The 55,479-nt window shown below is 70.1% G+C and carries 56 protein-coding genes, 5 tRNA genes, 1 other RNA gene and 1 pseudogene (1 of these 63 only partly in view); 25 read left to right on the forward strand and 38 right to left on the reverse strand.

The genetic code is table 11. The features are described 5' to 3' along the window. Positions 1 to 162: pseudogene (locus CXQ97_RS20195) on the forward strand (glyceraldehyde-3-phosphate dehydrogenase); the annotation flags it as partial. Positions 163 to 224: 62 nt separating this feature from the next. Here CXQ97_RS20195 and clpX read toward each other — a convergent pair. From clpX to CXQ97_RS00030, 5 genes are all read right to left on the reverse strand, one after another. Beyond that, entirely contained in the window at positions 225 to 1,517 is a 1,293-nt protein-coding gene (gene clpX, locus CXQ97_RS00010; RefSeq protein ID WP_104178827.1) for an ATP-dependent Clp protease ATP-binding subunit ClpX, read from the reverse strand. Between the two features lie 166 nt (positions 1,518 to 1,683). Beyond that, on the reverse strand, positions 1,684 to 2,358 hold the full coding sequence (locus CXQ97_RS00015) for an ATP-dependent Clp protease proteolytic subunit (protein WP_104178828.1): 675 nt from the start codon (positions 2,356 to 2,358) through the stop codon (positions 1,684 to 1,686). A 46-nt stretch (positions 2,359 to 2,404) separates the two neighbouring features. After that, positions 2,405 to 3,004 carry an ATP-dependent Clp protease proteolytic subunit gene (locus tag CXQ97_RS00020; protein ID WP_104178829.1) on the reverse strand — a complete coding sequence of 200 codons (600 nt, stop codon included), beginning with the start codon at positions 3,002 to 3,004 and terminating at the stop codon, positions 2,405 to 2,407. Between the two features lie 276 nt (positions 3,005 to 3,280). Beyond that, positions 3,281 to 4,822 carry a trigger factor gene (tig, locus tag CXQ97_RS00025; RefSeq protein ID WP_181034922.1) on the reverse strand — a complete coding sequence of 514 codons (1,542 nt, stop codon included), beginning with the start codon at positions 4,820 to 4,822 and terminating at the stop codon, positions 3,281 to 3,283. A gap of 68 nt (positions 4,823 to 4,890) precedes the next feature. Continuing rightward, a tRNA-Pro gene (locus tag CXQ97_RS00030) sits at positions 4,891 to 4,964 on the reverse strand. A gap of 112 nt (positions 4,965 to 5,076) precedes the next feature. On the opposite strand from CXQ97_RS00030, the gene CXQ97_RS00035 reads away from it, so the two are divergent. Then, a tRNA-Gly gene (locus CXQ97_RS00035) sits at positions 5,077 to 5,147 on the forward strand. A 91-nt stretch (positions 5,148 to 5,238) separates the two neighbouring features. Here the strand turns inward: CXQ97_RS00035 and CXQ97_RS00040 are convergent. Further along, complete coding sequence (locus CXQ97_RS00040) at positions 5,239 to 6,123, reverse strand: Fpg/Nei family DNA glycosylase (RefSeq protein ID WP_104178831.1); 885 nt, start codon at positions 6,121 to 6,123, stop codon at positions 5,239 to 5,241. Beyond that, positions 6,116 to 6,586 carry a ribose-5-phosphate isomerase gene (locus CXQ97_RS00045; protein WP_104179320.1) on the reverse strand — a complete coding sequence of 157 codons (471 nt, stop codon included), beginning with the start codon at positions 6,584 to 6,586 and terminating at the stop codon, positions 6,116 to 6,118. The genes CXQ97_RS00040 and CXQ97_RS00045 overlap by 8 nt, the downstream gene beginning before the upstream one ends. 213 nt (positions 6,587 to 6,799) lie before the next feature. Here CXQ97_RS00045 and pepN point away from each other — a divergent pair, with 213 nt between their 5' ends. The 4 genes from pepN to CXQ97_RS00065 all read left to right on the forward strand — a co-directional run bounded on the left by pepN (position 6,800) and on the right by CXQ97_RS00065 (position 11,127). Further along, positions 6,800 to 9,364, forward strand: coding sequence for an aminopeptidase N (gene pepN / locus CXQ97_RS00050; protein ID WP_258062098.1), 2,565 nt, complete (start codon positions 6,800 to 6,802; stop codon positions 9,362 to 9,364). 48 nt (positions 9,365 to 9,412) lie between these two features. Next, positions 9,413 to 9,892 carry an OsmC family protein gene (locus CXQ97_RS00055; RefSeq protein ID WP_104178832.1) on the forward strand — a complete coding sequence of 160 codons (480 nt, stop codon included), beginning with the start codon at positions 9,413 to 9,415 and terminating at the stop codon, positions 9,890 to 9,892. Positions 9,893 to 10,003: 111 nt separating this feature from the next. Beyond that, positions 10,004 to 10,633: a mechanosensitive ion channel family protein gene (locus CXQ97_RS00060; protein ID WP_104178833.1), complete on the forward strand. Its 630-nt coding sequence runs from the start codon at positions 10,004 to 10,006 to the stop codon at positions 10,631 to 10,633. Between the two features lie 65 nt (positions 10,634 to 10,698). Then, positions 10,699 to 11,127, forward strand: a complete 429-nt coding sequence (locus CXQ97_RS00065) for a globin (protein WP_258062168.1) — start codon at positions 10,699 to 10,701, stop codon at positions 11,125 to 11,127. 26 nt (positions 11,128 to 11,153) lie between these two features. Here CXQ97_RS00065 and CXQ97_RS00070 read toward each other — a convergent pair whose 3' ends face one another. Both CXQ97_RS00070 and CXQ97_RS00075 read right to left on the reverse strand, forming a co-directional pair. Further along, on the reverse strand, positions 11,154 to 11,810 hold the full coding sequence (locus CXQ97_RS00070; RefSeq protein WP_104178834.1) for a hypothetical protein: 657 nt from the start codon (positions 11,808 to 11,810) through the stop codon (positions 11,154 to 11,156). A 9-nt stretch (positions 11,811 to 11,819) separates the two neighbouring features. Beyond that, on the reverse strand, positions 11,820 to 12,284 hold the full coding sequence (locus tag CXQ97_RS00075) for a thioesterase family protein (protein WP_104178835.1): 465 nt from the start codon (positions 12,282 to 12,284) through the stop codon (positions 11,820 to 11,822). Between the two features lie 187 nt (positions 12,285 to 12,471). On the opposite strand from CXQ97_RS00075, the gene tesB reads away from it, so the two are divergent. Next, on the forward strand, positions 12,472 to 13,392 hold the full coding sequence (gene tesB / locus CXQ97_RS00080) for an acyl-CoA thioesterase II (RefSeq protein ID WP_104178836.1): 921 nt from the start codon (positions 12,472 to 12,474) through the stop codon (positions 13,390 to 13,392). Between the two features lie 105 nt (positions 13,393 to 13,497). Here the strand turns inward: tesB and ettA are convergent, their stop codons facing one another. From ettA to mptB, 6 genes are all read right to left on the reverse strand, one after another. Next, positions 13,498 to 15,180 carry an energy-dependent translational throttle protein EttA gene (ettA, locus tag CXQ97_RS00085; protein WP_104178837.1) on the reverse strand — a complete coding sequence of 561 codons (1,683 nt, stop codon included), beginning with the start codon at positions 15,178 to 15,180 and terminating at the stop codon, positions 13,498 to 13,500. 71 nt (positions 15,181 to 15,251) lie between these two features. After that, positions 15,252 to 15,806, reverse strand: coding sequence for a hypothetical protein (locus CXQ97_RS20200; protein WP_258062099.1), 555 nt, complete (start codon positions 15,804 to 15,806; stop codon positions 15,252 to 15,254). A gap of 74 nt (positions 15,807 to 15,880) precedes the next feature. Continuing rightward, positions 15,881 to 16,510 carry a single-stranded DNA-binding protein gene (ssb, locus tag CXQ97_RS20030; protein WP_219815370.1) on the reverse strand — a complete coding sequence of 210 codons (630 nt, stop codon included), beginning with the start codon at positions 16,508 to 16,510 and terminating at the stop codon, positions 15,881 to 15,883. Between the two features lie 479 nt (positions 16,511 to 16,989). Next, a tRNA-Arg gene (locus CXQ97_RS00100) sits at positions 16,990 to 17,062 on the reverse strand. 56 nt (positions 17,063 to 17,118) lie between these two features. Further along, positions 17,119 to 17,535, reverse strand: coding sequence for a DUF3224 domain-containing protein (locus CXQ97_RS00105; protein WP_104178838.1), 417 nt, complete (start codon positions 17,533 to 17,535; stop codon positions 17,119 to 17,121). Between the two features lie 82 nt (positions 17,536 to 17,617). Next, positions 17,618 to 19,138, reverse strand: a complete 1,521-nt coding sequence (gene mptB / locus CXQ97_RS00110) for a polyprenol phosphomannose-dependent alpha 1,6 mannosyltransferase MptB (RefSeq protein WP_104178839.1) — start codon at positions 19,136 to 19,138, stop codon at positions 17,618 to 17,620. Between the two features lie 266 nt (positions 19,139 to 19,404). Between mptB and orn the strand changes: the two genes are divergently transcribed. From orn to def, 4 genes are all read left to right on the forward strand, one after another. Further along, positions 19,405 to 20,007, forward strand: coding sequence for an oligoribonuclease (gene orn / locus CXQ97_RS00115; RefSeq protein WP_104178840.1), 603 nt, complete (start codon positions 19,405 to 19,407; stop codon positions 20,005 to 20,007). Between the two features lie 124 nt (positions 20,008 to 20,131). Then, positions 20,132 to 20,204 (forward strand) — tRNA-His (locus tag CXQ97_RS00120). Between the two features lie 148 nt (positions 20,205 to 20,352). Continuing rightward, positions 20,353 to 21,525, forward strand: coding sequence for an acyl-CoA dehydrogenase family protein (locus CXQ97_RS00125; RefSeq protein WP_181034923.1), 1,173 nt, complete (start codon positions 20,353 to 20,355; stop codon positions 21,523 to 21,525). A 5-nt stretch (positions 21,526 to 21,530) separates the two neighbouring features. Next, positions 21,531 to 22,103, forward strand: a complete 573-nt coding sequence (gene def / locus CXQ97_RS00130; protein WP_104178842.1) for a peptide deformylase — start codon at positions 21,531 to 21,533, stop codon at positions 22,101 to 22,103. 43 nt (positions 22,104 to 22,146) lie between these two features. Here def and CXQ97_RS00135 read toward each other — a convergent pair whose 3' ends face one another. Both CXQ97_RS00135 and rnpB read right to left on the reverse strand, forming a co-directional pair. Next, the gene (locus CXQ97_RS00135; protein WP_104178843.1) at positions 22,147 to 23,439 is read right to left on the reverse strand and encodes an MFS transporter; all 1,293 of its coding nucleotides are present in this window, start codon (positions 23,437 to 23,439) and stop codon (positions 22,147 to 22,149) included. A 566-nt stretch (positions 23,440 to 24,005) separates the two neighbouring features. Next, positions 24,006 to 24,405, reverse strand: an RNA gene (gene rnpB / locus CXQ97_RS00140) — RNase P RNA component class A. Between the two features lie 88 nt (positions 24,406 to 24,493). Between rnpB and CXQ97_RS00145 the strand changes: the two genes are divergently transcribed. Continuing rightward, positions 24,494 to 25,255 carry a YaaA family protein gene (locus tag CXQ97_RS00145; protein WP_104178844.1) on the forward strand — a complete coding sequence of 254 codons (762 nt, stop codon included), beginning with the start codon at positions 24,494 to 24,496 and terminating at the stop codon, positions 25,253 to 25,255. 63 nt (positions 25,256 to 25,318) lie between these two features. On the opposite strand, the gene CXQ97_RS00150 is transcribed toward CXQ97_RS00145, so the two are convergent. The 3 genes from CXQ97_RS00150 to CXQ97_RS00160 form a co-directional block, all read right to left on the reverse strand. Then, positions 25,319 to 26,266: a reverse transcriptase-like protein gene (locus tag CXQ97_RS00150; RefSeq protein ID WP_258062100.1), complete on the reverse strand. Its 948-nt coding sequence runs from the start codon at positions 26,264 to 26,266 to the stop codon at positions 25,319 to 25,321. Continuing rightward, on the reverse strand, positions 26,263 to 27,012 hold the full coding sequence (locus tag CXQ97_RS00155; protein ID WP_104178845.1) for a zinc ribbon domain-containing protein: 750 nt from the start codon (positions 27,010 to 27,012) through the stop codon (positions 26,263 to 26,265). Before CXQ97_RS00155 ends, CXQ97_RS00150 begins: the two co-directional genes overlap by 4 nt. Before the next feature lie 111 nt (positions 27,013 to 27,123). Beyond that, entirely contained in the window at positions 27,124 to 28,017 is an 894-nt protein-coding gene (locus CXQ97_RS00160) for a Nif3-like dinuclear metal center hexameric protein (RefSeq protein ID WP_104178846.1), read from the reverse strand. Positions 28,018 to 28,122: 105 nt separating this feature from the next. Between CXQ97_RS00160 and msrA the strand changes: the two genes are divergently transcribed. The 3 genes from msrA (at position 28,123) to epsC (ending at position 30,329) form a co-directional block, all read left to right on the forward strand. Next, complete coding sequence (gene msrA / locus CXQ97_RS00165; protein WP_104178847.1) at positions 28,123 to 28,647, forward strand: peptide-methionine (S)-S-oxide reductase MsrA; 525 nt, start codon at positions 28,123 to 28,125, stop codon at positions 28,645 to 28,647. A 107-nt stretch (positions 28,648 to 28,754) separates the two neighbouring features. After that, a complete protein-coding gene (gene cysK, locus CXQ97_RS00170) occupies positions 28,755 to 29,690 on the forward strand; it encodes a cysteine synthase A (RefSeq protein ID WP_104178848.1) in 936 nt (311 codons plus the stop codon). Positions 29,691 to 29,741: 51 nt separating this feature from the next. Further along, positions 29,742 to 30,329, forward strand: a complete 588-nt coding sequence (gene epsC / locus CXQ97_RS00175) for a serine O-acetyltransferase EpsC (RefSeq protein ID WP_104178849.1) — start codon at positions 29,742 to 29,744, stop codon at positions 30,327 to 30,329. 93 nt (positions 30,330 to 30,422) lie between these two features. Here the strand turns inward: epsC and gndA are convergent, their stop codons facing one another. Further along, complete coding sequence (gndA, locus tag CXQ97_RS00180) at positions 30,423 to 31,859, reverse strand: NADP-dependent phosphogluconate dehydrogenase (RefSeq protein WP_104178850.1); 1,437 nt, start codon at positions 31,857 to 31,859, stop codon at positions 30,423 to 30,425. 231 nt (positions 31,860 to 32,090) lie between these two features. Here gndA and rlmN point away from each other — a divergent pair, with 231 nt between their 5' ends. Together rlmN and CXQ97_RS00190 are read left to right on the forward strand one after the other, a co-directional pair. Next, positions 32,091 to 33,317: a 23S rRNA (adenine(2503)-C(2))-methyltransferase RlmN gene (rlmN, locus tag CXQ97_RS00185; RefSeq protein ID WP_258062101.1), complete on the forward strand. Its 1,227-nt coding sequence runs from the start codon at positions 32,091 to 32,093 to the stop codon at positions 33,315 to 33,317. Between the two features lie 98 nt (positions 33,318 to 33,415). Next, positions 33,416 to 33,491 (forward strand) — tRNA-Val (locus CXQ97_RS00190). A gap of 87 nt (positions 33,492 to 33,578) precedes the next feature. Here the strand turns inward: CXQ97_RS00190 and CXQ97_RS00195 are convergent. The 5 genes from CXQ97_RS00195 to CXQ97_RS00215 all read right to left on the reverse strand — a co-directional run bounded on the left by CXQ97_RS00195 (position 33,579) and on the right by CXQ97_RS00215 (position 37,289). Continuing rightward, positions 33,579 to 34,598: an acyltransferase family protein gene (locus CXQ97_RS00195; RefSeq protein ID WP_181034925.1), complete on the reverse strand. Its 1,020-nt coding sequence runs from the start codon at positions 34,596 to 34,598 to the stop codon at positions 33,579 to 33,581. A 149-nt stretch (positions 34,599 to 34,747) separates the two neighbouring features. Next, a complete protein-coding gene (locus tag CXQ97_RS00200) occupies positions 34,748 to 35,332 on the reverse strand; it encodes a hypothetical protein (protein WP_146069542.1) in 585 nt (194 codons plus the stop codon). Positions 35,333 to 35,422: 90 nt separating this feature from the next. Further along, positions 35,423 to 36,406 (reverse strand): NAD-dependent protein deacetylase, encoded by a 984-nt coding sequence (locus CXQ97_RS00205; protein WP_258062102.1) that lies wholly within the window; start codon positions 36,404 to 36,406, stop codon positions 35,423 to 35,425. Continuing rightward, positions 36,403 to 36,867, reverse strand: coding sequence for a redoxin domain-containing protein (locus CXQ97_RS00210; protein WP_258062103.1), 465 nt, complete (start codon positions 36,865 to 36,867; stop codon positions 36,403 to 36,405). The genes CXQ97_RS00205 and CXQ97_RS00210 overlap by 4 nt, the downstream gene beginning before the upstream one ends. 2 nt (positions 36,868 to 36,869) lie before the next feature. Next, positions 36,870 to 37,289: a DUF3052 domain-containing protein gene (locus CXQ97_RS00215; RefSeq protein WP_104178855.1), complete on the reverse strand. Its 420-nt coding sequence runs from the start codon at positions 37,287 to 37,289 to the stop codon at positions 36,870 to 36,872. A gap of 341 nt (positions 37,290 to 37,630) precedes the next feature. Between CXQ97_RS00215 and aceE the strand changes: the two genes are divergently transcribed. The 6 genes from aceE (at position 37,631) to fabF (ending at position 45,600) form a co-directional block, all read left to right on the forward strand. After that, entirely contained in the window at positions 37,631 to 40,384 is a 2,754-nt protein-coding gene (gene aceE / locus CXQ97_RS00220; protein WP_104178856.1) for a pyruvate dehydrogenase (acetyl-transferring), homodimeric type, read from the forward strand. A 118-nt stretch (positions 40,385 to 40,502) separates the two neighbouring features. Continuing rightward, complete coding sequence (locus CXQ97_RS00225) at positions 40,503 to 41,831, forward strand: CdaR family transcriptional regulator (protein ID WP_104178857.1); 1,329 nt, start codon at positions 40,503 to 40,505, stop codon at positions 41,829 to 41,831. 78 nt (positions 41,832 to 41,909) lie between these two features. Continuing rightward, the gene (locus CXQ97_RS00230) at positions 41,910 to 42,875 is read left to right on the forward strand and encodes an ACP S-malonyltransferase (RefSeq protein ID WP_104178858.1); all 966 of its coding nucleotides are present in this window, start codon (positions 41,910 to 41,912) and stop codon (positions 42,873 to 42,875) included. Next, a complete protein-coding gene (locus tag CXQ97_RS00235) occupies positions 42,872 to 43,933 on the forward strand; it encodes a beta-ketoacyl-ACP synthase III (RefSeq protein WP_104178859.1) in 1,062 nt (353 codons plus the stop codon). Before CXQ97_RS00230 ends, CXQ97_RS00235 begins: the two co-directional genes overlap by 4 nt. A gap of 75 nt (positions 43,934 to 44,008) precedes the next feature. Next, the gene (locus CXQ97_RS00240) at positions 44,009 to 44,254 is read left to right on the forward strand and encodes an acyl carrier protein (RefSeq protein ID WP_026552001.1); all 246 of its coding nucleotides are present in this window, start codon (positions 44,009 to 44,011) and stop codon (positions 44,252 to 44,254) included. Positions 44,255 to 44,364: 110 nt separating this feature from the next. Beyond that, a complete protein-coding gene (gene fabF, locus CXQ97_RS00245; RefSeq protein WP_104178860.1) occupies positions 44,365 to 45,600 on the forward strand; it encodes a beta-ketoacyl-ACP synthase II in 1,236 nt (411 codons plus the stop codon). 112 nt (positions 45,601 to 45,712) lie between these two features. On the opposite strand, the gene CXQ97_RS00250 is transcribed toward fabF, so the two are convergent. From CXQ97_RS00250 to CXQ97_RS00275, 6 genes are all read right to left on the reverse strand, one after another. Then, complete coding sequence (locus tag CXQ97_RS00250) at positions 45,713 to 46,216, reverse strand: DUF3145 domain-containing protein (RefSeq protein WP_104178861.1); 504 nt, start codon at positions 46,214 to 46,216, stop codon at positions 45,713 to 45,715. 241 nt (positions 46,217 to 46,457) lie between these two features. Further along, positions 46,458 to 47,390, reverse strand: coding sequence for a tyrosine recombinase XerC (locus CXQ97_RS00255; RefSeq protein WP_104178862.1), 933 nt, complete (start codon positions 47,388 to 47,390; stop codon positions 46,458 to 46,460). An 83-nt stretch (positions 47,391 to 47,473) separates the two neighbouring features. Then, the gene (locus CXQ97_RS00260; RefSeq protein WP_104178863.1) at positions 47,474 to 48,079 is read right to left on the reverse strand and encodes a methylated-DNA--[protein]-cysteine S-methyltransferase; all 606 of its coding nucleotides are present in this window, start codon (positions 48,077 to 48,079) and stop codon (positions 47,474 to 47,476) included. Between the two features lie 84 nt (positions 48,080 to 48,163). Continuing rightward, on the reverse strand, positions 48,164 to 49,357 hold the full coding sequence (gene dprA / locus CXQ97_RS00265) for a DNA-processing protein DprA (protein ID WP_104178864.1): 1,194 nt from the start codon (positions 49,355 to 49,357) through the stop codon (positions 48,164 to 48,166). Beyond that, positions 49,354 to 50,889 carry a YifB family Mg chelatase-like AAA ATPase gene (locus tag CXQ97_RS00270; protein ID WP_104178865.1) on the reverse strand — a complete coding sequence of 512 codons (1,536 nt, stop codon included), beginning with the start codon at positions 50,887 to 50,889 and terminating at the stop codon, positions 49,354 to 49,356. Before CXQ97_RS00270 ends, dprA begins: the two co-directional genes overlap by 4 nt. Continuing rightward, positions 50,889 to 51,254, reverse strand: coding sequence for a YraN family protein (locus tag CXQ97_RS00275; protein ID WP_181034926.1), 366 nt, complete (start codon positions 51,252 to 51,254; stop codon positions 50,889 to 50,891). Before CXQ97_RS00275 ends, CXQ97_RS00270 begins: the two co-directional genes overlap by 1 nt. Here CXQ97_RS00275 and CXQ97_RS19315 point away from each other — a divergent pair. Further along, a complete protein-coding gene (locus tag CXQ97_RS19315) occupies positions 51,235 to 51,450 on the forward strand; it encodes a hypothetical protein (protein ID WP_146069543.1) in 216 nt (71 codons plus the stop codon). The genes CXQ97_RS00275 and CXQ97_RS19315 overlap by 20 nt on opposite strands. 30 nt (positions 51,451 to 51,480) lie before the next feature. Continuing rightward, a complete protein-coding gene (locus tag CXQ97_RS00280) occupies positions 51,481 to 51,699 on the forward strand; it encodes a hypothetical protein (RefSeq protein WP_104178867.1) in 219 nt (72 codons plus the stop codon). 66 nt (positions 51,700 to 51,765) lie between these two features. Here CXQ97_RS00280 and CXQ97_RS00285 read toward each other — a convergent pair whose 3' ends face one another. The 6 genes from CXQ97_RS00285 to trmD form a co-directional block, all read right to left on the reverse strand. Beyond that, on the reverse strand, positions 51,766 to 52,092 hold the full coding sequence (locus CXQ97_RS00285) for a DUF2469 domain-containing protein (RefSeq protein ID WP_104050546.1): 327 nt from the start codon (positions 52,090 to 52,092) through the stop codon (positions 51,766 to 51,768). A 7-nt stretch (positions 52,093 to 52,099) separates the two neighbouring features. Further along, the gene (locus tag CXQ97_RS00290) at positions 52,100 to 52,840 is read right to left on the reverse strand and encodes a ribonuclease HII (protein WP_104178868.1); all 741 of its coding nucleotides are present in this window, start codon (positions 52,838 to 52,840) and stop codon (positions 52,100 to 52,102) included. Next, complete coding sequence (gene lepB, locus CXQ97_RS00295; RefSeq protein ID WP_104178869.1) at positions 52,837 to 53,655, reverse strand: signal peptidase I; 819 nt, start codon at positions 53,653 to 53,655, stop codon at positions 52,837 to 52,839. Before lepB (CXQ97_RS00295) ends, CXQ97_RS00290 begins: the two co-directional genes overlap by 4 nt. Positions 53,656 to 53,729: 74 nt before the next feature. Further along, positions 53,730 to 54,419, reverse strand: coding sequence for a signal peptidase I (gene lepB, locus CXQ97_RS00300; RefSeq protein WP_104178870.1), 690 nt, complete (start codon positions 54,417 to 54,419; stop codon positions 53,730 to 53,732). 8 nt (positions 54,420 to 54,427) lie between these two features. After that, complete coding sequence (gene rplS, locus CXQ97_RS00305) at positions 54,428 to 54,787, reverse strand: 50S ribosomal protein L19 (RefSeq protein WP_104166690.1); 360 nt, start codon at positions 54,785 to 54,787, stop codon at positions 54,428 to 54,430. A 215-nt stretch (positions 54,788 to 55,002) separates the two neighbouring features. Beyond that, positions 55,003 to 55,479, reverse strand: the 3' portion of a protein-coding gene (trmD, locus tag CXQ97_RS00310; RefSeq protein WP_104178871.1) for a tRNA (guanosine(37)-N1)-methyltransferase TrmD. Its footprint extends 315 nt past the window's final position; the window shows 477 of its 792 coding nt (coding positions 316–792); its start codon lies beyond the right edge, outside the window; it ends in the stop codon at positions 55,003 to 55,005.

Here is a 55,479-nt window from a genome sequence, read left to right on the forward strand (position 1 = left end):
GCGACGATCGCCGACGGACACCACGCCGTGCTCTACGTCTGGTACGACAACGAGTTCGGCTACAGCTGCCAGGTCGTGCGCGTCATGGAGGAGATGGCCGCCGTCCACCCACCCACCTACCCCGCCGCCGACACGGCCGCCGAGGTGGCCGCGGGCGTCTGACCGGGGCATCGACGCGAGGAAGGCCCGGCCGACCGGCCGGGCCTTCCTCGCTGCAGCAGGTGTCAGGCGGACTTGTTGCGGCGCTTCGCGACGACTTCGTGGGAGATCAGCGTCGGTTCGGCGCGCCGTCCGACGACGTCCTCGGAGATGACGACGGTCGCGATGTCCTCGCGGCTCGGCAGGTCGAACATGACCGGGAGCAGGACCTCCTCCATGATGGCGCGCAGGCCTCGTGCGCCGGTGCCGCGGTCGAGGGCGAGATTCGCGATCGCCTCGAGCGCCTTCGGCTCGAAGACCAGCTCGACGCCGTCGAGCAGGAACATCTTCTGGTACTGCTTCATGAGCGCGTTCTTGGGCTCGGTCAGGATCTGCATGAGCGCCGGACGGTCGAGGTGCGTGACCGTGGTGATGACGGGGAGGCGGCCGATGAACTCGGGGATCAGGCCGAACTTCAGGAGGTCCTCCGGCATGACGTCGCCGTAGCTGACCTCCTCGTTCTTGAGGGAGCTCAGCGGTGCGCCGAAGCCGATACCCTTGCGGCCGGCCCGGGAACCGATGATCTCCTCGAGGCCCGCGAACGCGCCGGCGACGATGAACAGCACGTTGGTGGTGTCGATCTGGATGAATTCCTGGTGGGGGTGCTTGCGCCCGCCCTGCGGGGGCACCGACGCGACCGTCCCCTCGAGGATCTTCAGGAGGGCCTGCTGGACGCCCTCGCCGGACACGTCGCGCGTGATCGACGGGTTCTCGCTCTTCCGCGAGATCTTGTCGATCTCGTCGATGTAGATGATGCCCTGCTCCGCCTTCTTCACGTCGTAGTCGGCGGCCTGGATGAGCTTGAGGAGGATGTTCTCGACGTCCTCGCCGACGTAGCCCGCCTCGGTGAGGGCCGTCGCGTCGGCGACGGCGAACGGGACGTTCAGCCGGCGGGCCAGGGTCTGGGCGAGGTAGGTCTTCCCGCAGCCCGTGGGGCCGATGAGGAGGATGTTCGATTTCGCGATCTCGACGTCCTCGGTCTCGGCCGCGTCGGCGAGCGTGCCGGCGGCACGGGGGCCGTTGCCGGACTGGATGCGCTTGTAGTGGTTGTACACGGCGACCGCGAGGGACCGCTTGGCCGGCTCCTGGCCGACGACGTATTCCTGCAGGAAATCGAAGATCTCGCGGGGCTTGGGCAGCTCGAACGTGCCGAGATCCGCCACCTCGGAGAGTTCCTCCTCGATGATCTCGTTGCACAGGTCGATGCACTCGTCGCAGATGTACACGCCGGGGCCGGCAATCAGCTTCCGGACCTGCTTCTGGCTCTTCCCGCAGAAGGAGCACTTGAGCAGATCGGTGCTCTCACCAATGCGAGCCATGGTTCAATCCCCTTAGGTATTACACGATTGCTATGACCACTCTAGGCCACATGGCCGCGGGGGCCAGTATCAAAATGCCCGTGGTGCCTATGCGGCGCCACGGGCGATGAACCTGCCGAACGGCGCATCCGAGGGCCCCAGGGACCGTCGGATGCGCCGTCCCCGGCTAGGGGGTGTTGATCTTCGGCGGGGTGATCTTGCGCGAGTTGAGGACCTCGTCCACCAGGCCGTACGCGACGGCGTCGGCGGCGGTGAGGATCTTGTCGCGCTCGATGTCGATGTTGACCTGCTCCGGGGTGCGGCCCGAGTGCAGGGCCAGCGTGTCCTCGAGCCAGGTCCTCATGCGCATGACCTCGTTGGCCTGGATCTCCAGGTCGGAGGCCTGGCCACCCTGACCGCCGGAGAGGGCCGGCTGGTGGATCAGCACGCGTGCGTTCGGCAGGGCGAGGCGCTTGCCCGGCGCGCCTGCGGCCAGCAGGACGGCGGCGGCACTGGCTGCCTGGCCGAGGCAGACGGTCTGGACCTCGGGACGGATGAACTGCATGGTGTCGTAGATCGCCGTCATCGCGGTGAAGGATCCACCCGGCGAGTTGATGTAGAGCGTGATGTCGCGCTCGGGGTCCGTGGACTCGAGGACGAGCAGCTGGGCCATGACGTCGTCCGCGGACGCGTCGTCGACCTGCGTGCCGAGGAAGATGATGCGGTCCTCGAACAGCTTGGTGTAGGGGTCCTGGCGCTTGAACCCGTAGGGGGTGCGCTCCTCGAACTGGGGAAGGATGTAGCGGCTCGTGGGGAGGTTCCCCGCACTGGATCCCGCGGCTGCCTGGAAATCGTGATTCATGGTGTCTCCTGGTGGACGACTGGTAGGAGTGGGGCTGCTGCGCGGACTACGCGGTCTGCTCGGTGCCGCCGCCGCCCGCGACGGAGCCGGAGTGCGCGGAGATGTGGTCGAAGAAGCCGTAGTCGAGGGCCTCCTGGGCCGTGAACCACTTGTCGCGGTCGTTGTCCTTCAGGATGGTCTCGACGGTCTGGCCCGTCTGCTCGGCCGTGAGTTCGGCCATGACGCGCTTCATGTGGAGGATGAGCTCCGCCTGGATGCGGATGTCGGTCGCCGTGCCGCCGATGCCTCCGGAGGGCTGGTGCATGAGGATGCGTGCGTGCGGGGTGGCGTAGCGCTTGCCCTTCGTGCCCGAGGACAGCAGGAACTGTCCCATCGACGCGGCCAGGCCGGTGGCGACGGTCACGACGTCGTTCGGGATGAACTGCATGGTGTCGTAGATCGCCATGCCCGCGGTCACGGACCCGCCGGGCGAGTTGATGTAGAGGTAGATGTCGCGCTCCGGGTCCTCGGCCGACAGGAGGAGCAGCTGGGAGCAGATGGCGTTCGCGTTGTCGTCGCGGACCTCGGAACCGAGCCAGATGATGCGCTCCTTGAGGAGCCGGTTGTAGATGTAGTCGTCACGACCGGCCGCTTCGGGGCCTGCCATGCTCGGGGTGCGTGGTTCGGTTGCCATTGACGTTGACCTCTCACTCTGGCGGGTGGTTGCCTCTTCGGCCTACCCGTCCTTTTGTCTCTTCTTGGACACTAACCCGCTGTCCTGCCGATTTGCTCCCGCTCGGGGAACTGTTCGCTGACGGCGCACGGTGGCCGCGCAGGCTCGGGCAGGCCTCCGGCAGGTCTCTTTCCGCCGTCGCCCCCGGGCCTTAACGCGGCAGCGGTGCCGCGCCCGAAGGCTGCGGCACCGCTGTCGGCGTGGCTGGTCCTACTCGGCGACCGGCTTCTTGCGCGGCGCGCGCTTCTTCTTCGGCGCCTCGGCGGCTTCGGGCTCCTCCGTGGCGGCGGAGTCGGCTGCTGCAGCATCCGTCGGCTCGGCCTCGGCGGCGTCCGCCTCGACTGCCTCCGCTTCGGCGGCCTCGGGCTCGACGACGTCGGTCCCGGTCGCATCGATGTCCTCGACGGCGTCCTGTCCGGTCTCGATGTCTTCGGCCTGCAGGGCGTCGTCCTCGTCGCCCGCGGGGCGGACGAAGTCGCTGAGGTCGACGGTGGCACCGTTGGTGTCGGTGACGGTCGCGTATTCGAGGACCTTGGCGAGGGCCTTGCGGCGACGGACCTCTCCGACGATCATCGGGACCTGGCCGCTCGAGTCGAGCATCTGCGCGAACTGGTTCGGCTCCATGCCGTACTGGCCGGCCGTGGAGACGATGTAGTCGATCAGCTCGCTCTGGCTGACGCCGACCTCCTCCTTCTCCGCGACGGCGTCGAGGATGACCTCGTTCTGGAAGGCACGCTCCGTGTTGGTGCGGATCTCCGCGCGGTGCTCCTCGGTGTCGTGGTCCTCGGCCGCGGTGTGGGCGTTCTCGCCGTTGAAGTGCTGCTCGAGCTGCTCCTCGACGACGCTCTCCGGGACGGGCACGGCGACGAGCTCGATGAGCTTGTCCAGGACCTTGTCCCGCGCCTCGACGCCCTGGTCCATGAGCTTCGACTCGGAGGCCTGCTTCGCCAGGTCGGCGCGCAGCTCCTCGGCCGTGTCGAACTCGCTGGCGAGCTGGGCGAACTCGTCGTCGACCGCGGGGAGCTCGCGCTCCTTGACGGCCTTGACGAGGACCGTGACCTGCGCGTCGGCGCCGGCGTGCTCGCCGCCGGCCAGCTTGGTCTCGAACGTGGCGCTCTCGTCCGTCGACAGTCCCGTGACCGCCTCGTCCATGCCCTCGAGCATCGTGCCGGAGCCGATCTGGTAGGACAGGTCCTGGGCCGAGTCGACCTCGTCTCCGTCGACCGACGCGGTGAGGTCGATGGTGAGGAAGTCGCCGTCCCTGGAGGGGCGGTCCACCGAGGTGAGCGTGCCGAAGCGGCCGCGCAGCTCGTCCATGGCCTTCTGGATGTCCTCGTCGGACGCCTCGACGGGCTCGACGGTGACGTCGAGGCCCTTGTAGTCGGGAAGTTCGATCTCGGGGCGGATGTCCAGCTCGACCGTGAAGGTCAGCTGGCCGTCCTTCTTCGCAGGATCGGGGACCTCGGTGATCTCGACCTCGGGGCGGCTCAGCGGACGGATGCCCGTCTCCTGCACGGCGCTCTGGTAGAAGCCGTTCAGGCCGTCGTTGATCGCGGTCTCGATCACGTAGCCGCGGCCGACCCGCTGGTCGATGAGCTGCTGGGGGACCTTACCCTTGCGGAAGCCTGGAACCTGGACCTGGGTGGCGATCGTCTTGTAGGCCTCGTCGATGCTCGGCTTCAGTTCCTCGAAGGGGACCTCGACGTTCAGCTTCACCCGGGTGGGGGAAAGGGTTTCAACAGCGCTCTTCACAGCGTAGGACTCCTGGATGATTGGGATTGGTTCTGCAGCGGAGGCACTTTCCTCATCACACGACAGAGTCGGGGTGACAGGAGTTGAACCTGCGACTTCCTGCTCCCAAAGCAGGCGCTCTACCAAGCTGAGCTACACCCCGTAAGTGCGACTGTCAGTCTACGCACCTTTGCGCGAACGGCGCACATTTGGCGATCGCGCGGCTGCTGTGGTGTAGTTGTAGGCGTTCCACGGGGCCGCAGCAATGCTCCCGCGGGGCTGTAGCTTAGTGGTAAAGCCTCTGTCTTCCAAACAGATGATGCGAGTTCGATTCTCGTCAGCCCCTCTCCCCCGGCCCGCACGGGCCTTCCACCCGGACCTCGAGTCCGGGTGTCCTGCTTTAAGCCGCGTGTCCGGCCGCGTACCCGCTGCGACCCTCAGTCCGCCTGGCACTGCGGGCACCAGTACACGGTCCGCGCCGCCATGTCCGCCGTCAGGATGGGGGTGGCGCAGCGACGGCACGGTTCCCCCGTCCGCTTGTACACGTAGTGCGGCGCCGACCGCTTGGGCCTGCCGTTCCGGGCCTCCGCCGTGGTCGTGATGATGCGGCCCTCACGGACGCCGTCCTTCATCAGCCGTACCGTGTCCGCCCAGATCCCGGCCGCCTCGTCGTCGCGCAACTGCCGGCCCGGGCGCCAGGGGTTGATGCCCTGCAGGAACAGCACCTCGGCGCGGTAGATGTTCCCGATCCCCGCGATCACCGCCTGGTTCATGAGCTGGATGCCGACGGGCGTGATGCTCGCCATCACCCTGCGGACGAAGACGCCTCCGTCCGATGTGGACTGGAGCGGATCGGGCCCGAGCTTCGCCCGCGCGGCATCCTCCTCGGCTCCGGTGATCACCTCGCAGGCCGTCGGCCCGCGCAGGTCGGCCCACCCGTGCGCCGAGACGAGCCGCACGCGTACCGCGCCGACGGGCTCGGGCGGACCGGCGTAGGACGACGGACCGTGCCCGTCGCCGGACGGCTGAGGCGACTGCCTCCCGCGGCGGGGCGCCCCGATGCTCGAGGCGCCGCGGAACGTCGGATCGCCCCCGAAGCTCCACGCCCCGTACAGGCCCAGATGGACGCGGAGCACCCTGTCGTCGTCGAACCTCAGGAACATCTGCTTGCCGTGGGCCAGCGCGCTCAGCAACGTGCCGCCGTCGAGCAGCGCGGCTCCCGCCGCGAAGCGTCCCTGCGGGCTGGACACCGCCAGCTGCTCGCCGGCGAAGACGGAGCCGAACTGCTTCGCCAGCCGGTGGACCGAATGGCCCTCAGGCAATGTTTCCCGTTTCCTCGAAGCGCGCTATCTGGGCGATCCTGCGGCTGTGCCGCTCGGCGCCGCTGAACGGCTCGGCGAGGAACGCCTCGATGATCGAGGTCGCCTCCTCCACGGTGTGCTGGCGGCCTCCGACAGCGACGATGTTCGCGTCGTTGTGCTGGCGGGCCAGTCGCGCGGTGTCCAGGTTCCAGGCGAGTGCCGCCCGGACGCCCTGCACCTTGTTCGCGGCGATCTGCTCACCGTTGCCGGAGCCCCCGAGCACGATCCCGAGCGCATCCACCCCCGCGGCCCGGTCCGCGACGACGGCCTGCGCGGCGGCGATGCAGAAGGACGGGTAGTCGTCCTCGGGGTCGTACGACGCGGGGCCGTGGTCGACGACGTCGTATCCCGCGGCGGTGAGGTGCGAGAGCAGGGAGGCACTCAGCTCCATGCCGGCGTGGTCTGTGGCGAGGTGGACGCGCATGGACATCTGTTCCTTCGGGACGGCGCCGGGGAACCGGCGGGACTGCGGGCATCGTCCGCCCGGCAGGGCAGGACGCCATCCAGCCTAGTCCGCACGGGCGACGCCCCCACGACGCCGGGCGCGAGCGGCGGGGTCTGGCGGAATGAGAGAATCTAAGCGCCGCGTACTCCGCACCCCCGCGCGTCGACCCCGATTCCCACCTGGAGGCGATCCTTGCCCGGTCTGAACCTGACGCGCGATGAAGCACGTACGCGCGCCGATCTGCTCACTGTCCACTCCTACGAGGTCACCCTCGACCTGACCCGCGGCGAGCGCGTCTTCCGGTCGACGACGGTCGTCTCCTTCGACGCGCAGCAGGGCGCATCGACGTTCATCGACGCCGTGACCGACGCCGTCCACCGCGTCGAACTGAACGGTGTGGAACTGGACGCCGCGGAGGTCGCCGACGGCGTCCGGATCCAGCTCCCGGTGCTGGCGGCCAGCAACAGGCTCGTGGTCGAGGCCGACATGCCGTACATGAACACGGGCGAGGGCCTGCACCGCTTCACCGACCCCGTGGACGGGGAGGTGTACCTCTACACCCAGTTCGAGGTCCCCGACTCCCGCCGCGTCTTCGCCGTCTTCGAGCAGCCGGACCTGAAGTCGAGGTTCCGCTTCACCGTCACGGCGCCGTCGCACTGGGACGTCATCTCCAACAGCGCCACGCCCGAGCCCGTACCGGCAGGCGCGGAGGGCACGGACGGCGGGGCGGGCTCCACCTGGTCCTTCGAGCCGACGCCGGTGATGTCCTCCTATGTGACAGCGCTGATCGCGGGCCCCTATCAGTCGGTGCGCAGCGAGCTCACGAGCTCGGACGGGCGGACGATCCCGCTCGGCGTCTTCGCCCGCAAGTCGCTGATGCAGTACATGGACGCCGAGAACATCTTCGCCCTCACCCGCCAGGGCTTCGCCTTCTACGAGGAGCAGTTCGGCGCGCCCTACCCGTTCGAGAAGTACGACCAGCTCTTCGTGCCCGAGTTCAATGCGGGCGCGATGGAGAACGCGGGTGCCGTCACCTTCGTCGAGACCTACGTCTTCCGGTCCCGCGTGGCCGACGCGACGGTCGAGCGGCGCGCCATCACGATCCTCCACGAACTGGCCCACATGTGGTTTGGGGACCTCGTCACCATGCGCTGGTGGAACGACCTCTGGCTGAACGAATCCTTCGCCGAGTTCATGTCGACCCTCGCCGCGGCGGAGGCCACCGAGTTCAAGCAGGCATGGACCACCTTCGCGATCCTCGAGAAGGGCTGGGCCTACCGCCAGGACCAGCTGCCCTCCACGCACCCCATCGTCGCGCAGATCACCGACCTCGAGGACGTGCAGGTCAACTTCGACGGCATCACCTACGCGAAGGGCGCCTCGGTGCTCAAGCAGCTGGTGGCCTGGGTGGGCCAGGAGGAGTTCATGCGGGGTGTCCGCCAGTACTTCGCCAAGCACTCCTGGAAGAACACCGAGCTCGTGGACCTCCTGTCCGAGCTCGAGGCCTCCAGCGGTCGCGACCTGAAGGCGTGGTCCGCCCTGTGGCTGGAGACCGCGGGCGTGAACACCCTCCGCCCCGAGATCGGCACGGACGACGACGGCACCATCACCTCCTTCACCATCCTGCAGACGGCGATCGAGGAGTTCCCCACCATCCGCCCGCACCGCCTGGCGGTCGGCTTCTACGACCTCGACGACGACGGCGCGCTGGTGCGGGTGCACCGGCTCGAGCTCGACGTCGACGGCGAACGCACGGACGTCCGCGACCTCGTGGGGCGTGAACGGCCCGCACTGGTCCTGCTGAACGACGACGACCTCGCCTACGCGAAGATCCGCCTCGACCCGGTGTCGCTGCGGACCTCCCTGCGCCACGTCAAGGACTTCGAGGACTCGCTCCCCCGCACGCTCGTCCTCGCCTCGGCCTGGGATGCCGCACGCGACGGCGAGACGCCGGCCCGCGACTACCTGGAGCTCGTCCTGCAGAACATCGGGGCGGAGTCGGATTCGTCCGTCGTGCTCGTGCTGCTCCGGCAGCTCGCCTCGGCGCTCGCGTTCTACGTGGACCCCGCGGACCGCGAGGCGATGTCCGACGCCGCGGCGGACAGCCTGCTCGAACTCGCCCTCGCCGCGGCCGCGGGCTCCGATGCCCAGCTGCAGTTCACGAAGGCGTTCTCCGCGCACGCCCGCACGGCGGTCCAGCTCGACCTCGTCGAGGCGATGCTCGCGGGCGACCGCGTGCCCGAGGGCCTCACCGTGGACCAGGACCTGCGTTGGGAGCTGCTGACCAGTCTCGTGGTCGGCGGACGCTCGGGAGCCGCCGGGATCGACGCCGAACTGGACCGGGACTCGACCGCGACGGGTGAACTCGCAGCAGCAGCGGCGCGGGCGGCCCTGCCGACGGCGGAGGCGAAGGAAGCCGCGTGGGCGGCGCTCGTCGATGCCACGGACCTGCCCAACGCAGCACAGCGGTCCATGATCGCCGGCTTCACCCGGGTGCACGACCGCACGCTGCTCGAGCCGTACGTGGAGCGGTACTTCGCATCGCTCCGCCAGGTGTGGGCCACCCGTACGCACGAGATCGCCCAGCAGATCGTCGTCGGCCTGTACCCCTCCCTGCAGACGACCCAGGAGACGCTGGACCGGACCGATGCCTTTTTGGCCGATCTCGGTACCGAGGCGCCGTCGCTGCGCCGCCTGGTCCTGGAGAGCCGGGACGGTATCGTGCGGGCGCTCAAGGCGCAGGCCGCGGACAGGTAGGCGGGACGGGTCGATGGACGGCGGGCGTCCCCGTACTAGGGTCGAGCCATGAACCTGCAGGAGCACTCCTACGCGGCGCGGATCCGCTGGACGGGCAACCTCGGCTCGGGGACGTCCGGCTACCGGTCCTACAGCCGGGACCACGAGGTGGACGTCGACGGGCCGGGGAGCCTCCCCGGGACCGCCGACCCCACGTTCCACGGGTCGAAGGACCGGTGGAACCCCGAGCAGCTGCTGCTGACCGCCGTCGCCCAGTGCCACATGCTGTCGTACCTCCATGTGGCGGTGAAGGCCGGCGTGGTGGTCACCGGATATACCGATGCGGCGACCGGGACCCTGCGCCTGAACCCGGACGGCAGCGGCGAGTTCACCGGCATCCGTCTGCGGCCGCACGTCGAGCTGGAGGACGCCGGGCAATCCGCTCTCGCCGACTCCCTGCACGCCGAGGCGAACCGGCTATGCTTCATCGCCCGATCGCTCGCCTTCCCCGTCCACCACGAGCCGACGTCGGCGGGTCGAGCGGCCTAGCCGCTCCCCCGTCGGCCTGCGGCCCGGGGCGCGGCTGTAGCCTATTAAGGCATCCCCGCGCCACTGCGCCCTCGTGGCGGACGTCCTGGGTGCCTGCCTGAAAGTGACGACATGACATTCCTCTCCCCCCTCGGCTACGGCGGCCAGGTGATCGGCGCGCTGATCATCGTGATCGGCGCCCTGCTCCTGTGGCTCGTGGTCCGCTACCTGATCGCGCGGTCCGTCACGCGCGTGCAGAACGGCTACAGCGTGTTCAAGAAGCCGCATTTCAAGTGGGCGCAGCCCGCACTCCGCCCGTTCGACAGCGCGCGGCGCGTCCAGCGCGCCGAGACCATCGGCGGCCTGCTGTCGAGCATCGCCGCCGGGACCATCGCCATCATCGCGATCCTCATGGCCATCGAGACGCTCGGCTTCAACATCGGACCGATCCTCGCGAGCGTGGGGATCGTCGGTATCGCCATCGGCTTCGGCGCGCGCGAGGTGATCCGCGACGCCTTCCTCGGCTTCTTCATCACGATCGAGGACCAGTACGGTATCGGGGACACCATCGAGGTCGGCGAGACGGTCGGCGTCGTCCAGTCCCTCGGGCTGCGCATCACGCGCATGGTCGACGAGCACGGCGCCATCTGGTACGTGCGCAACGGGGACATCACCAAGGTGGGCAACAGGTCGCAGGGCGACTACGTCGCGCCCCCGGCCGATCCGGCGCCCTCGGCCGTCGCCGCGGAGGAGCGGGCATGAGCGGGGACTCGGCGATGCCACCCGTCGAGCCCTCGCCGGGCCCGTCGGCCGGAGCGCGGGCCGCGTTGCCCGTCGAGCGGCTCGTCGCCGCGGGCCAGGGCTTCACCCAGCCCCAGTACACCGACAACTTCTACGAGACCGTGGGCGGACACGCGACGTTCGTGCGGCTCGTCGACGCCTTCTACGACGGCGTCGCGGGCGACGACGTGCTGCGCCCCATGTACCCCGAGCAGGATCTCGGGCCGGCGAAGGAACGCCTCCTGCTCTTCCTCGAGCAGTACTGGGGCGGGCCCAGGACGTACGGCGAGCAGCGCGGTCACCCGCGGCTGCGGATGCGCCACATGCCGTTCCGGGTCGGCCCGCAGGCGCGGGACCGCTGGCTGCAGCACATGCGCGCGGCCGTGGACTCCCTGGACCTGGCCCCGCTGCACGAGGCCACCCTGTGGGACTACCTCGACCGCGCTGCGCACTCGATGGTCAACGCCGCGGACTAGCCCGTCGGCGACCCGGGCGCGATCCGTCAGAGGATGGCCGCGGCGCGCACGAGGACGTGGCCGCGGGCGGTACTCACGCGGGACCAGCGTCCGTTGCGGTGGATCGTCGCCTCGCCGTCCGGTACGAGGAACCCCAGGCTGAACGCCCCGAAGGCGGCACCCGCGGGCACCGCTCCGGCCACGCCCTCGAGGGGACGGCCCCACACCGCCGCCCGTGCAGTGCTCACGACCGGTGCGCCCGCGCGGTCGGGCAGGCTCCGGGCCACCTCTCCGATGCCGTCCCGCGCCGCCCGGTCGAGGACGGCGCAGGACACCCCGCCGGCATGTTCCCATCCGGAGCGGGGCGGGAGGATCCCCGCCCAGGTCTCGGTGACCGTCGTCGTCGGGACGGGGAACACCACGTCGTCGCCCGGCATGCGGGCCAGCCGATCGAGGACCGAGCCCAGGGAGACGGTCACGTCGACGCCCGCCTCGGCCTCGAGCGCCATGGTGCGGAGGCCGAGCACGGTCGGCAGCGGCTCGCCGAGCACCGTGGGACCGAGGGTCCGCACATAGGCCGCCGCGACCCGGCCGACGGCCAGCAGCCGCATACCGCCGTCGTCGTTCGCCCGGGCCCGTGCCGTGAAGGTGCGGAAGTCCGCCACCGACTGCGCGTCGGCGAACCGCAGCTCCGTCGACTCCATGGTGATCCCCTACCTGCCGCGGGCGCGGCGGAAGGGGACGTCCGGGCCCTGCCAGGACAGCAGCACGCCCTTCTGGGCGGCGGAGAGGCGTACGGGCCGTCCCGTGGTCCTGCTCACCAGCACCATGGTCGTCGCGGCGACCGCGCTCGTGGTACTGCCCGCCGTGTCCACCCGGTCGCGGACGGCGTAGCCCAGCTCGAAGCTGGACCCGCCCACCGCGGTCACCCACAGGTCGACGGCGGCGGGGTGCGTGCTGAAGTTCAGCGGGGCCCGGTACTCGATCTCCTGGCGCCCCACGAGGGTGTAGTGGTCCGCGTCGATCAGCTCCAGGAAGGACCCTCCGGGGTGCGGCTCGCTCATCAGGTGCACGCGTGCGTCCTCGAGGAACTGCAGGAAGCGGACGTTGTTCACGTGGCCGTACGAATCCTCGTCGCCGAAGCGCAGCTGGAAGGGGATGGTGTTCACCGGGGACATGCTGTAATCCTCTCAAGAAATCGTGGGGCCGCTCGCCGTCGCGCTTCCGGCGTCCGGGCGCAGGCTGCGTCGGTGTGCAGCGGCCCGCCGTGGCCGGCGGTTTTGAGCAGGGCGTAGGCGTCCGTCTAGTCTCGGGGGTGCGGCCGTTCCCGTCCGCCGCTCCGCCGACACCACCGCAAGGACCCCCATGACCGATCAGCCGCACGAGGCCCGTGCTGCCGCTGCCGCAGAGACCCCGACCGACCCGACGCAGGCGCTCCTGGACCTGCTGGACCTCAGCGGCGCGGAGGGCGCGCAGACCGACGAGGAGATCTTCGTCGGATCCTCCGCCCGCCAGCCCGGGCGCCGCGTCTTCGGCGGCCAGGTGCTCGCCCAGTCGCTGATCGCGGCGATGCGGACCGTCGACTCGTCCCGCGACGTGCACTCGATGCATGCCTACTTCCTGCGTGCCGGGGACTCCGACCAGCCCATCACCTTCGGGGTGCAGCGTCTGCGGGACGGCCGGTCCTTCTCGGCGCGCCGCACGCATGCCTACCAGAACGGCGTCCCCATCCTGTCGATGATCGCGTCCTTCCAGACGCCCGACGACGGGGTCGTCCACCAGGACACCATGCCGGAGGGGATGCCCGACCCGGAGAGCCTGCCGACGACCGCCCAGCTCCTCGGCGGGCTCGACCACCCGGTCGCCCGGGCGTGGGCCTTCGAGCGCCCGTTCGACATCCGGCACGTCGATGCGCCCCTCTACCTCACCAACGAGGGCTCGCAGGAACCCCGGAACGCCGTCTGGATGCGGAGCCTCGGGGCGCTGCCCGACGATCCCGACCTGCACCGGGCAGCCCTCGCCTACGCCAGCGACTACACCCTGCTCGAATCGATCCTGCGGCCCCACGGGCTGAGCTGGATCCAGCCCGGCATGAGCGTCGCGAGCCTCGACCACGCCATGTGGTGGCACCGCCCCGTGCGGGTGGACGAGTGGCTCCTCTACGTCCAGAGTTCGCCGAGCGCCTCCGGTGCCCGTGGCCTCGCCGCCGGGCGGATTTACACCAGGGCCGGCGACCTCGTGGCGAGCGTGGCGCAGGAGGGCATGATCCGGGTCCCTCCGGCCTGACCCCGGTTCCCAGGCCCGGGTGCGCGGTCCGCCGCGGCATGCCGGGTACGACGGAGGGGACCCGGCCCTCGCCGTGTCCCCTCCGTCGTACCCGGCCCGCGTCCGCTAGTCGCGCGTGAGCCGGCGGTGGGTGACGCGGTGTGGTTTGGCGGCGTCGGCCCCGAGCCGCTCGACCTTGTTCTGCTCGTAGGCGTCGAAGTTCCCCTCGAACCAGTACCACTTGTCCGGGTCGTCCTCGGTGCCCTCGTACGAGAGGATGTGCGTGGCGATCCGGTCGAGGAACCACCGGTCGTGCGAGACGACGACGGCGCAGCCCGGGAACTCCAGCAGCGCGTTCTCGAGGCTCGAGAGCGTCTCCACGTCGAGGTCGTTGGTCGGTTCGTCGAGGAGCAGCAGGTTGCCGCCCTGCTTCAGCGTCATGGCGAGGTTCAGGCGGTTGCGCTCACCGCCGGAGAGCACGCCTGCCTTCTTCTGCTGATCCGGGCCCTTGAAGCCGAACGCCGACACGTAGGCGCGCGACGGCATCTCGACCTGGCCGACCTGGATGAAGTCGAGTCCGTCGGACACGACCTCCCAGAGGCTCTTGTTGGGGTCGATGCCGCCGCGGGACTGGTCGACGTAGGAGATTTTCACCGAGTCGCCGATGCGCAGCTCGCCGCCATCGAGGGGCTCGAGGCCCACGATGGTCTTGAACAGCGTGGTCTTGCCGACACCGTTGGGGCCGATGACGCCGACGATGCCGTTGCGGGGCAGCGAGAAGGACAACCCGTCGATGAGCATCCGGTCGTCGTAGCCCTTGCGGAGATCGTGGGCCTCGATGACCTGGCTGCCGAGCCTCGGGCCCGGCGGGATCTGGATCTCCTCGAAGTCGAGCTTCCTGGTGCGCTCCGCCTCGGCCGCCATCTCCTCGTAGCGGTTGAGGCGTGCCTTCGACTTCGTCTGACGTCCCTTGGCGTTCGAACGGACCCATTCCAGTTCCTCGGTGAGGCGCCGGGAGAGCTTCTGGTCCTTCTTGCCCTGGACTTCCAGGCGCGCACGCTTCTTCTCGAGGTACGTCGAGTAGTTGCCCTCGTAGGGGTACAGGTGGCCGCGGTCCACCTCGGCGATCCATTCGGCCACGTGGTCGAGGAAGTACCGGTCGTGGGTCACGGCCAGGACGGCACCGGCGTAGGAGGAGAGGTGCTGTTCGAGCCAGAGCACACTCTCGGCGTCGAGGTGGTTGGTGGGCTCGTCGAGGAGCAGCAGGTCCGGCTTCTGCAGCAGCAGCTTGCAGAGCGCAACCCGGCGACGCTCACCACCGGAGAGGATGCTGACGTCCGCGTCCGGCGGCGGGCAGCGCAGGGCGTCCATGGCCTGCTCGAGCTGGGAATCGAGGTCCCAGGCGTCGGCGGCGTCGATCGCCTCCTGCAGCTTGCCCATCTCGTCGAGCAGCGTGTCGTAGTCGGCGTCCGGGCTGGCCATCTCCTCGGAGATCTCGTTGAAGCGCTGGATCTTCCCGTAGATCTCGCCCACGCCCTCCTGGACGTTGCCGAGGACGGTCTTCTCCTCATTCAGGGGCGGTTCCTGCAGGAGGATGCCGACGCTGTATCCCGCACTCAGGCGGGCCTCGCCGTTCGACGGCGTGTCCAGGCCCGCCATGATCTTCAGGATGGTGGACTTACCGGAGCCGTTCGGCCCGACGACGCCGATCTTCGCTCCGGGGAAGAACGACATGCTGACGTCGTCCAGGATAACTTTGTCGCCGACGGCCTTGCGGGCCTTGGTCATTGTGTAGATAAATTCCGCCATGCATCAAGGCTAGTGGGTGCCTACGGTGTTCTCACACTCGACCGGGGACGGGACAGGCGGACGGCGCTCCCTCAGCGCTGGTCGCCGACGAAGCACTGGCCCGACGACAGGGCGGGGAGCACGACGACCGACACGACGCCCTCGCGCACCTCCCCGAAGACGCAGCGCCCGCCGGTGAGGCCGGCTCCCTGGATCGCGTCGACGTCGAGGCCCGTCGGGGTGCGGTCGATCGACACCTCGACAGATTCGGCAACGGCACCGGCGGCGCTGAATCCCTCCGTGATGGCGGCTCGGACCTGATCGCTGGTGACCGAGTCGCGGCTTCCTGCGAGCGCGCGCAGGGCCGAGTCGACCGCACCGGACACGGCCGCGAGATCGCCGTCGGGTGACGGCGTCGGCGTGGCGGCCGGAGTGGTCGCCGGGGGTGCGGGGTCCTCGGGGAGTGCGCCCGTGGTGACCGGGCCCGCGGCATCGGTCGCGGGGGTCACTATGTCGCCGCCGTCGTCCGGCGCGGGCGACGCGGCACATGAGACGAGGGTGAACAGGACCGCCATTACAGCCACCACGCCCGCGGCACGCCGCCTCCTGGTCGGGCGGCAGGGCTGAACGGAGGCTGCTGTGATCACGTCCTCATCCTGCCATGCGGCTGCCGGCCTGCCGTCGCCCGCCGCCCGCCGGCCGCGGTCCGGGGCTCGCCCGGTCAGAAAGGAACCCCCTCCGCGTCGAGGGCATCCTCCCGCCGCGGCCCGTCGGCTCCGCCCGCGGACCCCGACACCCCGTCGGCCGGCTCATCGTCCACCGCCCCGCCGGCTTCGGGCCCATCGTCGTCGGGTGCAGCCCGGACCGGACCGAACGTGGGCGACGTGGCGTACAGCTCGCCGGTGGCCCCGTCGACGCCCTCGGGCAGGCCGTCGTCCACGGGAGTCCCGGCCGGCTGCTCCGCGGAGGCCGGTGGCGCGTCGGCCCGGTCGGCCGTCGTCCTGCGGAAGTTCGCCGTTCCCCACATCAGGTCGTGGCCGGCCGTGTCGGCGTCGATCTCCACGGAGGTGCCCGTCCTGCCTTCGGCATTGATCCACGGCCGGACCTTCAGCCGGCCCGTGACGATCACGCGGTCGCCCTTCTTGATGCTGGCGCCGGCGTTGGTGGCGAGTTGCCGGAACATCGATACCGAGTACCAGTTGGTGTGACCGTCCACCCACGCGTTCGCCTCCCTGTCGAAGCGGCGTTCTGTGGAGCACATGCGGAACCCGGCGATCGCGAGCCCGCTCTGCGCGGAGGTGAGCCGCACGTCCGTGGCGACGTAGCCCCGGACGGTGATGATGTCAGTCATGGTCTGTCCTTCAGTCGGTCCGCAGGGCGGCGGGAAGTGCCGGCCTGCAGCCAGTCTCGGGCGGGCACGGCGACGGGGCGGCGGGCGGACGCGCTATGTTGACAACCGACCCGACGGATTCCGGCATCGCCCGCAGGGAGACCCGGACGTCATTGGTGCGCAACGGGCGGCCGGCCGCCGAGGCGACACCGGACCCGACACCGGCAGGAGCACCCCGGACGGGCGTCGGCGGCCGCGTGCTCGCCGGCCTCGCCGAGCTCTGCGACCAGGTTCGGGCCGGAGGGAGGATGTACCTCCGCCACTCGCCCGGTGTCGCGACGGATCGCGGCGGCACGAGCAGGGACGGGGGGAGTCGGCCCGCCGACTCCGGAGGCGTGGTGGATCCGGCCGCTCGGCGACCGGCTCGACGCGGGGAGCCGCCGCGGACAGGTCGGGGGGAAGGACGAGGGCCGGACGCGCGGCGTCCGGCCCTCGTGCTGTGCCCCCGGCAGGATTCGAACCTGCGACCAGAGGATTAGAAGGCCCCTGCTCTATCCCCTGAGCTACGGAGGCAGTGGCCCAAGTTTACTATGGGCCGGTCCTGCCGGGCCTCGCCGCCCGGACCCGGATCAGACGTTCTCGGGGAAGCTCACCCTCAACTCCAGGCGGTGCTGGCCGTCCGGGTCCTGGGAGTAGATCGCCTTGCCCGAGATGCCGCGCAGTCCCTCGGTACCGGAGCCCGGGACGATGTGCCCCGAACTGGCCGCGTCGGCGCCCTCGGCGACGCCCCAGTGCTGGACGGTCATCGCGCCCGTGCGCTCGCCGACCGTTCCCACGAACTGTTCGGACGCGACGTACCCGGCGCCGACGTCGTTCCCCGCCATGAGCAGTTCGGCCGTGCTCGTCCCGTTGATCTCCCCCTCGAACACCTTCGCGGCACGGACCCGCGACAGCTCGCCTGTGCTGCCGGGTTCCGTGTAGGGCTCGGCGTCCCAGCCGGTGATCTCGAACTCGCCGGTGTACGTCGTCGTTCCTGTTTCAATCATCTGCTCAGTATTGCCGCTCCGCGCCCGTCCCGCATGCCCGTTCTCACACCGGCCCGGCGGAGCTGCCCCGGCGTCGCGCGGATCAGTGCAGCTGCCCGGGTTCCAGCGGGCGGTAGCGCTTGCGGAACAGGACCTTCGTGCTCCGGTCCACGAAGACGAGGTACAGCGCGAAGCCGAGGGCGACAACGGCGGCCACCTGACGCGCCATCGTGAGGCTCAGGTCGAAGTAGGGGAAGATGTCCAGCTGGTCGGTGATGGCGTAGACCATGAAGAAGGCCACCGTGAAGTACAGGAACTTCACCTGCCAGTCGTCGCGGATGCCCGTGACGGCGAACAGCGGGATCAGCCACACCACGTACCAGGACTGGATCATGGGCGACAGCAGCACGATCGCGGCGAACGCGACGGCGAGCCTGCGCACGAGGTGGCTGTGGTCGCCGCGGAAGACCTGCAGCGCGATGATCACCAGCGAGGCGACGCGCGCGAGCGTGGTGAACCAGTTGGCGATGTCCCAGCCGCTGAGCCCGACGGCGTCGCCGAGCGTCGCGATGACGAGGCCCATGAAGCCGACGGGCGCGTACCAGATCCAGACGCTGCCCGGCGTGCTGAGCGCCCCGACCCAGCCGAAGCCGAACGTGTTCACGTACCCCATGACCCACAGGATGCCGAGGGACAGCCCGGCCGTGAGGAACCAGTAGAGGAAGCGTCGCGGCCACGAGGCACCCCTGCCCGCCCACATCAGTCCGACGAACGGCAGGAAGATCAGGGTGATCGGCTTGATGCCGACCGACAGCGTGATGAGCAGGATCCCGAGGACGGGCCGCCGGGTGCCGGCGAAGTACAGGCCGGCGAGCGCGAGGCCGATCATCAGGGAGTCGTTGTGGATGGCAGCCACGAAATTGATGAGGAACAGCGGGTTGGCGACGGTCAGCCACAGGGCGCGGTTCGGGTTGATGGCGTGCAGGTCCGCCAGCTTGGGGACGAAGTACACGCAGAGGGCGACGCCGATGAGAGCCACGACACGGAACAGGATGATCGAGGTGTCGGGATGCCCGCCCGTGATCCGGACGATCCCCTCCTCGATCCACAGGAACACCGGGCCGTACGGCGTGGGGCTCTGGGCCCACAGGTCGTCGGCGCCGATCTGCAGGTAGTTGGAGATCTGCGAGTAGCCGTCCACGTACGGGTTGAGCTTGGCCACCATCACCTGGCCCTGCGCGATGTAGGCGAAGACGTCCCGGCTGAACAGCGGCAGCGCGGCGGCGAGCGGGATCGTCCACGCGACGATGGCTTTCATCAGGTAGGGCCGGGTGTCGTCGGACCAGCCGTTCAGGCGCTGTCCCAGGCGGAGCCAGGCCCGGATCAGGAGCATGCCGCCGAGGGCGAGCAGCAGCACCGACAGGACGGCGCCCGCGGGTTCGAACCGGAGCCAGATGATGACGGGGTTCCGCCTCAGCTCGACCGAGGCCAGGGACAGCCACCCGACGCCGAGCGAGCCCATCCACATCAGCAGGGACCCGACGAATCCCTGCACGACGGCGACGTCGGGGCGGTTCGGGCCCGGCTGCGTCTCGACCTTCGTGAGGGGGACCTGGGCGGGCATCGGGGCGTTTCCAATCGTCGGCAGGCAGGAGGTCGGCGTCGCAAACCCATGTTCTCGGTCCGCCGGCGGGTCACCGTCCGGCGGGGCACCGCGGTGCCGTGCGCCGGAAGCGGCGGGGGCACCCAGATCTCCCCGCAGCCCTGAGCGGACTGTTCGAATATTAGCACCGGGCCCTGCGCGAGTGCCTCGGACACCGGCGCCGTAGCCGCTGGACACTGCGCGGACGGGCGGGCGGGGCCGTCGGTCCCGGACGGTACATTGGTCGAATGCCGATATCGAGTGAGCACATCGTCTGGATCGACTGCGAGATGACGGGGCTGGACCTGGCCCACGACGCCCTGATCGAGGTGGCGGTCCTCGTCACCGACTCGGAACTCAACATCCTGGGCGACGGCGTGGACGTCGTCATCAAGCCCACCGCCGAGGGTCTCGCGCACATGGGCGACTTCGTCCGGGAGATGCACACGACGTCGGGCCTGCTCGAGGAGCTCGACGACGGCATCACCATGGCCGAGGCGGAGCAGCAGGTGCTCGAGTACATCAGGAAGTGGGTGCCCGAGCCGCGTAAGGCGCAGCTGGCCGGCAACTCCGTCGGGACGGACCGGAACTTCCTCGTGCGCGACATGCCGCTCGTCGTCGACTACCTGCATTACCGCATCATCGACGTGTCCACCATCAAGGAACTCGCGCGCCGCTGGTACACCCGCGCGTACTTCCAGGCGCCGCCGAAGACCGGCGGACACCGGGCGCTCGGCGACATCGAGGATTCGATCCGCGAGCTGCGCTACTACCGCGCCGCGGTCTTCGTGCCCTCCCCCGGCCCCGACTCGGCCGCGAGCCGGGCGATCGCCGGCACGATCGCTCCCTGAGTCCGGCCGGACCGGCTCCGGGGCGCCTGTTCGGAGCACACCGAAAAGTGTGTAAACTTGTATCCGCTGCCTGTCGCTGACAGCCCGGAACGAGTTCCTGCGGGCCGGTCGGCGGCGACACATGGTGGGTATAGCTCAGTTGGCAGAGCGCCTGGTTGTGGTCCAGGAGGTCGCGGGTTCAACCCCCGTTACTCACCCTCAGTTGCCAGGGAAGATCCTGGCCGTATATGCCGTCCCGGAGACCGTCCGGGGCGGCATATGCATTTTGCGGCCCCGCCCAGCCCGGCCCCGGACGGCAGCCCTCGGGCCGCGCCCGGGGCCGACAGCATCGAAGGACCAGGAACCATGGAACGCACAGTGTTCGACGAGGATCACGAGCTCTTCCGCGATGTCGCCCGCGAGTTCAACGAACGGGCCGTCGCCCCCCACTACGCGGACTGGGACCGTCAGCACATGATGGACCGGTCCGTGTGGACGGCTGCGGGCGAGCAGGGCCTGCTCGGACTCGCGGTCCCCGAGGAGTTCGGCGGCGCGGAAATGCCCGACTACCGCTTCCGCGCGGTGCTCGACGAGGAGTTCGCCCGCAGCAACCACCTCGCGGTCGGGCTCGCCTTCCACCTGCACGACGACCTCGTCCTCCCGCACCTCCTCGCCCACGGCTCGGACGACCTCAAGGAACGATGGCTCCCCGGCATGGTCTCCGGCGAGATCGTGACGTCCTGCGCGTGGACCGAACCGGGGGCGGGCAGCGACCTGCGAGGCATCCGCACCCGGGCGGTACGCGACGGCGACGACTGGCTGATCACCGGGCAGAAGGTGTTCATCGGCAACGGCATCAGCGGTGACGCGTCGCTCGTGCTCGCGCGCACCGATGGCAGCACGGGCCGCGGGGCCAGTGACGCCTTCTCGCTGTTCATGGTGCGCCGTGGCGAGGGCTACACGCCCGGCCGGCAGCTGGACAAGATGGGGCTGCGCGCCTCGGACACGGCCGAACTGTTCTTCGACAACGTGCGGGTGCCCGGGGCGGACCTCGTGGGCGAGGTGGGCCAGGGCCTGCGCTACAGCCTGGAGCAGATCCCGCAGGGCCGCCTCGGCATCGCCGTGGCCGCCTCCGCCCTCGCACGGGCGACCTATGAGCAGACCCTCCGGTACGTGACCGACCGCAGCGCCTTCGGCGAGCGCGTGCTGGACTTCCAGGCCACCCGCCACGTCCTCGCGGACCTCCTGACCGAGGTCCAGGTGACGGAGACGTTCGTCGACCGGGCGGTCCTGGCGTTCAACGCCGGCACACTGACCCCGACGTCGGCCGCCCAGGCCAAGCTGTGGGCGAGCGAACGCGCCAAGTCCATCACGGACCGGTGCCTGCAGCTGCACGGCGGCTACGGGTACATCCTCGAATACCCGGTGTCGCAGGCCTTCCTCGCCGCCCGTCTGCTCACCATCTTCGGCGGCACCAGCGAGATCATGCGCGAGTCCATCGGGCGGTCCATCGCGGACCGTCCCACCCAGAACAGGTAGGTCCCATGGCAGTGCACCCCATCACCATCTCGGGTGAGCCCGTCCTGCATCGGCGTGCCCAGCCGGTGGAGGCGTTCGACGACGGGCTGCGCACGCTCGTCGCCGACCTGTTCGAGACCATGGATGCCGCGAACGGCGTCGGGCTCGCGGCACCGCAGGTAGGCGTCGGGCTGCGCGTCTTCGTGTACGGGATGGAGAACGACGACGGCGTGGCGCCGCGCGGCGTCCTCGTCAATCCGACGCTCGTCACCTCGAAGGTGCCCGGCTCCGATCCGGACCCGGACGACGAGGCCGAGGGCTGCCTGTCCGTCCCCGGGGAGGCCTTCCCGCTGAAGCGGGCCGACTGGGCGCGGATCTCCGGCTTCGACGGCGACGGCGTGCCCGTCGAGTTCGAGGCCACCGGGTGGTTCGCCCGATGCCTGCAGCACGAGTACGACCACTTGGACGGCAAGCTGTACGTCGACCGCCTCGACGCGCGGCAGTCGCGGAAGGCCCGGAAGGCGATGAAGAGCAACGGGTGGGGCGTGCCGGGCCTGACCTGGATGCCGGGCGTCGACCCCGATCCGTTCGGCCACTGAGGCCGGCGGACGTCGCCGGCAGCCCGCCTGCCGAGGGCTCCGCTCAGGAGTTCCTCGAGGCGCCGGAGCGCGCGTCGGGTTCCGGTGCCTCGACGAGGTCCTCGAGCCTCCTCACGCCCCGCAGGGGTCCGAGGAGGGCCACGAGGGGTGCCAGGCAGGCGATCACGACGCCGACCACGACGGCTTCACGCACCCCGATGGTCTCGGCGAGGACACCCGCCAGGAGGCTCGCGAGCGCGAGCATCCCCCAGCTCACCATGCGCGACGCGGCGCCGAGGCGCCCCATCATCCCGGGGGGGCAGACTCGCTGGCGGAAGCTCGAGCCCACCACGATGTTCCACGCGACACTCGCCCCCATGACGAACATGCCAAGGACACCCCACAGCATGCCCCAGCCGGGGGTGATCACCAGGAGCGAGGCGTAGCCGATCACGCCCGGCACCATGGACCAGCGCCAGAGCGGCCCGGAACCGAAGCGCTCACCCAGCGAGTTCGCCGTCGTGCCGCCCACGGCTCCGCCCACCGAGGCCGCCGCCAGCAGCAGGCCGAGCCACACCTCCGACTCCCCCAGCGTCCGCAGCACCAGCACGACGAGCAGGGACGCGGCGATGTTGCCACCCAGGTTCCACAGGGCGGCATTGAGGAGGATGGCCCGGAGCGGAGCCGTGCTGAAGGTGTAGCGCAGCCCGTCGGACATCTCCTGCAGGATGCGCCTGTCACTCTGCGGCTGCACGACCTCGGCGACGTCGAGCCGCCGGAGGGAGACGAGGGACACCACCGAGGTGGCCAGTTGCACCATCAGCGTGTTGGACGCGCCCACCGCGCTCGTGAGCCATCCAGCCATGGAGCGTCCCGCAGCGTCCGCCGCAGCCCCCCACCCGGTGATCAGGCCGTTCCCCTCCATCAGCTCGTCCGCCGTGACCGCCTGCTGCACCACGGCCGCGTCGGCCAGCTGGAAGAAGACCGACGCCACTCCCGCCACGAAGGCGGCGGCGAAAAGCAGCGGTGTGGTGAGGAAGCCGAGCCAGTACCCCAGCGGCAGGAGGGCGAGGACGAGGACGCGCACCGCCAGCGCCGCCAGCATCACGGGTCTGCGTGGAAGCCGGTCGACCCAGACGCCGATCAGGAGGCCGAAGAGGAGCCAGGGCAGGAATGTCATGCCCGCGAGCGCCGCCACGGCGAAGTCGCTCGCGTCGAGCTCCACGGCCGCGATGACGGGAAGGGCCACGGCGGCGACGGCGTTCCCGAAGACGCCGAACGTGCTCGAGATCATGAGGGCACGGAAATTACGGTTGCGCGCCAGCAATCGTCTACTCCCGGTACCCCCAGCGCTCATCCGATCACCCTAGCCCAGCCCTCCTACAGTCAAGGGGCGCGTCGCGTCGATCCCCGCGGGCACTTGGACGACCCTTGACCGCAGAGGTGTCCGGTCCCATAATCGGGAGGCCCGGCCGTCCGACTCCTCCGGCCTGCGGATTCGCCGGTCGCATCGGGCTCCCGGAAGTTCCCGCGTTCTCCCATGGCTTAGAGGGCCCTCTCCGATTGCCGCGCCCTCGGCAGAAGCGGAGAATAAGAGGTGGGAGAAGGTCCCGCGGTCGTTCCCCCAGCAGTATCGCGGTCGACCGGCTCCCGAGGCGGCTATAGACGCCGGGCGGTCCCCCTACCTCTTGAGACCGGGTACGGGGGGCCGCTTACTTCCTGATCGGAGCGGATCGCGGGCCGAGCCCGGAAAAGCGAACGGGTCAGCCCCTTTGCCCCAGCAGTAGGCCGACCCGTTCATACCGTCGTGCTCATCGAGGAGACCCACGGCGGTGTTCACAGAGTATGTGGACGCTCACGGTTCGACAACGAACGACGCGCCGATGATCGGTAGAACGCAGTGTGGCCGTCCGGGGAGGTCGAGGGATGGGTCGACCGATACGCCGGGTTCTGTCATCGCACGCCGTCGCCGTCGCGCGAGTGGCGGCCATCCATCTACGGACGCCGTTGCCGACGCCCTCCAGCGGCCTACCCGTACCCTCGGGCGGGCAGCCCTCGAGCGGGCACTGTCTGGCCTTGCTCCGGGTGGGGTTTACCGAGCCACGCCGGTCACCCGGCGTGCTGGTGGTCTCTTACACCGCCTTTTCACCCTTACTGCCCGCGCAGGCCGAAGCCTGCAACGGGAAGCGGTCTCTTTTCTGTGGCACTGGCCTGCGGGTTACCCCGAGTGGGCGTTACCCACCACCCTGCCCTGCGGAGCCCGGACGTTCCTCGGTGGATCGGGCGCGTACGCACCGTCCAACGCGGCCGCCTGGTCGACCCATCCGTCGTCCATTCTAGACCGACTCCACCGGCCCGCTCCCCGCCCCGACGCGGACGGGAGGCCCGCGGAAGTTGGATAGGGTTGATCGGTGCTGATCCTGCTCCCTCCGTCCGAAGGCAAGTCCGCCGCCCGCACCGGCGCCCCCGTGCGACTGGAGGACCTCCACTTCCCGGAGCTCGACGACGCCCGCCGTGCCGTGCTCGCAGCCCTCCGGGACGCCAGCGCAGGCCACGACGCCCACGCCGTCCTCGGGGTCGGCGCCTCGCTCGTCGAGGACGTGCGGCGGAACCTGGTGCTCGACGTCGCCCCCGCCGCGCCGGCCCATGACATCTATTCGGGCGTCCTGTACAACGCCCTCGGGTACGCGGCGATGACGCCCGTCCAGAAGCGCAAGGCGCGGGAGCGGTGCGTCGTCGTGTCAGCCCTGTGGGGCGCCATCGGCTTCGGCGACCGGATCCCCGCCTATCGCCTGTCCATGTCGGTGGACCTCCCGGGCACGGGCGGCCTGGCCGGCTACTGGAGGAGGCACCTGGCCCTGCCGCTGGCAGAGCATGCCGGTACAGGGCTCGTCGTCGACTGCCGCTCGAGCACCTACGCCGCGGCCTGGGCCCCACCACCACTGCAGAGCGCCGCCGTCAACGTGTTCCAGCTGCGCGACGGCCGCCGGACGGTCGTGTCCCACTTCGCCAAGCACACACGCGGCGAGTTCGCGCGCCACCTGCTCACGCGACGCGGCACGGCGCCCGCCTCACCCTCCGCCCTGCTCGCGGCGGCCCGGGAGAGATGGACCGCGGACCTCCGCCCCGCGACGGCCCGCAAGCCTGCTCAGCTCGACATCGTGCTCGACTGACCGGGGCCTTCTTCGAGTGGCCGACGCGGATCGGGCTGGTGCGACGACGCGCGGGGAGGCCGATCAGTCCGCGACCAGCTCCACCTCGAACCCCTCGGCGTTCTCGAGGTACGCGGCGTAGTGGTCCGTGCCCCCGGCGAAGGGGTGCCGGTCCTGGAACAGCAGCGACCAGCCGTGGCTCGCCGCCCGACGCGCCAGGAGGTCGACGGCGTCGCGGGAGCCGCCGCGGAAGGCGAGGTGGTTCACGCCGGGACGACGGCGCTCGTGTCCGCCGGCAGCGACGTCCGGTCCGCTCTCGAACACGATGTAGAACTCGTCGGACCCGAAACTGACCCCGTCCTCCCACGACTCCTTCCGCGGGAACCCGAGGCGCTCCAGCAGCCAGCCCAGGCTCGCCTCGGCCGCGGGGAGGTCCCGCGTCCAGACCTCGACGTGGTGCAGCCTGCCGGCCGGGCGGGGTGCCTCGTCCGCTGCGGGGGTCGGCGTCGACTGCTGACCCTGCGCAGGGGCGCGGGGCTTCCAGGGCACACCGGCCATGCCGGCGTCCATCGCTTCGTTGGAAAGCCGGTCGGCGTCTTTGTTCCGCTCACGCGGGATCCACTCGTACGTCACGCGGCGCGGGTCGAGGACCTTGCGGGCCTTCGCCGCGAGCACCTTCATGTCCGCGTGCTTGATCTGCCATCGCCCGGACATCTGCTCCACGACGAGCTTCGAGTCCATCTTCACGTGGACGGACGCCCTGGGATTGATCTCCCGTGCGAGCTCGAGCCCGGAGACGAGGCCGGAGTACTCGGCCACGTTGTTGGAGGCCTTGCCGATGTATGCGGCTTTCTCGACGAGGATGCGGCCCGTCTCCGGATCGCGCACGAGCGCACCGTAGCCGGCATGGCCGGGGTTGCCGCGGGAACCGCCGTCGGCCTCGACGACGAGGCGGGCGGGCCCCTCGGCCGCGGCCTGGTCGTGCTCGGACTCGTCGAGCGCGTAGGGGTCGAACAGTTGCTGATGCGTCACGGCTGCTGGGTGCCCCAGTCGCTCGAGCGGACGAGGATGCAGCCGGAGTCGGGGCACAGCACGACGTCGTCGGGTGCGGCGCCGGCGATGTCGGCGAGATCGCCGGGGCTGAGCTGCATGCCGGACCCCTCGGACTTGCCGTGGAACAGCCGGGCGGCGCCCACGCCGCGCTTGACGAGGATCCGCTCGTACACGGCGAGGAGGGCCGTCTCGAACGTCGACGCGAGCTCGTTGCGGCGTGCCTGCACGTCGACGCGCTGCACGTCGATGTCGGCGAGCTCGAGGTCGCGCGCCTCCTCGAGGGCGCGGAGCTCCTCCCGGACCCCGTTGGTGCGCACCTGCACCTCGTCCCGGGCGGTACGCGCCGCCTCCACGCGTTCCATGACGTCGAGCTCGACGTCCTCGAGGTCGGAGCGCCGCTTCGTCAGCGAGGCGACCTCGTGCTGCAGCGCGGTGAGATCCTTCGACGTCCCGGTTCCGCTGTTGAGCCGCTTCTCGTCCCGTTCAAGGCGGTTCACGACGGACTGCACCTCGTCCTCCGCACGCGTCAGTTCACGTTCGAGGTCTCCCAGCTCCGTGCTGGCCCGCACCAGTTCGGCGTCCACCTCGGCCACACGGGCCGCTGCGGTCCCGAGTGCGGGGTTGCCCCGGGCTGCGACAGCCTGGCGGGAGAGCTTGTTGAGGGTCGAGTCGAGGGCCTGCAGGTCGAGCAGGCGGAGTTGTTCCTCGGGTGCAGCCTTGGCCACGGTAAACCTCCGGGGGTCGGTCGGATGGGGCTCGGTGGGTCGGGGGGCGTCGTCCAAGCCTAGGCCACCACGACCGTCCGGGCCGCCCGGCACGGCCCGGCAGCCGGCGGGTCAGTGGCCGGGCGTCAGCACGAAGTCCCAGGGGTCGGTGTTGACCCCGCTGACGCGGATGTCGGTGGTGAAGCCCCGGTCGGTGAGGACGGCGCCCAGGGCGTCGGCCGCCGGCGTGAGCCAGAGCCATTCGCTGCCGAAGTGGGAGACGTCGATCAGGTACGGCGGCCCGTCACCCGCCGCCTCCCGCACCTCCGACGCCGGATGGTGGCGGAGGTCGGCCGTCACGTACACGTCCGCCCGGCTCGAACGGACACGGTCGAACAGGGAGTCCCCCGCCCCTCCGCACACGGCGATCCGGCGCACCAGCGCGTCCTTGTCGCCGGCCACGCGCACGCCTCCGGCCACCGCGGGCAGGATCGAGAAGACGGCTTCGGCGAAGGACCCGAGGGGCACGGCGGCCGGGAGGTCGCCCACGCGTCCGATGCCCTCCTCCGGCAGTCCGTCCGCGGCCGGGGCGAGGGGTTCCGTGTCCTGCAGCCCCAGGGCGTCCGCCAGCACGTCGGAGACGCCGCCGACGGCGCTGTCGCCGTTGGTGTGCACGGTGACGAGGGCGCAGCCGGCCTCGATCAGCCGGTGGACCACGTCGCCCTTGAAGCCGGAGGCCGCGACGGTGGTGACGGGTTTGAGCAGCAGGGGGTGGTGGGACACGATCATGGTCGCACCCCAGTCGAGCGCCTCGTCGAGGACGGCGCCGGTGGGGTCGACCGCGAAGAGGATCTTCTCCACGCTCGTCCCGGACCGGCCGGCCACCAGCCCGACGGCGTCCCACGCCTCGGCGAGCTTCGCGGGCCACAGCTCCTCGATGGCCCCGAGGACGTCGACGACGGTCGGCACGTGGAGCGCGGGTGAGGGGACGGTTGTGGGACGCGCGCCGTACTCGTTCTGTTCCATGACACCAGTAATACCTGCCCCCGGCGACCCCTCCAAGCCTCCGCGGTTCACCGAGGGCGGATGACCGCCGGGAATCATCGGGGCGCACCGCGCATTGACACAGTCATGAAGACTTTCGTGCTCGGTGGGGGCTGTTTCTGGTGCCTCGATGCCCTCTACCAGAAGACCCGTGGCGTGACCGAGGTGGTCTCCGGCTACACCGGCGGCCACACGCGGCATCCTGACTACGACTCCGTCTGCTCCGGCACGACGGGACACGCCGAGGTCGTCGCGGTGTCCTTCGACGAGACCGTCATTCCGGAGGACGTCGTCCTGGACATGTTCTTCGTGTCCCACGACCCGACGACGCTGAACCGGCAGGGCTACGACGTCGGCACGCAGTACCGCAGCGTCATGTACTACCAGGACACCGAGCAGAAGACGCTGTTCGAGGAGGCGATCACCCGAAACCAGGAGAACTGGAAGAACCCGATCGTCACCGAGGTCAGCAGGCTCCCGCAGTTCCACGTCGCGGAGGACTGGCACCAGAACTTCTACGCCAAGCACCCCGAGCAGGGTTACTGCCAGGTGATCATCAACCCGAAGCTGTCGAAGGCCCGCAAATATTACGCCCAGTGGCTCGCCGCCTAGGCGCACCCGTGGGCACCCGTTAAGCTGACCGCCGTCGCTCGGGGGCAGGCGTCCGGCCGCCACGGTCGACGCCTCCCCCTCCCCTTTCCCGAACAGGCAGGCTCCGCATGGCAAAGATCTACGACGACGTCACACAGCTCGTGGGACGGACACCCCTCGTCCGGCTGAACCGCCTGACAGAGGGTCTCGACGCGCAGGTTGCGGTCAAGCTCGAGTTCTACAACCCCGCCAACAGCGTGAAGGACCGGATCGGCGTCGCCATCATCGACGCGGCGGAACGGGCAGGAGCGCTGCAGCCCGGCGGGACGATCGTCGAGGGGACGTCCGGGAACACCGGGATCGCCCTGGCGATGGTGGGCGCGGCACGCGGCTACCGCGTCATCCTGACGATGCCCGAGACCATGTCCACCGAGCGGCGGGTCATGCTGCGGGCGTACGGAGCCGAGATCGTCCTCACACCGGGCTCCGAAGGCATGCGGGGCGCCGTCGAGCGGGCGAAGGACATCGTCGCGACGACGGAGAACGCCATCTGGGCCCAGCAGTTCGCCAACGCGGCCAACCCCGCCATCCACCGCACCACCACGGCCGAGGAGGTCTGGGAGGACACGGACGGCGAGGTGGACATCTTCGTGGCGGGCGTCGGGACCGGCGGCACCATCACGGGCGTAGGACAGGTGCTCAAGGAGCGCAAGCCGGGCGTGCAGATCGTCGCCGTCGAACCCGCGGACTCCCCCATCCTCAACGGCGGCGCCCCCGGCCCGCACAAGATCCAGGGCCTCGGGGCGAACTTCATCCCCGAGAACCTCGACCGCGAGGCGTACGACGAGGTGCTCGACGCCACGGTGGAGGACTCGGTCCGCGTGGCCCGGGCGCTCGGCACCCAGGAGGGCATCCTCGGCGGGATCTCGTCGGGAGCCATCGTCTGGGCAGCGCTCGAACTCGCGAAGCGTCCCGAGAACGCCGGTAAGCTCATCGTGGCGGTCGTCTGCGATTTCGGCGAGCGCTACATCTCCACGGTCCTCTTCGACGACATCCGCGGCTGACCAGTCCCGCCCCGTTCCGACGATCCACAACCATTCCCGAGAAGGTAGCCGGTGAGCTTTCTAGAACGACTGCGCGAGGACCTCGACACCGCGCGCACCCACGATCCGGCCGCCCGTGGGTCCCTCGAGAACACCATCGTGTACTCCGGGCTGCACGCCATCTGGGTCCACCGGCTCACCCACCGCATGTGGCGGAACGAGAAGCTGCGGTTCCCGGCACGCGTGCTGTCGCAGCTCGCGCGTGCGCTCACCGGGATCGAGATCCACCCGGCGGCGACGATCGGGCGCAGGTTCTTCATCGACCACGGCATGGGGATCGTCATCGGTGGCACGGCGGAGATCGGCGACGACGTCATGCTGTACCAGGGCGTGACGCTCGGCGGCCGGTCGCTCGAGAAGGTGAAGCGTCACCCCACCATCGGCGACCGCGTCACGATCGGCGCCGGAGCCAAGGTCCTCGGGCCGATCACCATCGGTGCGGGCAGCGCGGTCGGCGCGAACGCCGTCGTCGTGAAGGACACCCCTCCGGACTCGATCGTCACGGGTATCCCGGCGACATTCCGTCATCGCGACTCGCGCCGTGAGACGCAGCCCGCGGTGGATCCCGCCGAATACGTGGATCCCGCCATCTACATCTAGCGCGTCCTGACGTCCAGGACGCCCGGCCCCTTTCCGGGCCGGAACGCAGGAAGCCCCGGACCGAGGTCCGGGGCTTCCTGCGTCGGGTGACCGTCAGTGGGTGTCGACGGCCTCGATCTCGGACTTGTCCTCGCCCCACAGGGTGTGGAAGGTGCCCTCGATGTCGACACGGTTGTAGGTGTGGGCGCCGAACAGGTCGCGGAGGCCCTGCGTGAGGGCGGCCGGGAGGCGCTTGCGGCGCAGGCCGTCGTAGTAGGCCAGCGACGCCGAGAAGACCGGCACCGGGATGCCCAGCTGGACGGCGGTCGCCACCACGCGGCGCCAGGCCGGTACCGCGCCGGCGATCGCCTCGGCGAACGCGGGGGCCAGCAGCAGGTTGGCCGGGCGGCCCTCGCCCGCGTAGGCCTTCATGATGTCGTCGAGCAGTTCGGCCCGGATGATGCAGCCTGCACGCCACAGCGACGCGATCTCATCGAGCCTGAGCTCCCAGCCGTACTCCTTCGCCGCCGCCGTGAGCATGTCGATGCCCTGCGCGTAGCTGACCAGCTTCGAGGCGTAGAGCGCGAGCCGGACGTCCTCGACGAAGGTGTCCGGCAGGTCGACGGTCCCCTCGTGGCCCTGCAGGATGTCCTGGGCCTGGAGGCGCTGCTCGAGCTGCGAGGACAGCGCGCGCGCGAACACGGACTCGGCGATACCCGACGTCGGGCTGCCCAGTTCCAGCGCCGACACCACGGTCCAGCGGCCGGTCCCCTTCTGGCCGGCCGCGTCGACGACGACGTCGACGAAGGGCTTGCCCGTGCGCTGGTCGGTGTGCCCGAGGACCTCGGCGGTGATCTCGATGAGGAAGGAGGACAGCGTGCCGCTGTTCCAGTCCGTGAAGATCTTCGCCTGGTCCGCCGGTTCGATCCCGGCACCCGAGCGGAGGAGGTCGAAGGCCTCGCCGATGACCTGCATGTCCGCGTACTCGATGCCGTTGTGCACCATCTTCACGAAGTGGCCGGCGCCGTCCGTGCCGATCCAGCGGCAGCACGGCTCGCCGTTGTACTTCGCGGAGATCTTCTCGAGCATCGGGCCGAGGGAGTCGTAGGACTCACGGGAGCCGCCGGGCATGATCGACGGGCCGAGGAGTGCGCCCTCCTCGCCGCCCGACACCCCGACGCCGACGAAGTGCAGGTCGTGCCGGGACAGGGCCGCCTCACGGCGCCGCGTGTCCTCGTAGTGCGAGTTGCCGCCGTCGATCACGATGTCGCCGGGTTCGAGGAGAGGGGTGAGCTGGTCGATCACCGAGTCCACGGGCTTGCCCGCCTTCACCATGATGAGCACGCGGCGGGGCTTCTCGAGGGAGTCGACGAGCTCCTGCAGCGTCTCGGTCCGGATGAACTCGCCGTCGCCGCTGTGCTTCTGCAGCAACGCGTCCGTCTTCTCCACCGACCTGTTGTGCAGGGCCACCGTGTAGCCGTTGCGGGCGAGGTTCCGGGCGAGGTTCGCCCCCATCACTGCCAGGCCTGTGACGCCGATCTGTGCGCTCAATGTGTTCTCCGTCGTTAGTCTGCTGGATGCAGATCGCTGCATCTACCGGTGCTTCGGGCGTTCCCACGCCGGCCATCCGGTCGCTTTCACACTATTACCGTGCGCGCACCGGCCGCCAGAGAAGCCCCCGCATGCCGCGTTTTGTGTCCTGGGCGGCTCCCACCGGTAGCGTGTCCGACGCGACAGCCTCCCGGCTGGGTCGCTGGCGCCATCCGTGAAAGAATGGTAAGGATGTCCGACGTTACGGTAACCCCCGCCCTTGCCCCGACCGCTTCCGCGCGCCCCCAGGTGCGGCCCGAAGTGGAGGGTGCGCAGCCGATCGTCTCGAGCGACGGCCGGCCCCTGCTGCAGTTCAAGTCCCCGAGGGTCAGCCAGCCGCCGGTGCACCTCGCGGACCTCACGCTCGCCGAACGCCAGGACCGCCTGAAGGAACTGGGCCACCCGGGCTTCCGCGCCAAGCAGCTGTCGACGCACTACTTCACGCACTACACCACGGACCCGGCGGCGATGAGCGACCTGCCGAAGGCGGGCCGCGAGGAGCTGGTCTCGGCGATGTTCCCGCCGCTGCTCACCGAGGTGAAGCGGCTGACCACGGACAACGGCGACACCATCAAGTTCCTCTGGCGCCTCTTCGACGGTGCGCTCGTGGAGTCGGTCCTCATGCGCTATCCCGGGCGCGTGACACTCTGCGTGTCCTCGCAGGCCGGGTGCGGCATGAACTGCCCGTTCTGCGCCACCGGCCAGGCCGGTCTGACCCGCAACATGTCGACGGCGGAGATCGTCGACCAGGTCGTCGCCGCGAACCGCGCGCTCGCCGAGGGCGCGCTGGGCGACCTGCGCACGGACGGCGGGCACGATGCCGACCGTGTCACCAATATCGTCTTCATGGGCATGGGTGAGCCCCTGGCGAACTACAAGCGCGTCATGGGCGCGCTGCACCGCTTCGTCGACGACTCCCCCGAAGGCCTCGGCATGTCGGCCCGCAACATCACGGTCTCCACCGTGGGTCTCGTGCCGGCCATCAACAAGCTCGCGGCCGAATCGTTGCCGGTCACCTTCGCGCTCTCCCTCCACGCTCCCGACGACGAGCTCCGCGACGAGCTGATCCCCGTCAACACCCGCTGGAAGGTGGACGAGGCCCTCGACGCCGCCTACAACTACTACCGCACCACGGGCCGGCGCGTGAGCATCGAGTACGCGCTGATCAAGGACATGAACGACCACGCCTGGCGCGCCGACCTGCTGGCGAAGAAGCTCAACCAGCGCGGCCGCGGCTGGGTGCACGTCAACCCGATCCCGCTCAACCCCACGCCCGGCTCCATCTGGACGGCGTCCGAGAAGAGCGTGTCGACCGAGTTCATCAACCGCCTCCGCGCCGCCGGCATCCCGACCACGCTGCGCGACACCCGCGGCAAGGAGATCGACGGAGCCTGCGGGCAGCTCGCCGCCGGCGAGTAGCAGGTGGCCGGATTGGCGGAACACCGCGGGCGGCCGGTATAGTCGTCCCTCGTGATGCAGCCGTCCGGCAGTCGCCGGACGGGCGGATCGCAGGACGAGGGTCTTTAGCTCAGCTGGTAGAGCGCCACGTTTACACCGTGGATGTCATCGGTTCGATCCCGGTAGGACCCACCACGAGAAACCCCGCCATTCCCAGGGCAGATGTCCGGAAGGGCGGGGTTTCCTGCTGTCCGGGCACTCCGGCCAGGGGGGCGTGCACGATCAGCCGGCGCGCGGCATCCCGAGGGACAGGCGCGACAGCGGCGTCCGGTGGAGGATCAGGGCCACAGCCCACGGCAGGACCAGCGCGAGCACCAGTACCCGGTACGACCGCTCGGCGTCCGGTACGTCGAGCAGCCAGAGGACGTACGTGTGGGTCAGCACGACCATCAGGCAGCCCGCAGCGAGCCTCCCCGACACGGCATGCACCCAGCCGGGCAGCAGGGGGAACAGGCCCTCGAGCATCAGGAGCAGGCCCACGCCGATCAGCACCGCGACGGCGACCCCGAGGACCGGCGTGCCCAGCTCGCCGTACTTCATGTCCAGAGGCGCCGACACCCCGGCGATGACCGGCGCCGCGCCCGCGGCGAGGCACACCGCGCCGACCCGGATCGGCGCCTCCACCCGGCTGCGGAGGTGCTGCAGTCCCTGGCCCGCGAGCATGAAGACGAGCGCGCCGCCGGCCACACCGAGCGACATGGGCAGCGGGGCGAGGACCTCCTGGAAAAGGTCGGTGATGATCGCGAGACCGGCGATGAGCACTATCCGGAGGACGAGGGTCGCACGCTCGAGGACCCGGAACAGGACGGCCGAGAGGAACAGCGCCGGCATGAACCAGTACGCGCCGAACGGTCCTGCGTTGAGGGACCCGCCCAGGAGGGGCAGGATCACCGCCTCGGGAGTCAGCGTCCCGCGGTACCGATGGATGGCGACGTGGACGATCAGCGTCACGACCAGCCAGGCGAAGAACGGCGTCATGATCGTCCCGAAGCGCTTCTTCGCCTCCGTCACGGACGCCCCTCGGGTACCAGGTTCCCGGGCCTTCCAGAGGTACCCGGACAACAGGAAGAACGCGGGGACGTGCCAGGTGTAGAGTCCGGCGTCGACGAGCGGGCCCGACCAGACGTGCCCGGCGACGACCCCGACGACCGCGAGAACCCGCAGGCCGTCGATGGCCCCGGAGCGGACCGCTCGTGCGTCCGGTGTCGGTGCGCCGGGTATCGGCGCGCGCAGGGTCGTCAAACACTCCTCCACGGTCGGACGAATGGGTATGGCTCCAAGCGTGGCCCGGCCGGCGATCGGAGGCCACTCCCGACGGCCGGCGACGGGAGGTGGCGCTTTCGTGGACGGCATGGTTCACGGTGCCGTCCGCCCGAGGTCCCGCAGGACGTCTAGCCCTGCACCTCCAGGATGCCGACCGGCTTCCCGTGCGCGAAGGTCACGACATAGTCCTGACCCATGATCGTGACGGTGCACTGGAATGCCCCGGTGGTGCGGCAGTCGTCCCCCTGGTCCGGCGCCGTCCCGGGCTCCTCGAAGATCGGTTCCAGCAGCTCGGGGTCGATCCCCGGTGGCGTGGGCTCGTGGAAGGGGAGGGAGCCGGGCGGGATGCAGGTATAGGGATCGGCCGGATCCGTCCACCAGGCGCCGGCCTCCGTGATCGGGCACTGAGGGTAGGGCGGTGCAGGGAGATCCTCTGGAGGCAGGTCGCCGCCCCTCCCGCTGCCCGACGGACGGGGAGCCGGGGACGGCAGCGGACCGGTCTCCGCAGCGGGCGCGACGGGCAGGGCTCCGTCAGCGCCCTCCTGCACGCCCTCCTGCACGCCGGCCGGCGACGGCGCTTCGGCCGCAGGGGCCTGCACGGCCGGCGGCACGTCCTCCGCCGCCTGGCTCCCGGGCTCCATCAGCAGGGGTTGGCCGGCGATGACCGCCGCAGTGCCGAGAGCGATGAGAAGAGACCTAGTCGAAGAACGCATTTTCCACCCCGGTTGAGAGACCAATGGGTTGAACCTATGACGCCCGGGGAGGTCCGGAAAACAGTAGTACCTACTCGGTTTCCCCTCGAACTACTCGCGCCGGGGGTGGATAATCCCCTGGCCCTGCCCGAGGTCCGGCAACTGGCGAGCGAGGAAGTCCAGGGCTTCCGAGACGCCCGCCTCGATCTTCAGCGACGCGAATTCGTCGCCCCTCGTGGGCCCCCGGTTGATGATCACCACCGGCTTGCCCGCCTTCGCCGCGTGGCGGACGAACCGCAGCCCGCTCATGACGGTCAGCGAGGACCCGGCGACGAGCAGCGCGCCGGCGTCGTCGACCATCGCGTAGGCCTCCGCGACGCGGCCCTTGGGCACGTTCTCCCCGAAGTACACGAAGTCAGGCTTCAGCATCCCGCCGCAGACCGGGCAGGGGGCCATCACGAAGTCGCCCGTCTCGTCGACGTCGGCGTCGGCATCCGGCGCGACATCCCCGGCATCCGACTCCCGCTCGAGATAGCCGGGGTTCAGCCCCTCGAGGATCTCGGCGATCCGCGACCGTGCGAAGGTGGACGCGCACTGCAGGCAGACGACGCGGTCGAAGGTGCCGTGCAGGTCGATGACGTTCAGGCTTCCCGCCGAGGAGTGGAGCCTGTCGACGTTCTGCGTGATCAGGCCCGACAGCAGGTTCCGCTGCTCCAGCAGCGCGACGGCGGCGTGGCCTGCGTTGGGGTCCGCCCGGCGGAGGTGCCGCCAGCCCACGTGGTTGCGGGCCCAGTACCTGCGTCGCAGTGCCTCGTCCCCGACGAACTGCTGGTAGGTCATGGGGCTGCGCGGTACCGACTCCGGCCCGCGGTAGTCCGGGATGCCCGAGTCCGTGCTCAGGCCCGCCCCAGTCAGGACGGCGAGCCGGTGACCGCCCAGCAGGGCGACGGCCCGGTCGAGGAGCAGGCGTTCCTCCTGCCCGAGCGGGGCGAGGCCCTCCGCGGGCGCCGTGCTCACGAAGCCCGTCAGGCCGAGGCCCGGGTTGGAGGCGGGTCCGGGCAGGTCGTCCGGCGGACGGCCGGACCCGGCGGTCACAGGGCGGCTTCGACCGAGCTCAGCGCGCGGGCGTAGTCCGCGATGGGCCTCCCCTGCCCGTGGGGCGAGGAGACGGCCGCACGGACGACCCCGGAGCCGTCCAGGACGTAGCTGATGCGTTCGGCGTAACCGTGGACCTCGTCGAAGGCGTCGAAGGCCCGTGTGACGGTCCCGTGGGGCCAGAAATCGGCCAGGAGGTCGAAGGAGATGTCGTTGGCGTCGGCGAAGGCGCGCAGCGTGTACTTGTGGTCGACCGACACGGCGACGAGGCTCACACCTGCGGCGTCGAAGAGGTCGAGGTTGTCCCGCAGTTGGCCGAGCTCGTCGGTGCAGACCCGGGAGAAGGCGAAGGGGAAGAAGACGACGACCGCGCCGCCGACCAGGGAAGCTCTCTCGACGGTCTCGCCGAACTGGTTCGCGAGCGTGAATTCAGGAGCGACGGCCCCTACGTCCAGTGCCACACCTACTGCTTCCGTCGGCTGACGAGCCGCGTCGCCGACCATTCCCTCGAGACGCCGGCCGACGACGTCGAGTGCAGGCCGGCGGTGGGGGCTGCCTCCTGCACGTCCGCGGGCGAGACATAGCCAGGGCGGCCGGACTTGGGGGTGAGCAGCCATACGACGCCCGAGGCGCCCAGCGAGGTCAGGGCATCCACGAGGGCGTCCACGAGGTCTCCGTCACCGTTCCGCCACCACAGGATGACGCCGTCGACGACGTCCTGGTCGTCCTCGGTGAGCAGTTCGGACCCCACACCCCCCTCGAGGTTCTCCCGGAAGTCGAAGTCGACGTCGTCGTCGTATCCGAGCTCCTGAACGAGGTCTCCGTTCTTGAAACCCAACTTGCCTGCCACGTTGACCGCAGTGGCGGCTTCAGCCTCGCTCACTTAGCTCCTCCTGAAAAGACGGGACTGTCGCGTGACGGGCCCTCGTATGGATGTACATGCCTACCAGCCAACACCCTTATGCGCCAAGCATCAAGCCAGTCAACGGATTTGGACGGCCCGCGGCCCCGTGCCCGGGCGGGCGGACGACGTGTGTGCAAGCCCTCGGCGTAATCTGCCCCGAGTCCCCGCTCCTGCTACGCACTGACCGCACGGCGGCGATAGAGTGAGGCGGTATATGGCCGCGGTGCTAGCGCCGGGCTTGCATCTCTGCGCGGGCCCAACGAGCCGTGCGCAGGCATTAAGCGACACGGACAAGATCCGTGGAAGTGGAGAGATATCGCGTGGCTGCAGAACAAGGTACGGCGGATATTCTGAGCGGTCTGACGGTCGGCAAGCCCGACGGTGATCCCGAGGAGACCGCGGAGTGGATCGAATCCCTCGACCAGCTGATCAGCACCCAGGGCACCGAGCGCGCGCAGTACATCATGCGCTCGTTGCTGCAGCGTGCAGGTGCGCAGTCCGTGGGCGTGCCCATGGTCACGACGACGGACTACGTCAACACGATCCCCGCGGATCAGGAACCCGAGTTCCCGGGCGACGAGGAGATCGAACGCAAGTACCGCGCATGGTTGCGCTGGAACGCGGCCGTCATGGTGCACCGCGCGCAGCGCCCGGAGATCGGCGTCGGCGGGCACATCTCGACCTACGCCGGCGCGGCGACGCTGTACGAGGTGGGCTTCAACCACTTCTTCAAGGGCAAGGACCACCCGAGCGGCGGCGACCAGGTGTTCTTCCAGGGTCACGCCTCCCCCGGGATGTACGCGCGGGCGTATCTGGAAGGGCGCCTCACGGAGGAGGACCTGGACGGGTTCCGGCAGGAGAAGTCGAAGGAGGGCCACGCGCTGTCCTCCTATCCCCACCCCCGTCTCATGCCGGACTTCTGGGAGTTTCCGACGGTCTCCATGGGCATCGGCCCCATGAACGCCATCTACCAGGCGCAGTCCAACCGCTACCTGCACAACCGCGGCTTCAAGGACACCGCCGACCAGCAGGTCTGGGCGTTCCTCGGCGACGGTGAGATGGACGAGCCCGAGTCGCGCGGCTTGCTCCAGCTCGCCGCGAACGAGAAGCTCGACAACCTGAACTTCGTGATCAACTGCAACCTGCAGCGGCTCGACGGACCCGTCCGCGGCAACGGCAAGATCATGCAGGAGCTCGAGGCGTTCTTCCGCGGTGCGGGCTGGAACGTCATCAAGGTCGTCTGGGGGCGCGAGTGGGACGCGCTGCTCGAGAAGGACAAGGACGGTGCCCTGGTCGACATCATGAACCAGACGCCCGACGGCGACTACCAGACGTACAAGGCCGAGTCCGGCGGGTTCGTCCGCGACCACTTCTTCGGCAAGTCGCCGGAGACCAAGGCGATGGTCGAGGACCTCTCCGACGACGAGATCTGGAAGCTCAAGCGCGGCGGGCACGACTACCGCAAGGTCTACGCGGCCTACAAGGCGGCCACGGAGTTCAAGGGCAAGCCGACCGTCATCCTCGCGAAGACGGTCAAGGGGTACGGCCTCGGCCCGCACTTCGAGGGCCGCAACGCGACCCACCAGATGAAGAAGCTGACGAACGAGGACCTCAAGGCGTTCCGCGACCACCTGCGTATCCCGGTCACGGACGAGCAGATCGACGACGACCTCTACAATGCGCCGTACTACCACCCGGGCGCCGACGCGCCCGAGATCAAGTACCTGATGGAGCGCCGCCGTGAACTCGGCGGCTTCGTGCCGGAGCGGCGCACCAAGCACGCCGACATCGTCCTGCCCGGTGACAAGGCGTACGAGACGGCCAAGCGCGGATCCGGCAAGCAGATGGCCGCGACCACCATGGCGTTCGTGCGCATCCTGAAGGACCTCATGCGGGACAAGGAGTTCGGCAAGCGGATCGTGCCGATCATCCCGGACGAGGCGCGGACCTTCGGCATGGACTCGTTCTTCCCGACGGCGAAGATCTACAACCCGAACGGGCAGAACTACCTGTCGGTGGACCGTGACCTGGTCCTCGCGTACAAGGAGTCCATCCAGGGTCAGATCCTGCACGCCGGCATCAACGAGGCCGGGTCCATGGCGGCGTTCACCGCCGCCGGCACGGCCTACGCCACGCAGGGCCAGCCGCTCATCCCGATCTACGTCTTCTACTCGATGTTCGGCTTCCAGCGCACGGGCGACTCCATCTGGGCCGCTGCGGACCAGATGTCGCGCGGCTTCATCATCGGGGCGACGGCCGGCCGGACCACGCTGACCGGCGAGGGGCTGCAGCACGCCGACGGCCATTCGCCGATCCTGGCGTCGACGAACCCCGCCGTGATCACCTACGACCCGGCATTCGGGTACGAGATCGGGCACATCGTCCGCGACGGCCTGAACCGGATGTACGGGGACATCGGCGACGAGCCGGAATCCTCCCGCAACGTCATGTACTACATCACCGTGTACAACGAGCCCTTCGTGCAGCCGGCCGAGCCCGAGGAACTCGACGTCGACGGACTGCTGAAGGGCATTTACCTGCTGAAGCCCGCGAAGGTGGACGGGCCGCGCACGCAGCTGCTCGCCTCCGGCGTGGCCGTCCCGTGGGCGCTCGAAGCGCAGAAGATCCTGGCGAAGGACTGGGGTGTCTCGGCCGACGTCTGGTCCGTGACGTCCTGGAACGAACTGCGCCGCGACGGCCTCGAGGCCGAGGAAGATGCCTTCCTCAACCCCGGCGCCGAGGCCCGCAAGCCGTTCGTCACGCAACAGCTCGAGGGCGCGACAGGTCCGATCGTCGCGGTCTCGGACTTCATGAAGGCCGTCCCGGACCAGATCCGCCAGTTCCTGCCGAACGAGTTCGCGACGCTCGGCGCCGACGGATTCGGTTTCTCGGACACGCGTGCCGCGGCGCGCCGGTTCTTCAAGATCGACAGCCACTCCGTCGTCGTCCGCGCGCTGGAGATGCTCGCCCGCCGTGGCGAGGTCGACGCGAACGCCCCCAAGGAGGCGATCGAGAAGTACCGCCTGCTCGACGTGAACGCCGGGACCACCGGCAACGCCGGCGGCGACTCCTAGCACCGCCACCCCGCCCGGGGGCGACGGCGGGAGCAGCCCAGCGCTGCTCCCGCCGTCGCCTTTTTTGTAGCTCCTCCACAAATGTGGGAGGACGGCACCGAGACCGTATGCTCGGAGGATGCCGCAGCCCGAAGACGTCCCCGGTAGCGCCCGGAGCGCCCCGGGAGCCACCAACGCGGGACCCGCGCCGGCGGACCCGGCCACCGTCGAGAAGTTGCGGGCCACGATCGGCTCCCTCTCGACGGCGACCCTCAGGCAGCTCGACGCGGACCTTCCGTGGTATCGCGGGCTCCGCGCGGACGAGCGGTCGGCGCTCGGCATGGTGGCCCAGAAGGGCATCGCCTCCTTCGTCAACTGGTACCAGAAGCCCGTCTCCCCGGCGTGGGTGCTCAGCGACGTCTTCGGCACGGCCCCGACGGAACTGACCCGGTCGATCAGCCTGCAGAAGGCCCTGCAGCTCATCCGCGTGGTGGTGCAGGTCGTCGAGGACCACGTGCCGTTCCTGGCCCCCGCGGCCGATCAGGGCCCGCTGCGGGAGGCCGTGCTCCGCTACTCGCGGGAGGTGGCGTTCGCCGCGGCCGACGTCTATGCGCGCGCGGCGGAGACCCGGGGATCCTGGGACACCCGCCTCGAGGCCCTCGTCGTCGACGCGATCCTCCGCGGTGAGAGCTCCGACGCACTCCGTTCACGCATCGCCGCCGTCGGGTGGAAGTCGCAGGCCCGCATCACGGTCATGGTGGGCAGCGCCCCGCAGGAGCCCGACGCGGGCTTCCTCAACGAGCTCCGGCGCGTCACCGGCCGGCTCGCCGAGGACGTCCTCGTCGGCATCCAGGGCGAACGGCTCATCCTCGTCCTGGGCGGTGTCCGGGACCCGGCCAAGGCATACCCGAGGATCACCGAGCTGTTCGGCGCCGGCGCCGTCGTCCTCGGTCCCGAGGCGGAGTCGCTCGTCGAGGCGAGCACCTCCGCCCAGGCCGCCTTCGCGGGGCTCACTGCCGCCCGCGCGTGGCCCGGGGCACCCCGTCCCGTCTCCTCCGAGGACCTGTGGCCCGAGCGCGTGATGTCCGGCGACGACACCGCGCGCCGGGCCCTGGTCCGCACCATCTACCGCCCCCTCCTGGCCGCCTCCAACGGCCTCGAGCAGACCCTCTCCGCCTACCTCGCCCTCGGCTCCTCCCTGGAAGCGACGTCCAGGTCCCTCTTCGTCCATGCGAACACGGTCAGGTATCGTCTCCGCCGCGTCTGCGACGTGACCGGCTGGGACCCGTTGGTCGCGCGGGAGGCATTCGTCCTGCAGACGGCGCTCGTGGTCGGGCGCCTCTCGGCCCCGTCGCCGCCGGTCGCCGCACCGGGCGGAGGGCCAGCGGGCGGTACACCACGTGCTGCGCGGCCGACCGGTGCACGCAGCTCCGGAGCAGCAGCCGTCGACTTCGCCGGAGACTTGTAGACTTCCTACAACACGGCACAGCCAGCTTGGTTCAGCCGAACACCCGATAATGCCCCGACGATTTGGAAAGCTGGAACAGTGCTTGCAATCGCCTGCCCCGGACAGGGCTCACAGACCCCGGGCTTCCTGAGCCCCTGGCTCGAGCTCCCCGGGGTCCGCAGCCACCTGGAGCTGCTCAGCGACCGCGCCGGCACGGACCTGGTGCGGCACGGCACCGCCTCCGACGAGGAGACCATCAAGGACACGGCGGTCGCCCAGCCCCTCATCGTCGCGGCGGGCCTGGTGACGGCACGCGTGCTCCTCGGGGGCCGTGCGCTGACCGCCGCCACCGTCGTCGCCGGGCACTCGGTCGGAGAGCTCACCGCCTCGGCCGTGGCGGGAGCGCTCACCGAGGACGACGCCGTCACCTTCGTCCGTGTGCGCGCCACGGCGATGGCGGAAGCTGCCGCCGCCCGGCCGACGGGCATGAGCGCCGTCCTCGGCGGTGACGCCGGCGAGGTCGCGGACCGGCTCGCCGAACTGGGCCTCACCGCCGCCAATGCGAACGGCGGCGGCCAGGTCGTCGCTGCCGGGACGCTGGAGCAGCTCGGCGAGCTCGCCGCGGATCCCCCGGCCAGGGCGCGCGTCATCGCCCTGAAGGTCGCGGGCGCGTTCCACACCGGCCACATGTCTCCCGCCGTCACGGCGCTCGAGGCGCTGCGGCCCTCGCTCGTACCGGCAGACCCCGTGGCCACGCTGATGTCCAACCACGACGGGCTGCCCGTCGCCACCGGGGAGGGCAACCTCGACAGCCTGATCGCGCAGGTCTCCCGCCCCGTCCGCTGGGACCTGTGCATGGAGTCGATGCAGTCCATGGGCGTCACCGGGATGATCGAGCTGTCCCCCGCAGGAACACTGACGGGGCTGGCGAAACGCGGAATGCGCGGCACGGCGACGCTCGCCGTAAAATCGCCCGAGGACCTGGACGCCGCCCGCAGCTTCATCGAGGAGCACTCGCGGACCACGGACCTCGATCCGTCCCTTACCTCCGAAGGACCCCAGTGAGCATCACCGCCCTCAAGCAAGCCCCCCTCCGCGAGCACACGCGTATCCTCGGCGTCGGCGCCTACCGCCCCGGGATCATCGTCACCAACGACGACGTCTGCCAGTGGATCGACTCCTCCGACGAGTGGATCCGGCAGCGCACCGGGATCGTCACCCGCCATCGCGCGCCCCGCGACGTGAGCGTCATCGACATGGCGGAGGCGGCGTCCCGGGAGGCGCTCACGTCCGCGGGCATCGATGCGTCGCAGATCGGTGCCGTGCTCGTGTCCACGGTGACCCACCCCTACGCCACCCCCTCCGCGGCCGCACAGCTGGCCGACCGCCTCGGGGCCACGCCGGCACCGGCCTACGACATCTCGGCCGCCTGCGCGGGCTACTGCTACGGCATCGCCCAGGGTGATGCCCTGGTCCATGCCGGGACGGCCGACTACGTGCTCGTCGTCGGGGTGGAGAAGCTGTCCGACTTCATCGACAACGCGGACCGCACCATCTCCTTCCTCCTCGGCGACGGCGCGGGCGCCGTCGTCATCGGGCCCGGCGACTCCGCGGGCATCGGCCCGTCCGTGTGGGGCTCCGACGGCAGCAAGCACGAGGCGATCCGGATGACCCGCTCCCTGCTGGACGTGCGCGACTTCGCGATGGGCGCCGTGACGACCGACGCGGAGGCCGAGGCGGACGGCGATGCCGGACAGGAGAGCCTGTGGCCCACCATGCGCCAGGACGGACCGTCCGTGTTCCGCTGGGCCGTCTGGGAGATGGCGAAGGTCGCCCAGCAGGCGCTCGACGCCGCGGGTATCACCGCGGACGATCTCGCGGTGTTCCTCCCCCACCAGGCGAACATCCGTATCATCGATGAGATGGTGAAGCAGCTGAACCTGCCCGAGCACGTGTACGTCGCACGGGACATCGTGGATGCCGGCAACACCTCCGCGGCCTCCATCCCCCTCGCCATGCATCGCACCCTGAAGGAGCAGCCCGCGCTCAGCGGCAAGCTCGCCCTGCAGATCGGCTTCGGAGCCGGTCTCGTGTTCGGGGCGCAGGTCGTGGTCCTTCCCTAGTTTTCAAGCCCAGAGCGCGCAACGCGGTCTGCCCATCCCCGCCGGTCATCCGGCAAGAACAGAAAAGGAGCCACCATGGCTAGCAACGAAGAAATCCTGGCCGGACTGGCCGAGATCGTCAACGAGGAGACGGGACTCGCTCCCGAGTCCGTGGAGATGGACAAGTCCTTCACCGACGACCTCGACATCGACTCCATCTCGATGATGACCATCGTCGTCAACGCCGAGGAGAAGTTCGGCGTGCGCATCCCGGACGAAGAGGTCAAGAACCTGAAGACCGTCGGCGACGCCGTCACCTTCATCTCGGGCGCCCAGGCCTAGTTCCTGCAGTTCCCGGCGCTGCGGCCGCCCCCGGTGTTCCCGCCGTGGGCGGCCGCAGCCGTCAACTCCTCGCCCGGTGCCGCCGGCGCCCCAGCTTCGAAAGAGTGACCATGCCACGCAAAGTCGTCATCACCGGACTCGGTGCAACCACCCCCATCGGAGGGGATGTCCCCACCATGTGGGCCAACTCCCTCAAGGGCGTCTCGGGAGCGCGGACCATCGAGGCCGACTGGGTCGCGAAGTACGAGCTGCCGGTGACCTTCGCCGCCCAGATCTCCACACCCGCGTCGGAGGTCCTCGCCCGCGTCGAGGCGAAGCGCATGGATCCCTCCACGCAGTTCGCCGTCGTCGCCTCCCGTGAGGCGTGGCGCGACTCTGGCATCGAGGACGTCGACAAGGACCGCCTCGCAGTGGCCTTCGCGACCGGCATCGGCGGCGTGTGGACGCTGCTCGACGCGTGGGACACCCTGCGCGACAAGGGCCCCCGCAGGGTCCTGCCCATGACGGTACCGATGCTGATGCCGAACGGCCCCGCCGCGGCCGTCAGCCTCGACCTCGGCGCGCGCGCCGGAGCGCACACGCCGGTGTCGGCCTGTGCCTCGGGTACCGAGGCGCTCCACCAGGGCCTCGAACTCATCCGGTCCGGCAAGGCGGACGTCGTGGTGTGCGGCGGCGCCGAGGCGGCGATCCACCCGATGCCCATCGCGGCCTTCGCGGCCATGCAGGCGCTGTCCCGGCGGAACGACGAGCCCGAACTCGCCTCGCGCCCCTACGACACGGCCCGTGACGGATTCGTCATGGGCGAGGGCGCCGGAGCCCTCGTCCTCGAGGCCGAGGAACACGCCCTGGCCCGCGGAGCTCGCATCTACGCCGAGCTCGGGGGCACATCGGTCACCGCCGACGCCTACCACATCACCGCACCGGACCCCCAGGGACTGGGGGCCACCCGCGCACTCAAGGCCGCCCTGTTCGATGCCCGGGCCCAGGCGGAGGACGTGGTGCACGTCAACGCGCACGCGACCTCCACCCCGGTCGGGGACAAGCCCGAGTACACGGCCCTGAAGGCCGCGCTCGGTGCCCACATCGACCAGGTCGCGGTGTCGGCGACGAAGTCGCAGACGGGTCACCTCCTCGGAGCCTCCGGTGCGGTCGAGGCCGTCATGACCGTCCTGGCGATCTACGAACGGAAGGCCCCGGTGACGATCAACCTCGACAACCAGGACCCCGAGATCCCCCTCGACGTCGTCACGACGGCGCGCGATCTGCCCTCCGGCGACATCGTGGCGCTCAGCAACTCGTTCGGCTTCGGCGGCCACAACGCCGTCATCGTGCTCCGCAACGTCTGACCGGCGGTTCACGGAGAAGGGCGCCACCCCGGGGTGGCGCCCTTCTCCGTGCGCACTGCGTGTCGTGCTTCCTCGTCGCCGGGTCCTGGGCGGCGGGCGATCTGGCCGGGGGTCAGCCGACCTGGTGGAGCCAACGCACGGGAGCGCCCTCGGCGGCGTGCCTGAAGGGTTCGAGCTCCTCGTCCCAGGACTCCCCCAGCGCGAGGGACAGCTCGTGGTAGACCGCTGCCGGGTCGCCGGCTCCGGCCTCGTAGGCGTAGCGGATGCGGTCCTCCGTCACCATGATGTTGCCGTGGACGTCCGTGGTGGCGTGGAAGATCCCCAGCTCGGGTGTGTGGGACCAGCGGCCTCCGTCGGCTCCGGCGCTCTGCTCCTCGGTGACCTCGTACCGGAGATGCGCCCAGCCGCGGAGGGCGGAGGCGAGTTGTGCGCCCGTGCCCTGCGGGCCGACCCAGGACAGCTCGGCCCGGAGCATTCCGGGCGCAGCAGGCTGCGCCGTCCACTCCATGTCGGTGCGCTTGTCCAGCACGGACCCGATCGCCCACTCGACATGAGGGCACAACGCAGTAGGGGCTGAGTGCACGTACAAGACACCGCGCGCCATCACAACAGACATTCCATCCTCCATAGCTGTAGGTACGTCTTCCCCAACGACCTTCAACGGATTATGGACTGTGCAGATGAGCGGGAACTTCACGAGACCCACCCGCACCTGAGGTGCGGGCTCGACCGAACTACTGCTTATTGTGCCGGACGGACGTGAATTTCGCCACTGTGTCCCGACGGCCCTCGGGAACGGCTCCCCGGGCACGTGCACGGGCTGTCGGCCGGGCCGAGGCGAGGCGGTCTGCTGCGCCTCACGCCCGCGGGTGCGCCTGCTCGTAGCTGCGCCGCAGGCGGTCGACCGAGACATGCGTGTAGAGCTGGGTCGTCGCGAGGCTCGAGTGGCCGAGCAGTTCCTGCACCGCCCTAAGGTCGGCGCCACCGTCCAGCAGGTGGGTGGCGGCGGTGTGCCGGAGGGCGTGCGGGCCACGGGCGGCGGTGTCGCCCAGGGCTTCGAGTGCCTCCCTGACCTGCGTGCGGACGGCACGCTGGTCGATGCGCCCACCGCGCCGGCCGAGGAACAGGGCCGGGCCACTCTTCTCCGTCAGCCATCGCGGGCGCCCGCGTCGGAGCCAGTCGTCGATGGCATGCGCCGCCGGGACACCGTAGGGGACGGTACGCTCCTTCGACCCCTTGCCCAGGACGAGGAGGGTCCGCCGCTCGGTGTCGATGTCGTCGACGTCGAGACCCACCAGTTCTCCGACCCGCACGCCCGTGCCGTACAGCACCTCGACCATCGCCCGCCGCTGGAGCTCGTGCGGATCCCCCTCCAGCATCCGATCCTCGAGGTCCTCGAACAGCGCACCGGTCTGGGGCCGGCTGAGGACGGCCGGCAGGGACCTGGTGCGCTTGGGTGATCGGAGGCGCAGTGCCGGATTCGCCTGGATCAGTTCCTCCCGCACCGCCCAGTCCATGAAGGCCCGCACCGAGGCGGCACGGCGTGCGATCGTGGCGCGGGACAGGCCGGCGGCGTCGAGCTCGCCGAGCCACGCCCTGAAGTGGCGGAGTTCCAGCCTGTCCAGGGCTGAGACTCCGGACCGCCCGGCATGGGCGAAGAAGAGCTGCAGGTCCTTGCGGTACGCGCGCACCGTGTGCGGGGACCGGTTGCGCTCCCGCGTCAGGTACTGCTCGAAGCCCTCTGCGGCAGCATCCAGCGCCTGCCCCTGCCCTGCGCCCTCGTATGTCATCGTCCCTCCGGTACCAGTATCCACGTCCGTTCCGGTCCCCGCGCAGGGGGCGGTCGGAGGGCACGAAGCCCTGGCCCGGCCCGTCAGGCACCGCCCTCGGCCGGAACGGGTACCGGACCCGATTCGAAGCCGAGCAGCGCCGTCTTGGTCTCCAGGCCCGCCGCGTAGCCGACGACGGCGCCGGTGCTGCTGACCACGCGGTGTCCGGGGACGATGATCGACACCGGGTTGACTCTCACGGCCGCCCCGATCGCGCGTCCCATCGCAGGGTTGCCCAGGTCGCCCGCGATGTCGCGGTAGCTGCGGCGCCGCCCGTAGGGGATGCGTCTGAGGGTGGCCCAGACGGCGAGCTGGAAGGCCGTGCCCTGCAGCTCGATCGGCACCTCGAACTCCCGGCGGAGACCCGCGAAGTACTCTCCCAGCTCCGCGGCCGCCTGCCGCAGGAGGGCGACGGTCGGATCCGGTGGTGGGGCGGGCTCGACCGGGACGGTCGGCGCATGGGCCTCCTGCGCGCTGTCGGGCAGGCGTACCGGCCACCCGAGCGAGGCCCGGGGAGGCACCGGGGTGTGGTCGCCGTGGTACAGGCCGACGATCGCCGCGGTGCCGGCGACGATGCGGAGCGCTCCGACCGGTGAAGGGATCTCGACGTGCCATCGCTCGTCCTCGGGCAGGCGGCTGGTGCTACTCATGGATGTCCTCCTGGTGATGCCGGCGGATCGGTAGGTGTGGGACGAGGTGCCGGATACCTGCGGTGTCCCCGCCTCGGCGGCGCTTCAGCCCTCCCGCCGGCGCCACCCCCCGGCGGCCCTGACGGCGAGGCCGGCGAGTTCGAGGCGGGCAAGCCCGCTGATGACGTCGCGCGTGGACAGGCCCGCGACCGACGACAGCTTGTCGACGGTCGTCGCGGCACGTCTCGGCAGACCGTCCAGGAGCAGCAGATCCGGGACCGCCAGGCCGTCCTGCTCCCGTGCGGGCGACGCAGCCTCCCTCTCCCGGTCTCCCGGTTCGCTGCCGAGAGGACCGGCGAGTTCGGCCACGTCGGCGGCGTCGCTGACGCACACCGCACTCCCGTCCCTGAGCAGGCGGTGGCACCCGGCGGAGTTGGCGGAATGCACCGAGCCCGGTACCGCGCCCACTGCGCGGCCCAGGCCCGCCGCGTGATGGGCCGTGTTGAGGGCGCCGGACCGCCATCGGGCCTCCACAACCACCGTTACCGCGCTCAGGGCCGCGATCAGCCTGTTCCGCTGCAGGAACCGCCACCTGGTGGGCGAGCTGCCGGGTGGGACCTCGGAGATCAGCAGACCGCTGTCCGCGACCCTCCTCAGCAGGTCCTCGTTGCCCGCCGGGTAGTACCTGTCGACCCCGCAGGCGAGGAGGGCGATGGTCGGTGGGAGCTCCCCGTCCTCCGACGAGGCGAGAGCTGCCCGATGCGCCCGGGCGTCGATGCCGTAGGCGCCACCCGAGACCACCGAGAACCCGCGGGTCGCGAGCCCGGCCGCGATCTCGTCCGTGACCGAATCGCCGTAGGCGGTGCTGTCCCTCGAGCCCACCAGAGCGGCCGTCCGGACCCGCTCCGGGATGTCCTTCCGACCCCGTACCCAGAGGCACAGCGGAGCAGCGAGTTGCAGATCGTCCAGGGCCTCCGGCCACCCCGCGGACTCGGGCGTGAGGAGCCGCCCGCCGAGCCGCTCCAGCGTCGCCAGGTCCCGCTCGGGAGCGAGGTCGCCGAGACGCGCGGCCCACCGGGACAGCCCGTCGTCGAGGGGGTCCCGGCGGCCGCCGGACGTCCCCAGGGCTTCCTGCAGCATGCGTCGGACCTGCGAGCCCGCCGTCAGGTCGCGCCGGGCGATGCGCAGCGCGTCGTCGGGACCGACGAGGGACACCAGCGTCGGTCCGACCGCGTCCGAGGGCTCGAAGAGCCGTGACAGGGCGGCCCTCGCGACCCGGGTGCCGGCCGCCCCGGTCACGCCGCACGCTCCTGGATCCGGAGACCCAGGGCTGTGCCGACGTCGTCCGCGTCCGGGCGGCCACGGCCGGCGAGATCGGAGATCGTCCACGCGACGCGGAGGACCCTGTCCCAGCCGCGTGCGCTCACGAGGTTGCGGTCGAGAGCCCGGTCGAGCGAAGCGGTCACGGTCCGCGGCAGGGCGAGGTCGCCCCGGAGGACGCGTCCCTGGACCTCGGCGTTCGTGGTGTGGTCCCAGCGGCGCAGCCTCTCCCGCTGGGCCGCCCGCGCCTCCGCCACGCGTGAGGCCACGACCGCGGACGACTCGGCGCTCGACCCTCCCCGGTAGTCCGCCAGGCTCACCCGGTGCACCGCGAGCTGCAGATCGACGCGGTCCAGCAGCGGCCCGGACAGGCGGTTGAAGTACCTCCGCCGCTGCTGGGCCGTGCACAGGCAGTCGATCCCCTTGCCGTTGGCCAGTCCGCAGGGACAGGGGTTGAGCGCGAGGACCAGCTGAAACCGCGCGGGGTAGGACGCCGTCCCGGAGGCACGGTGGAGGACGAGGCGACCACTCTCCAGCGGCTCCCGCAGCGCCTCGAGGACGCGGCGCTCGTACTCCGGCGCCTCGTCGAGGAACAGGATCCCGCGATGCGCTCTCGACGCGGCGCCGGGTCTCGGGATGCCACTGCCCCCGCCGATGATGGAGGCGGGGGTCGCGGTGTGGTGCGGGCTCTCGAACGGTGGCTTGCGGACCAGTTCGGTACAGTGCCGCTCGCCGCTCAGGCTGTGGATCGCCGTCACCTCCATCGCCTGGTCGTCCTCGAGGTCCGGCAGGATGCCCGGCAGCCGTTCCGCGAGCATGGTCTTCCCCGCGCCGGGCGGCCCGACCATGAGGAGGTGGTGGGACCCCGCCGCGGCGACCTCGAGCGCGAACCGGGCCTCCTGCTGGCCCGCGATTTCCGACAGGTCCTTCAGGGGTTCGGCCCGCACCACGGGGACGCCCGACTCGCAGCGGTCCACGGGGTCTGGCAGCCGCACCTGCGTGGCGTCGGCGCCGAAGACCAGGGCCACCTCGGCGAGCGTCCGGAAGGAACGGACCTCGGCCGTCGGCACGAGCGCCGCCTCGGCGGCGTTCTCCTCCGCCACGACGATGCTGTGATGCCCGGCGTCCACGGCGGCCATCACGGCCGGCAGGACTCCGCGCACGGGGCGGAGCCGACCGTCCAGGCCCAGCTCCGCCAGGAAGACCGTGGGGCCGCAGCCGCGGACGTCCCCTGCGGCGGACAGGGCCGACATGACGATCGCGAGGTCGAAGGCCGATCCGCGCTTCGGCAGTGAGGCCGGGATGAGGTTCACGGTGATCTTGCGCCGGCTGAGGGGGACGCCCGCATTCCGGGCCGCCGCCCGGATACGGTCCTTCGCCTCGTTGAGCGACGCATCGGGGAGGCCGAGCAGCACGAAGGCCGGCAGGGTCTGGCCGATGTCCGCCTCCACCTCGATGACGTGCCCGTTCATACCGACGAGGGACACCGCGTAGGTGCGGCCGAGCGCCATCAGATCACCGCCCGGACGTGCTCGATCCGCGGCGCCCCCGAGCCGTCGTCGAGCACTCCCACGGCGTCGATGCGGAAGCCGCTGAACCTCAGGTCGTGCGCCCGCGCCCACTTCGAGGCGAGCAGGTACAGCCTCGCGAGCTTGCCCGCGGTGATGGCTTCGAGCGGCTGTCCGAAGTCGTCGGAGCTCCGCGTCTTGACCTCGACGATCACGAGCGTGGACCCGTCGACCGCCACGAGGTCGATCTCCCCTGCAGGACACCGCCAGTTGCGGTCGACGATCGTCAGTCCCGCCTGCTCCAGAAAGTCGGCTGCCGTCGCTTCCCCGCGACGCGCCAGTTGATCCTTGGCCAGCATCGGCCTCACCTCCTCCACCAGACTCGTGGGGTCAGCGGCCGGCCGCAGGATCCGCGGCGCCTATGTGGACAACCTCGAGCCCGGGTACGCCAGGGCGGGCGGCGGCATGCCGACCGGCTCCGCGCAGCAGGCGCTCCCGGGCCGGATACGGTCGGAGGGCTGGTCCCAGCTCCGCCTCACCTCGTACCGTAGGAGGGCGGCGTGAGGACGCCGGCACGAGCCGAAGGAGGACACCATGGAGACGAGCGAATTCCCTCCCGACGGGAGCGACGCCGATCTGCTGGAACAGGGCGTTCCCGACGAAGCCGCCGATACGGCCTCCGGCGGAGAGATCGCGGGCGAGGGGACGGGCGGGTCGGAGGCCGACCGCCTCGAACAGGCTGCCGACGTCCCGAGCGACGGCGAGGAGGCCTTCCCCCACGGAGGGACGGACGACGACAGCCCCACCGCCTGACGGAGGAGCACAGCCACCGGAACGCCCGGCGACCCGATCCCGCGGCCCGGGACGACGCGCCGGACGTCAGTTGCCCAGCGTGCCGTCCTTCGGGAGCGCGATGTCGTCCGACTTCGACAGCTCCTCGACGTTCACGTCCTTGAACGTGATCACGCGGACGTTCTTCACGAAACGCGCCGAACGGTAGACGTCCCAGACCCAGGCGTCCTGCAGCGTCAGGTCGAAGTACACCTCGCCGTCGGCGGACCGGGCCTGCAGGTCCACGTTGTTCGCCAGATAGAACCTGCGCTCCGTCTCGACGACGTAACTGAAGAGCCCGACGACGTCCCGGTACTCGCGGTAGAGCTGCAGCTCCATGTCGGTTTCGTAGTTCTCAAGATCCTCGGCACTCATCCGTTCATCATCCTCCACTTTCGATGCGCGTCGCGTCAGGCCTGTCCGCGCTTCCCAGGCGCCACGTCTTCCGGTGGTACTCGCTCGGTCCGGCGACGTCGATCGCCGCCCGGTGCCCCTCGGTGGCGTACCCCTTGTTCCCGTCCCAGCCGAAGGCCGGATGGCTCGCGGCGAGCGACACCATCAGGGCGTCGCGTTCCACCTTCGCCAGGACGCTCGCGGCGGCGACGCTCAGGCACTTCAGGTCCGCCTTGATCCGCGTATGGACCGGGGCCGTGCAGCCCCCGGGCTCCACGGGGGCCGCACCGCCGTCGCCGGTCCCGAAGAGGAGTCCCTGGGCCCGGGCGGACAACCAGTCGTGGTTGCCGTCGAGGATGACCGCATCCGGCGTGACCGTCTCCAGGACGGTCGCCCACGCCCGGGACCCGGCGGCGCGGAGGGCGGCCATGAGCCCGAGCTCGTCGATCTCCGCCGCCGATGCGTGTCCCACGGCGCACGCGACGGACCAGCGGCGGATCCGGGGCACCAGCGCCTCACGCTGGGCCGGCAGGAGCAGCTTGCTGTCCCGCACACCGCGCAGACCGGTCGCGGCGTCGAGGTCGACGACGACGATCCCGACGGACACGGGCCCGGCCAGCGCTCCCCTGCCCACCTCGTCGCAGCCGGCGATGTACCGGTGCCCGTGGGCGGCGAAGGCCCGCTCGACGCCGAGGGTGGGCGCGGCGGAGCGCCTGCGCACTGTGCTCATGACCCTGCAGGCGTGGACGCCGTACCCTGGGGCTCGGGGACGCCGTCGAAGACGTCCGGGTGGTTGCCGAGGAACGCGATGCGGTCCAGGGGCCAGGCGATGACGGCGGCCTTGCCCTCGATGTCGTCGACGTCGACGAAGCCCTTGCCCTCCTTGTCCTGGTTGGCGCGGGAGTCCGCCGAGGCGTTCCGATGGTCCCCCATGACCCACACCTTGCCCTCGGGGACGACGACGTCGAACGGGAGGTCCGAGGGGGTGGCACCGGGGAAGAGATAGGGCTCGTCGAGCGGCTCACCGTTGACCGTGAGCAGGCCCTGGGCGTCGCAGCAGATGACGTGGTCGCCCGGGAGCCCGATGACCCGCTTGACGAGGTGCTGCTGCGACTCGTCCGGGGCGAGGCCGATGAAGATCAGCGCCTCCTTCAGCCAGCTGACCTGCGCCTCCGGCTGGGGCGGGAGCCAGCTCTCCGTGTCGCGGAAAACGACGATGTCCCCCCGCTGGAGGTCGAAGGGCTGCGGTACGAGCTGGTTGACGAAGATGCGGTCGTCGATCTCGAGGGTCTCCTCCATGGATCCGGACGGGATGAAGAACGCCCGGAACAGGAAGGTCTTGATGAGGAAGGACAGCACCAGCGCGATCACGACGATCGTGGCGATCTCCTTCAGCCACGCCCCGAAGCCGCGGTCGGCGTCCTTCCTGCCGCGCGGGGAGTCGCCGGACGCCTCGCCGGTCGGAGCGCCGCCGGCCTGCTCGAACGCGTGTGCTGCGGGTGCCTCGGGCCCCGTGGGCGACTTCCTGCGGAAGCTCCGTGCCATGTGAATGGTGTCCTCTGTGGTCGTGATACCCGGTGGCCAACCGCCGGGTGCGGTCCTGCTGGGCGTCCGTACCGCTAGGACGCCGTCGCGGGCCGGTCGATCGGAGCGAACCGGTCAAGTGGCCAGACTAGCTGAAAGGCCCGCCCGATGATCCGATCCTCGGCGATGAGCCCTCCGCCCGGCGCGCCGAGCAGCGACCGGGAATCCATGGACGCCGAGCGGTGGTCCCCGAGGAGCCACACGCGCCCGTCGGGGACGACGACGTCGAATCGGTCCTCGCTCGGTACGTCACCCGCGTGGACGTACGGCTCGTCGGTCGTCGTCCCGTTGACGCTCAGGCGTCCGTCGGCCGAGCAGCAGGTCACGCGGTCGCCGCCGACGCCGATCACGCGCTTGACGTACACGGTGTCGCTGCCGGTGAGTCCGAGCCACTGGCCCGCGGCCGCCACGACACGCTCGGGGACACTGCGGGGATCCGTGATGGGGTCGAACGAGCCGCGGCCGTCGAAGACGACGACGTCGCCGCGACGCACCGTACCCGGCGTGTCGTCCAGTTTGGTGACGAGCACCCGGTCGCCTTCGACGAGCAGCGGCTCCATGGACGCCGAGGGGATGAAGTACACGTCGACGAGGAAACCGCGGACGAGTCCACTGATGAGGGCTGCGACGACGACGGCGGAGAACACGAAACGCCAGCCCACACGATGGGGCCGGCGTTTCGGGTGCTCTCCGACCGGTGACCGGGAAGCGGGGGTGGAATGCACCAGAGGGGTTACTTGACCGTCTTGGGGTCGCGCTTTTCCTTGATCTTGGCTGCCTTGCCGCGCAGTTCGCGCATGTAGTACAGCTTCGCGCGGCGCACGTCACCCTTGGAGACGACTTCGATCCGGTCGAGGACCGGGCTGTGGACGGGGAACGTACGCTCCACGCCGACACCGAAGCTCACCTTGCGGACCGTGAAGGTCTCGCGGATGCCGTCGCCCTGGCGGCCGACGACGAAGCCCTTGAAGATCTGAACACGGGTGTTCTTGCCTTCGATGATGTTGACGTGGACGTTGACGGTGTCGCCGGCGCGGAAGTCCGGGACGTTGTCGCGGAACGATCCGGCGTCGACGGAGTCGAGGATATGCATGCTGATTCTCCTGGTGAACGCCACAGGTCACTCACGTTGGTCACGGCGGTCGAGGACAGGACCCAGGGCCTAGGCAATGCCGCCGAAAGAGGTTTCCCGGCCGATCCGGAAAATCGGTGGCCGGGGTGTGCGAACTGTTGGCCGGACACCCCCTGTGGCAGGGTCCGGCCCAGTGGACACGATTCCCGATTATTCCACAGCCATGCGGCGATCCGCTAATGCGTCGTCCGCGTGAGCCTGCCGTCGACGACGTCGAATCCTGCCTCGCGCAGCGCCTTGAGTTCGGCCTTGGTCAGGGCCGTGGTGTCCACGGCCGCGAGCAGGTCCGGCCTCCGGTCGGCCGTGCGGTGGAACTGCTCGAGCCGCCGCCATTGCGCGATCCTCGCGTGGTTGCCACTGAGCAGCACCTCGGGGACGTCCCGGTCCCGCCACGACGACGGCTTGGTGTACACCGGGTATTCGAGCAGGCCGTCGGCGTGGGACTCCTCGACGAGCGACTCCGGGTTGCCGACGACGCCGGGGATGAGCCTGCCCACGGCCTCGACCATGGCCAGGACCGCCACTTCCCCACCGTTGAGCACGTAGTCGCCGAGGGATACGGGCCGCACGTCGAACCCGGCACGCGCCCAGTCGATCGCGCGCTCGTCGATGCCCTCGTACCGGCCGCAGGCGAAGACGAGGTGGTCCAGGTC

The sequence above is a fragment of the Arthrobacter sp. B0490 genome (assembly GCF_002929355.1).
Classification (GTDB): Bacteria; Actinomycetota; Actinomycetes; order Actinomycetales; family Micrococcaceae; genus Arthrobacter_D.

Excerpts from the sequence above, each read along its gene's own strand:
- ssb (WP_219815370.1), bottom strand. The coding sequence starts at position 16,510 with ATGACTGACATCATCACCGTCCGGGGCTACGTCGCCACGGACGTGCGG.
- CXQ97_RS00070 (WP_104178834.1), bottom strand. The coding sequence starts at position 11,810 with ATGGAGTCGACGGAGCTGCGGTTCGCCGACGCGCAGTCGGTGGCGGAC.
- CXQ97_RS00260 (WP_104178863.1), bottom strand. The coding sequence starts at position 48,079 with ATGAGTAGCACCAGCCGCCTGCCCGAGGACGAGCGATGGCACGTCGAG.
- CXQ97_RS00225 (WP_104178857.1), top strand. The coding sequence starts at position 40,503 with ATGCCGCAGCCCGAAGACGTCCCCGGTAGCGCCCGGAGCGCCCCGGGA.
- CXQ97_RS00075 (WP_104178835.1), bottom strand. The coding sequence starts at position 12,284 with ATGTCCCCGGTGAACACCATCCCCTTCCAGCTGCGCTTCGGCGACGAG.
- CXQ97_RS00250 (WP_104178861.1), bottom strand. The coding sequence starts at position 46,216 with ATGTCTGTTGTGATGGCGCGCGGTGTCTTGTACGTGCACTCAGCCCCT.
- CXQ97_RS00055 (WP_104178832.1), top strand. The coding sequence starts at position 9,413 with ATGAACCTGCAGGAGCACTCCTACGCGGCGCGGATCCGCTGGACGGGC.
- CXQ97_RS00285 (WP_104050546.1), bottom strand. The coding sequence starts at position 52,092 with ATGAGTGCCGAGGATCTTGAGAACTACGAAACCGACATGGAGCTGCAG.
- CXQ97_RS00200 (WP_146069542.1), bottom strand. The coding sequence starts at position 35,332 with ATGCGTTCTTCGACTAGGTCTCTTCTCATCGCTCTCGGCACTGCGGCG.
- clpX (WP_104178827.1), bottom strand. The coding sequence starts at position 1,517 with ATGGCTCGCATTGGTGAGAGCACCGATCTGCTCAAGTGCTCCTTCTGC.
- CXQ97_RS00105 (WP_104178838.1), bottom strand. The coding sequence starts at position 17,535 with ATGATTGAAACAGGAACGACGACGTACACCGGCGAGTTCGAGATCACC.
- CXQ97_RS00240 (WP_026552001.1), top strand. The coding sequence starts at position 44,009 with ATGGCTAGCAACGAAGAAATCCTGGCCGGACTGGCCGAGATCGTCAAC.
- mptB (WP_104178839.1), bottom strand. The coding sequence starts at position 19,138 with ATGCCCGCCCAGGTCCCCCTCACGAAGGTCGAGACGCAGCCGGGCCCG.
- lepB (WP_104178869.1), bottom strand. The coding sequence starts at position 53,655 with ATGGCACGGAGCTTCCGCAGGAAGTCGCCCACGGGGCCCGAGGCACCC.
- CXQ97_RS00280 (WP_104178867.1), top strand. The coding sequence starts at position 51,481 with ATGGAGACGAGCGAATTCCCTCCCGACGGGAGCGACGCCGATCTGCTG.
- rplS (WP_104166690.1), bottom strand. The coding sequence starts at position 54,787 with ATGCATATCCTCGACTCCGTCGACGCCGGATCGTTCCGCGACAACGTC.
- tesB (WP_104178836.1), top strand. The coding sequence starts at position 12,472 with ATGACCGATCAGCCGCACGAGGCCCGTGCTGCCGCTGCCGCAGAGACC.
- fabF (WP_104178860.1), top strand. The coding sequence starts at position 44,365 with ATGCCACGCAAAGTCGTCATCACCGGACTCGGTGCAACCACCCCCATC.
- CXQ97_RS00045 (WP_104179320.1), bottom strand. The coding sequence starts at position 6,586 with ATGCGCGTCCACCTCGCCACAGACCACGCCGGCATGGAGCTGAGTGCC.
- CXQ97_RS00125 (WP_181034923.1), top strand. The coding sequence starts at position 20,353 with ATGGAACGCACAGTGTTCGACGAGGATCACGAGCTCTTCCGCGATGTC.
- CXQ97_RS00160 (WP_104178846.1), bottom strand. The coding sequence starts at position 28,017 with ATGGAACAGAACGAGTACGGCGCGCGTCCCACAACCGTCCCCTCACCC.
- CXQ97_RS00270 (WP_104178865.1), bottom strand. The coding sequence starts at position 50,889 with ATGGCGCTCGGCCGCACCTACGCGGTGTCCCTCGTCGGTATGAACGGG.
- orn (WP_104178840.1), top strand. The coding sequence starts at position 19,405 with ATGCCGATATCGAGTGAGCACATCGTCTGGATCGACTGCGAGATGACG.
- CXQ97_RS00135 (WP_104178843.1), bottom strand. The coding sequence starts at position 23,439 with ATGAGCGCTGGGGGTACCGGGAGTAGACGATTGCTGGCGCGCAACCGT.
- CXQ97_RS00020 (WP_104178829.1), bottom strand. The coding sequence starts at position 3,004 with ATGGCAGGCCCCGAAGCGGCCGGTCGTGACGACTACATCTACAACCGG.
- msrA (WP_104178847.1), top strand. The coding sequence starts at position 28,123 with ATGAAGACTTTCGTGCTCGGTGGGGGCTGTTTCTGGTGCCTCGATGCC.
- ettA (WP_104178837.1), bottom strand. The coding sequence starts at position 15,180 with ATGGCGGAATTTATCTACACAATGACCAAGGCCCGCAAGGCCGTCGGC.
- CXQ97_RS00255 (WP_104178862.1), bottom strand. The coding sequence starts at position 47,390 with ATGACATACGAGGGCGCAGGGCAGGGGCAGGCGCTGGATGCTGCCGCA.
- rlmN (WP_258062101.1), top strand. The coding sequence starts at position 32,091 with ATGTCCGACGTTACGGTAACCCCCGCCCTTGCCCCGACCGCTTCCGCG.
- CXQ97_RS00290 (WP_104178868.1), bottom strand. The coding sequence starts at position 52,840 with ATGAGCACAGTGCGCAGGCGCTCCGCCGCGCCCACCCTCGGCGTCGAG.
- CXQ97_RS00060 (WP_104178833.1), top strand. The coding sequence starts at position 10,004 with ATGACATTCCTCTCCCCCCTCGGCTACGGCGGCCAGGTGATCGGCGCG.
- CXQ97_RS00015 (WP_104178828.1), bottom strand. The coding sequence starts at position 2,358 with ATGAATCACGATTTCCAGGCAGCCGCGGGATCCAGTGCGGGGAACCTC.
- cysK (WP_104178848.1), top strand. The coding sequence starts at position 28,755 with ATGGCAAAGATCTACGACGACGTCACACAGCTCGTGGGACGGACACCC.
- def (WP_104178842.1), top strand. The coding sequence starts at position 21,531 with ATGGCAGTGCACCCCATCACCATCTCGGGTGAGCCCGTCCTGCATCGG.